The 56,313-nt window shown below is 72.4% G+C and carries 50 protein-coding genes and 2 pseudogenes (2 of these 52 running past the window's edge); 25 read left to right on the forward strand and 27 right to left on the reverse strand.

Features of this window, described 5'->3' with window-relative positions; genetic code table 11:
* On the forward strand, positions 1-33 hold the final stretch of the coding sequence (locus ACIRYZ_RS26945) for a GTP-binding protein (protein WP_402948697.1). 585 nt of this gene lie to the left of the window's left edge; only the last 33 of its 618 coding nucleotides appear in the window; its start codon lies beyond the left edge, outside the window; its stop codon occupies positions 31-33.
* Between the two features lie 39 nt (positions 34-72).
* On the forward strand, positions 73-1,539 hold the full coding sequence (locus ACIRYZ_RS26950) for a cytochrome P450 (RefSeq protein ID WP_402948702.1): 1,467 nt from the start codon (positions 73-75) through the stop codon (positions 1,537-1,539).
* A 42-nt stretch (positions 1,540-1,581) separates the two neighbouring features.
* Here the strand turns inward: ACIRYZ_RS26950 and ACIRYZ_RS26955 are convergent, their stop codons facing one another.
* Positions 1,582-3,213, reverse strand: coding sequence for a purple acid phosphatase family protein (locus tag ACIRYZ_RS26955; protein ID WP_402948705.1), 1,632 nt, complete (start codon positions 3,211-3,213; stop codon positions 1,582-1,584).
* Between the two features lie 191 nt (positions 3,214-3,404).
* On the reverse strand, positions 3,405-4,046 hold the full coding sequence (locus ACIRYZ_RS26960) for a DUF4360 domain-containing protein (protein ID WP_393029239.1): 642 nt from the start codon (positions 4,044-4,046) through the stop codon (positions 3,405-3,407).
* 273 nt (positions 4,047-4,319) lie between these two features.
* Here ACIRYZ_RS26960 and ACIRYZ_RS26965 point away from each other — a divergent pair, with 273 nt between their 5' ends.
* Both ACIRYZ_RS26965 and ACIRYZ_RS26970 read left to right on the forward strand, forming a co-directional pair.
* Positions 4,320-5,693 (forward strand): NAD(P)/FAD-dependent oxidoreductase, encoded by a 1,374-nt coding sequence (locus ACIRYZ_RS26965; RefSeq protein WP_402948709.1) that lies wholly within the window; start codon positions 4,320-4,322, stop codon positions 5,691-5,693.
* A gap of 186 nt (positions 5,694-5,879) precedes the next feature.
* Positions 5,880-7,073, forward strand: a complete 1,194-nt coding sequence (locus ACIRYZ_RS26970) for a CapA family protein (protein ID WP_402948711.1) — start codon at positions 5,880-5,882, stop codon at positions 7,071-7,073.
* 46 nt (positions 7,074-7,119) lie between these two features.
* Here ACIRYZ_RS26970 and ACIRYZ_RS26975 read toward each other — a convergent pair whose 3' ends face one another.
* The 6 genes from ACIRYZ_RS26975 to ACIRYZ_RS27000 all read right to left on the reverse strand — a co-directional run bounded on the left by ACIRYZ_RS26975 (position 7,120) and on the right by ACIRYZ_RS27000 (position 12,811).
* A complete protein-coding gene (locus tag ACIRYZ_RS26975; protein WP_402948714.1) occupies positions 7,120-7,968 on the reverse strand; it encodes an SAM-dependent methyltransferase in 849 nt (282 codons plus the stop codon).
* A 56-nt stretch (positions 7,969-8,024) separates the two neighbouring features.
* Positions 8,025-9,377: an MFS transporter gene (locus tag ACIRYZ_RS26980; RefSeq protein WP_402948717.1), complete on the reverse strand. Its 1,353-nt coding sequence runs from the start codon at positions 9,375-9,377 to the stop codon at positions 8,025-8,027.
* A gap of 254 nt (positions 9,378-9,631) precedes the next feature.
* Positions 9,632-9,982 carry a 5-carboxymethyl-2-hydroxymuconate Delta-isomerase gene (locus ACIRYZ_RS26985; protein WP_402948720.1) on the reverse strand — a complete coding sequence of 117 codons (351 nt, stop codon included), beginning with the start codon at positions 9,980-9,982 and terminating at the stop codon, positions 9,632-9,634.
* Between the two features lie 121 nt (positions 9,983-10,103).
* Positions 10,104-10,493, reverse strand: coding sequence for a ribonuclease domain-containing protein (locus ACIRYZ_RS26990; RefSeq protein ID WP_402948722.1), 390 nt, complete (start codon positions 10,491-10,493; stop codon positions 10,104-10,106).
* Between the two features lie 110 nt (positions 10,494-10,603).
* Positions 10,604-11,719 (reverse strand): DUF6183 family protein, encoded by a 1,116-nt coding sequence (locus ACIRYZ_RS26995; protein WP_402948725.1) that lies wholly within the window; start codon positions 11,717-11,719, stop codon positions 10,604-10,606.
* A gap of 21 nt (positions 11,720-11,740) precedes the next feature.
* Positions 11,741-12,811, reverse strand: coding sequence for a phosphatidylinositol-specific phospholipase C domain-containing protein (locus tag ACIRYZ_RS27000; protein ID WP_402948728.1), 1,071 nt, complete (start codon positions 12,809-12,811; stop codon positions 11,741-11,743).
* 280 nt (positions 12,812-13,091) lie between these two features.
* Here ACIRYZ_RS27000 and ACIRYZ_RS27005 point away from each other — a divergent pair, with 280 nt between their 5' ends.
* Positions 13,092-13,742, forward strand: a complete 651-nt coding sequence (locus ACIRYZ_RS27005) for a dihydrofolate reductase family protein (RefSeq protein WP_402948865.1) — start codon at positions 13,092-13,094, stop codon at positions 13,740-13,742.
* A gap of 95 nt (positions 13,743-13,837) precedes the next feature.
* Here the strand turns inward: ACIRYZ_RS27005 and ACIRYZ_RS27010 are convergent, their stop codons facing one another.
* Positions 13,838-14,710: a geranyl diphosphate 2-C-methyltransferase gene (locus ACIRYZ_RS27010; RefSeq protein WP_402948868.1), complete on the reverse strand. Its 873-nt coding sequence runs from the start codon at positions 14,708-14,710 to the stop codon at positions 13,838-13,840.
* 85 nt (positions 14,711-14,795) lie between these two features.
* Entirely contained in the window at positions 14,796-16,034 is a 1,239-nt protein-coding gene (locus ACIRYZ_RS27015; RefSeq protein ID WP_402948731.1) for a family 2 encapsulin nanocompartment cargo protein terpene cyclase, read from the reverse strand.
* 623 nt (positions 16,035-16,657) lie between these two features.
* Between ACIRYZ_RS27015 and ACIRYZ_RS27020 the strand changes: the two genes are divergently transcribed.
* Both ACIRYZ_RS27020 and ACIRYZ_RS27025 read left to right on the forward strand, forming a co-directional pair.
* Positions 16,658-21,901 carry a glycosyl hydrolase family 18 protein gene (locus ACIRYZ_RS27020; protein ID WP_402948733.1) on the forward strand — a complete coding sequence of 1,748 codons (5,244 nt, stop codon included), beginning with the start codon at positions 16,658-16,660 and terminating at the stop codon, positions 21,899-21,901.
* A 236-nt stretch (positions 21,902-22,137) separates the two neighbouring features.
* Entirely contained in the window at positions 22,138-23,463 is a 1,326-nt protein-coding gene (locus tag ACIRYZ_RS27025) for a radical SAM protein (protein ID WP_402948736.1), read from the forward strand.
* A 94-nt stretch (positions 23,464-23,557) separates the two neighbouring features.
* On the opposite strand, the gene ACIRYZ_RS27030 is transcribed toward ACIRYZ_RS27025, so the two are convergent.
* Positions 23,558-24,361, reverse strand: coding sequence for a thioesterase family protein (locus ACIRYZ_RS27030; protein ID WP_402948739.1), 804 nt, complete (start codon positions 24,359-24,361; stop codon positions 23,558-23,560).
* Positions 24,362-24,744: 383 nt separating this feature from the next.
* Here ACIRYZ_RS27030 and ACIRYZ_RS27035 point away from each other — a divergent pair, with 383 nt between their 5' ends.
* Positions 24,745-26,292 (forward strand): Na+/H+ antiporter, encoded by a 1,548-nt coding sequence (locus tag ACIRYZ_RS27035; protein ID WP_402948742.1) that lies wholly within the window; start codon positions 24,745-24,747, stop codon positions 26,290-26,292.
* 23 nt (positions 26,293-26,315) lie between these two features.
* Here the strand turns inward: ACIRYZ_RS27035 and ACIRYZ_RS27040 are convergent, their stop codons facing one another.
* The gene (locus tag ACIRYZ_RS27040; protein WP_402948745.1) at positions 26,316-26,741 is read right to left on the reverse strand and encodes a DUF3592 domain-containing protein; all 426 of its coding nucleotides are present in this window, start codon (positions 26,739-26,741) and stop codon (positions 26,316-26,318) included.
* A 144-nt stretch (positions 26,742-26,885) separates the two neighbouring features.
* Between ACIRYZ_RS27040 and ACIRYZ_RS27045 the strand changes: the two genes are divergently transcribed.
* Together ACIRYZ_RS27045 and ACIRYZ_RS27050 are read left to right on the forward strand one after the other, a co-directional pair.
* Positions 26,886-27,605, forward strand: coding sequence for a hypothetical protein (locus ACIRYZ_RS27045; RefSeq protein WP_402948748.1), 720 nt, complete (start codon positions 26,886-26,888; stop codon positions 27,603-27,605).
* 126 nt (positions 27,606-27,731) lie between these two features.
* Entirely contained in the window at positions 27,732-28,301 is a 570-nt protein-coding gene (locus ACIRYZ_RS27050; protein WP_402948751.1) for a hypothetical protein, read from the forward strand.
* A 72-nt stretch (positions 28,302-28,373) separates the two neighbouring features.
* Here the strand turns inward: ACIRYZ_RS27050 and ACIRYZ_RS27055 are convergent, their stop codons facing one another.
* Positions 28,374-29,258 carry a winged helix-turn-helix transcriptional regulator gene (locus ACIRYZ_RS27055; RefSeq protein WP_402948754.1) on the reverse strand — a complete coding sequence of 295 codons (885 nt, stop codon included), beginning with the start codon at positions 29,256-29,258 and terminating at the stop codon, positions 28,374-28,376.
* Positions 29,259-29,329: 71 nt separating this feature from the next.
* Between ACIRYZ_RS27055 and ACIRYZ_RS27060 the strand changes: the two genes are divergently transcribed.
* Complete coding sequence (locus tag ACIRYZ_RS27060) at positions 29,330-30,607, forward strand: MFS transporter (RefSeq protein WP_402948757.1); 1,278 nt, start codon at positions 29,330-29,332, stop codon at positions 30,605-30,607.
* Between the two features lie 15 nt (positions 30,608-30,622).
* Here ACIRYZ_RS27060 and ACIRYZ_RS27065 read toward each other — a convergent pair whose 3' ends face one another.
* The 4 genes from ACIRYZ_RS27065 to ACIRYZ_RS27080 all read right to left on the reverse strand — a co-directional run bounded on the left by ACIRYZ_RS27065 (position 30,623) and on the right by ACIRYZ_RS27080 (position 33,059).
* Entirely contained in the window at positions 30,623-30,988 is a 366-nt protein-coding gene (locus tag ACIRYZ_RS27065) for a hypothetical protein (RefSeq protein WP_402948759.1), read from the reverse strand.
* A 36-nt stretch (positions 30,989-31,024) separates the two neighbouring features.
* On the reverse strand, positions 31,025-31,735 hold the full coding sequence (locus ACIRYZ_RS27070) for a hypothetical protein (RefSeq protein ID WP_393029301.1): 711 nt from the start codon (positions 31,733-31,735) through the stop codon (positions 31,025-31,027).
* 153 nt (positions 31,736-31,888) lie between these two features.
* A complete protein-coding gene (locus ACIRYZ_RS27075) occupies positions 31,889-32,689 on the reverse strand; it encodes a hypothetical protein (protein WP_402948761.1) in 801 nt (266 codons plus the stop codon).
* Positions 32,690-32,933: 244 nt separating this feature from the next.
* Positions 32,934-33,059, reverse strand: coding sequence for a hypothetical protein (locus ACIRYZ_RS27080; RefSeq protein WP_402948764.1), 126 nt, complete (start codon positions 33,057-33,059; stop codon positions 32,934-32,936).
* Positions 33,060-33,216: 157 nt separating this feature from the next.
* On the opposite strand from ACIRYZ_RS27080, the gene ACIRYZ_RS27085 reads away from it, so the two are divergent.
* Positions 33,217-34,590, forward strand: coding sequence for a hypothetical protein (locus tag ACIRYZ_RS27085; protein ID WP_402948766.1), 1,374 nt, complete (start codon positions 33,217-33,219; stop codon positions 34,588-34,590).
* Positions 34,591-34,662: 72 nt separating this feature from the next.
* On the opposite strand, the gene ACIRYZ_RS27090 is transcribed toward ACIRYZ_RS27085, so the two are convergent.
* From ACIRYZ_RS27090 to ACIRYZ_RS27105, 4 genes are all read right to left on the reverse strand, one after another.
* A complete protein-coding gene (locus tag ACIRYZ_RS27090; protein WP_402948768.1) occupies positions 34,663-36,456 on the reverse strand; it encodes a DUF1003 domain-containing protein in 1,794 nt (597 codons plus the stop codon).
* A gap of 114 nt (positions 36,457-36,570) precedes the next feature.
* Positions 36,571-36,786, reverse strand: a complete 216-nt coding sequence (locus tag ACIRYZ_RS27095) for a hypothetical protein (protein WP_402948771.1) — start codon at positions 36,784-36,786, stop codon at positions 36,571-36,573.
* Between the two features lie 95 nt (positions 36,787-36,881).
* The gene (locus ACIRYZ_RS27100; RefSeq protein ID WP_402948774.1) at positions 36,882-37,562 is read right to left on the reverse strand and encodes a hypothetical protein; all 681 of its coding nucleotides are present in this window, start codon (positions 37,560-37,562) and stop codon (positions 36,882-36,884) included.
* 76 nt (positions 37,563-37,638) lie between these two features.
* Positions 37,639-38,346, reverse strand: coding sequence for a ribonuclease H (locus ACIRYZ_RS27105; RefSeq protein WP_402948777.1), 708 nt, complete (start codon positions 38,344-38,346; stop codon positions 37,639-37,641).
* Between the two features lie 309 nt (positions 38,347-38,655).
* On the opposite strand from ACIRYZ_RS27105, the gene ACIRYZ_RS27110 reads away from it, so the two are divergent.
* From ACIRYZ_RS27110 to ACIRYZ_RS27120, 3 genes are all read left to right on the forward strand, one after another.
* The gene (locus ACIRYZ_RS27110; protein ID WP_402948779.1) at positions 38,656-39,207 is read left to right on the forward strand and encodes a YceI family protein; all 552 of its coding nucleotides are present in this window, start codon (positions 38,656-38,658) and stop codon (positions 39,205-39,207) included.
* 172 nt (positions 39,208-39,379) lie between these two features.
* Positions 39,380-40,021 carry a DUF4937 domain-containing protein gene (locus ACIRYZ_RS27115; protein WP_402948782.1) on the forward strand — a complete coding sequence of 214 codons (642 nt, stop codon included), beginning with the start codon at positions 39,380-39,382 and terminating at the stop codon, positions 40,019-40,021.
* Positions 40,022-40,066: 45 nt separating this feature from the next.
* Positions 40,067-40,375, forward strand: a complete 309-nt coding sequence (locus ACIRYZ_RS27120) for a hypothetical protein (RefSeq protein ID WP_402948784.1) — start codon at positions 40,067-40,069, stop codon at positions 40,373-40,375.
* A gap of 111 nt (positions 40,376-40,486) precedes the next feature.
* On the opposite strand, the gene ACIRYZ_RS27125 is transcribed toward ACIRYZ_RS27120, so the two are convergent.
* Together ACIRYZ_RS27125 and ACIRYZ_RS27130 are read right to left on the reverse strand one after the other, a co-directional pair.
* On the reverse strand, positions 40,487-41,560 hold the full coding sequence (locus ACIRYZ_RS27125) for an NAD(P)-dependent oxidoreductase (RefSeq protein ID WP_402948786.1): 1,074 nt from the start codon (positions 41,558-41,560) through the stop codon (positions 40,487-40,489).
* Between the two features lie 95 nt (positions 41,561-41,655).
* Positions 41,656-42,265 (reverse strand): annotated as a pseudogene (locus tag ACIRYZ_RS27130) (SDR family NAD(P)-dependent oxidoreductase).
* A gap of 73 nt (positions 42,266-42,338) precedes the next feature.
* Between ACIRYZ_RS27130 and ACIRYZ_RS27135 the strand changes: the two are divergent.
* The 4 genes and pseudogenes from ACIRYZ_RS27135 to ACIRYZ_RS27150 form a co-directional block, all read left to right on the forward strand.
* Positions 42,339-42,668 (forward strand): annotated as a pseudogene (locus ACIRYZ_RS27135) (helix-turn-helix domain-containing protein); the annotation flags it as partial.
* A gap of 59 nt (positions 42,669-42,727) precedes the next feature.
* Positions 42,728-43,345: a hypothetical protein gene (locus tag ACIRYZ_RS27140; RefSeq protein ID WP_402948789.1), complete on the forward strand. Its 618-nt coding sequence runs from the start codon at positions 42,728-42,730 to the stop codon at positions 43,343-43,345.
* Positions 43,311-43,853 (forward strand): GNAT family N-acetyltransferase, encoded by a 543-nt coding sequence (locus ACIRYZ_RS27145; protein ID WP_402948792.1) that lies wholly within the window; start codon positions 43,311-43,313, stop codon positions 43,851-43,853. Before ACIRYZ_RS27140 ends, ACIRYZ_RS27145 begins: the two co-directional genes overlap by 35 nt.
* Positions 43,854-44,328: 475 nt before the next feature.
* A complete protein-coding gene (locus tag ACIRYZ_RS27150; protein ID WP_402948794.1) occupies positions 44,329-45,216 on the forward strand; it encodes a S1 family peptidase in 888 nt (295 codons plus the stop codon).
* A 74-nt stretch (positions 45,217-45,290) separates the two neighbouring features.
* On the opposite strand, the gene ACIRYZ_RS27155 is transcribed toward ACIRYZ_RS27150, so the two are convergent.
* The gene (locus ACIRYZ_RS27155; RefSeq protein WP_402948797.1) at positions 45,291-48,458 is read right to left on the reverse strand and encodes a bifunctional cytochrome P450/NADPH--P450 reductase; all 3,168 of its coding nucleotides are present in this window, start codon (positions 48,456-48,458) and stop codon (positions 45,291-45,293) included.
* Between the two features lie 166 nt (positions 48,459-48,624).
* Between ACIRYZ_RS27155 and ACIRYZ_RS27160 the strand changes: the two genes are divergently transcribed.
* Positions 48,625-49,305, forward strand: a complete 681-nt coding sequence (locus tag ACIRYZ_RS27160) for a LuxR C-terminal-related transcriptional regulator (protein WP_402948800.1) — start codon at positions 48,625-48,627, stop codon at positions 49,303-49,305.
* Between the two features lie 418 nt (positions 49,306-49,723).
* Entirely contained in the window at positions 49,724-50,683 is a 960-nt protein-coding gene (locus tag ACIRYZ_RS27165; protein WP_402948802.1) for a hypothetical protein, read from the forward strand.
* Positions 50,684-50,736: 53 nt separating this feature from the next.
* On the opposite strand, the gene ACIRYZ_RS27170 is transcribed toward ACIRYZ_RS27165, so the two are convergent.
* Positions 50,737-51,549, reverse strand: coding sequence for a hypothetical protein (locus ACIRYZ_RS27170; protein WP_402948803.1), 813 nt, complete (start codon positions 51,547-51,549; stop codon positions 50,737-50,739).
* A 285-nt stretch (positions 51,550-51,834) separates the two neighbouring features.
* Between ACIRYZ_RS27170 and ACIRYZ_RS27175 the strand changes: the two genes are divergently transcribed.
* Positions 51,835-52,047, forward strand: coding sequence for a hypothetical protein (locus tag ACIRYZ_RS27175; protein WP_402948806.1), 213 nt, complete (start codon positions 51,835-51,837; stop codon positions 52,045-52,047).
* Positions 52,048-52,207: 160 nt separating this feature from the next.
* Positions 52,208-52,711, forward strand: coding sequence for an LURP-one-related/scramblase family protein (locus tag ACIRYZ_RS27180; RefSeq protein ID WP_402948808.1), 504 nt, complete (start codon positions 52,208-52,210; stop codon positions 52,709-52,711).
* Positions 52,712-52,775: 64 nt separating this feature from the next.
* Here ACIRYZ_RS27180 and ACIRYZ_RS27185 read toward each other — a convergent pair whose 3' ends face one another.
* Positions 52,776-54,467, reverse strand: a complete 1,692-nt coding sequence (locus ACIRYZ_RS27185; RefSeq protein WP_402948811.1) for a histidine decarboxylase — start codon at positions 54,465-54,467, stop codon at positions 52,776-52,778.
* Positions 54,468-54,628: 161 nt separating this feature from the next.
* Between ACIRYZ_RS27185 and ACIRYZ_RS27190 the strand changes: the two genes are divergently transcribed.
* Positions 54,629-55,120, forward strand: a complete 492-nt coding sequence (locus tag ACIRYZ_RS27190; RefSeq protein WP_387627240.1) for an Lrp/AsnC family transcriptional regulator — start codon at positions 54,629-54,631, stop codon at positions 55,118-55,120.
* Between the two features lie 22 nt (positions 55,121-55,142).
* Here ACIRYZ_RS27190 and ACIRYZ_RS27195 read toward each other — a convergent pair whose 3' ends face one another.
* Positions 55,143-55,799, reverse strand: a complete 657-nt coding sequence (locus tag ACIRYZ_RS27195; RefSeq protein ID WP_402948814.1) for a TetR/AcrR family transcriptional regulator — start codon at positions 55,797-55,799, stop codon at positions 55,143-55,145.
* Positions 55,800-55,890: 91 nt separating this feature from the next.
* Here ACIRYZ_RS27195 and ACIRYZ_RS27200 point away from each other — a divergent pair, with 91 nt between their 5' ends.
* Positions 55,891-56,313, forward strand: the 5' portion of a protein-coding gene (locus ACIRYZ_RS27200; protein ID WP_402948817.1) for an NAD(P)-dependent oxidoreductase. Its footprint extends 213 nt past the window's final position; 423 of the gene's 636 nt are visible here — the first part of the coding sequence; the start codon lies at positions 55,891-55,893; its stop codon lies beyond the right edge, outside the window.

Here is a 56,313-nt window from a genome sequence, read left to right on the forward strand (position 1 = left end):
CTGTACGAACTCGCCGCCCCACGCGTGGGCTGACTCCCCCGCTCCCTTCCGTACCTCGTGACCGGAGATCCTGTGACCACCCCGTTCCCCGACGACGCAGCCGCCCCCGTCCCGCCGCCCGGCTGCCCGGCCCACGGCCGGGACATCGAGCCGATCGGCCCCGGCGGCCTGCGGCGCCTGTACGGCCCGGAAGCCGAGGCCGACCCGGCGGGCCTCTACGAGAAGCTGCGCGCCGAGTACGGCGAGGTCGCCCCGGTGCTGCTGCACGGCGACCACCGGGTCTGGCTGATCCTCGGCCACGGCGCCAACATCACCGCGATGCGCACCCCCTCGCTGTTCTCCCGCGACTCCCGGCTCTGGAGCGCCTTCCGCAACGGCGAGGTCCCGGCCGACTCCCCGCTGCTGCCGGTGGTCGCCTGGCAGCCGATCTGCGTGTTCGCGGACGGCGAGGAGCACCGCCGACTGCGCGGCGCCGTCCTGGACGGCCTGAACGGCTTCGACCGACGCGGCGTCCGCCGCCACGTCCGCCGCTTCACCACCGACCTCGTCCAGGTGGTCGGCACCACCGGCCGGGCCGAGCTGATCTCCCAGTTCGCCGAGCACCTGCCGATGCTGGTGATGACCAAGCTGATCGGCATGCCGGACGAGTACGGGCCGCAACTGGTGGACGCCGCGCGGGACCTGATGAAGGGCAGCGAGACGGCGATCGCCAGCAACGAGTACGTGGTGGCGAGCCTGCGCCGAACCATCGCGGTCAAGCGCGACCACCCCGGCGACGACCTGACCAGTCGGCTGCTGGCGCACCCGGCCGGGCTGACCGACGACGAGGTGATGGAACACCTGCGGGTGGTGCTGCTGGCGGCCAACGAGACGACCGTCAACCTGATCGCCGACTCGCTGAAGATGGTGCTCACCGACCCGCGCTTCCGCGCCCACCTGTCCGGCGGTCAGATGACCCTGGGCGAGGCGCTGGACCAGGTGCTCTGGGACTCCCCGCCGATGTCGCTGGTGGCCGGGCGCTGCGCGACCGCCGACACCGAGCTCGGCGGGCAGCAGATCAAGGCCGGGGACTTCCTGCTGCTCGGCCTGGCGGCGGGCAACGTCGACCCGGTGGTCCGGCCCGATCTGGCCACCCCGCTGTACGGCAACCGCTCGCACCTGTCCTTCGGCGCCGGACCGCACGAGTGCCCCGGGCAGGACATCGGACGGCACGTCGCCGAGGCCGGGATCGACATCCTGCTCAGCCTGCTTCCGGATCTCCGACTGGCCGTCCCCGAGGAGGAGTTGACCTGGAGTTCGGCCTGGATCTCCCGCCATCTGACGGCGCTGCCGGTGGAGTTCACCCCGCGTGAGATCGAGCCGGACCCGGAGTCGGTGGCGGAGGCGGAGCGGGCGGCGGAGGAGCGGGCCGCCCGGGCGGAGGAGGAGCTCCAGGCCGCCGAGCGGGCGGCGGCCGCCGCATCGGCTCCGCCGGCGGCGGCCGTTCCGGCGCAGCGACGCAGCTGGTGGGACGCGCTGACGGGCTTCTTCCGACGCTGAACCCGGGCGGGCGGTGGTCACCCTGCCGCCGCCCGCCCGGGTTCAGTCCTCGTCGCCGCTCTCGCCGTCGGTGCGGCGGCGGTGCAGGGTGAAGGTGTCCACCGGGGTGAGGTCCCCGTGCGGGCCCTCGAAGGTGTAGTAGGTGACCCGCATCGTGGTGGTGCCGCCGCGCCGGTCGCCGGGGTCGACCTCGAAGGCGGCGAAGCCGTGGGTGTGGACGCGGTCCTGGTAGGCCGCCCACGGCGCGTCCTCGGTGAGCCAGATCGACTCCCGGTAGGGGGCGCCCGGGGCGGGCTTGTCCTCCAGGCCGACGACCACCCGGCCCTGGGGCCGGTCGAACAGGTCGTCCTGGGTGGTGGCCGCGTTTCCGCCGGCGCCGATGACCATGTGGACGGTGCCCCGGCCGGTGTCGGCGAGGCCGGGGTCGGTGCCGGTGGGCACCGGGGTGCGGGTGTCGTTGGGCAGGGTGCCGCGGACGGGGTGGGAGCGCTCGTAGTAGTGCTCGTGGCCGCTGACCACGAGGTCGACCCCGTAGGCGTCGAACAGCGGCCCCCAGGCCTCGCGCACGCCGAGGTCGCTGCCGGAGCCGTGCTTGGAGCTGGAGATCATCGGGTGGTGCATGCAGACCACGATCCAGTCGATCGCCCGGTTGCTCCTGGCCGTGCGCAACTCCCGCTCGAGCCAGCGCTGTTGGGCGCCGCCCGAGTAGCCGCGCAGATAGGTCTCGCCGGAGTTCTGGATGGCCACATCGTCGTTGGCGAGGCTGATGAAGCGCACCGAGCCGACGGTGAAGGCGTACCACATGCCCCGGGTCTCCTCGTCGCGGTCGGCGGCGGAGTCGGGCAGAGCGAAGAAGGTCTGGTAGCCGAGGGCGCCGATCGAGCCGTTGCCGCTCTCGTTCTCGTGGTTCCCGGCGCAGGGCATCCACGGGCGCAGCCGGGTGGAGCGGCTGTTGTTGATGAACCAGTCGGCCCAGGTGGCGGTGCGGCTCTGGCCGTGGCGGCCGCTGTAGGAGGCGTAGCAGAGGTCCCCGTTGATCAGGTTGAACAGCGGGCCGACGCGTTCGACGGCGGCGACGATGTCGGCGGCGTGCGGGGAGCCGATCTGGCTGCTCGTGTACACCGGGTACTTGCCGAGCGGTGAGGGCATGCCGTCGGGGAAGACGATTTGGCGGCGGAGGTTGGGGGTGGCCTGGTCGCCGAAACTGGTGAAGGTGAAGGGTGCCCGGCCGCGCGGGGCGGTGGTGAAGCTGCCGCTCTCGGGGCTCGCGCCGTCGTGGCCCGCGGTGTACAGGTAGGTGGTGGCCGGGCGCAGTCCGGTGAGCCGGGCGTGGTGGACGTACACCTCGTCCTTGCCGAGGGCGTCGCGGTAGGTGCGGGTCTCGGCCTCGACGACCCGGCCGTGGCCGCCGTCCGGCGAGCCGAGCCGGACCAGCGGGCGGCGGACGGACTGCGGGGTGATCCAGGAGACGGTCATCTCGGCAGAGGGGTCCGTGCCGAACTGCAGGTGCACTCCGCTCACGCTGGGCGCCCCGACCCGGTGCGGGGTGGTCTGCAGCAGGGGGCTCGGTGCCGGATCGTCCGCCGCGGCCGGCTGGGCGGCCGCGCCGCCCGCGACCAGCGCGGCTCCGGCCGCCGACGTGCCCTTGAGGATGGACCTGCGTGCGATCGTCATGGCGCTCCGTCTGCCGTGTGGGGGCTGTGAACCGCAGCACTTTAGCGACATGAGCATGCAAAGGCGATCGATTTTCTGACGGTTGCTCATGTCCTCGCGGCAGTACGGATACGAACACGCCCCGGCCCCGGCGGCCGGGGCTCCGCCGGGGCCGGGACGGGCCCATGGGTCGGGGAATCAGGGATCGGGGATCAGGGGCACTGCTTCCAGGCGAGGTGGTAGACGGTGTTGATGCTGCCGTCCGTCGAGTCCATCGTCATGAAGCTGGTGGTGTGCGCCGGGTCCGAGGTGCCGGCGCCGACGCGCAGTTCGGTGTTGACGTTGAAGTTGCGCTCCTCTCCGCAGGGGGCGAAGACCAGGGCGGCGACGTCGACGGTGTCGGTCACCTGCCAGTTGTCGTCCGTCGGACCGTCGAAGCGGTGGCTCCGGTAGGTGGTCCCGGGATCGCCCTGGAAGTAGTAGCCGGCCCGCTGGATGCCGGTCGCCCCCGCCTCCAGGTGGGCGAAGCCGCGGTAGTCGGCGGAGGCGATCGCGTAGGTGAAGCCCTGGGGGACGTGCACGCGCAGGTCGAGCTGACAGTTCCTCCGGAAGTCGGTCGGCTTCGAGCCCACTCCCACCTGGGCGAGGTAGCTGCTGTACGTCACGGTGAAGGCGGTGTTGTCCGGCGACACGGCCACCGCGGCCGTCCCCGCCGGGCAGCCGGAGCCGTTGACCGTCGCGACGTCGATGACGATCCGGTCCGGCGGGGTCGGGAGCGAGTCGCCGCCGAAGGTCGACGTGCCGACCAGCGTGGCGGAGACCGCGGTCGCGACGGCCAGTGTGCGGAGCAGCATGGGCTTCCCCTTCGATCGTCCACGGAGCCGGGGACGGCGTGGCGCCGGTTCGGGCTGCACGCGCGACCCCGTTGGAATTGACGTGGATATGTCAGCACATCGAGCGCACCGTGTACAGGGGGTGACGCATGGTCACCGAATCCTCGGGGGTGCGACGACAGCGAACACCCCGACGACCTGCCGGTGTGCCGGACGCCGAGGCGACCCGATTCGCGGCCGAAGATCACCAAACGCTAGGCTCCGTCCGCAACACGACGCGAAGGGGAGCTTCAGTTGGCGCGGGTTGCGGTGGTCGGCGGGGGTATCGGCGGGCTGGGAACGGCGCTCATGCTCGGTCGGCGGGGCCATACGGTCACGCTGTTCGAACAGGACGCACGGCAGGTCGGAGACGATCCGGACCAGGACTTCTACGACTGGAAAAGACCCCGGGTCCCGCAGGCCGTCCAGCCCCACTCGTTCCTCGCCCCCGTGCGCACCGTGCTGCACACCGAGGCCCCGGAGGTCTACGCGGACCTGCTGGCCCGCGGAGCCCGGGAGTACCACGACTTCGACTGGTTCGGTGAGCATCCGCCACACCGGGACGGCGACGACGAACTCGTCACCCTGCGCACCCGACGCATCGTCCTGGAGGCCGCCCTGACCGCGGCCGTACGGCGGGAACCCGCCGTCGAGGTGCGGCGAGGCGTCCGGGTGAGCGGTCTGGTCATCGAGGAGGGCGGCCCCGCCCGGGTCACCGGGGTGCGGGTGGGCGGGGAGACGCAGCTCGCGGACCTCGTCGTCGACGCCGCCGGCCGCCGCTCGCCGGTTCCCGGCTGGCTGGTCGCGGCCGGCTGCCGACCGGCCGTGGTCGACAGCCACCGCACCGGGATCGCCTACCTGAGCCGCTGGTACCGGCTGCGGGCCGACGGCCCGCGCGACCCGGGCCAGGTGCAGAACGGCTCGGCCGCGGCCTTCGCGCTCGCCGGGATCTTCCCGTCCGACAACGACACCTTCGCGGTGAACGTGGTGCTCTCCACGGGCGACCCGACCCGCGGCGCGCTCACCGACCCCGACGTGTTCGAGGCCGTCGCCCGCCGCTTCCCCGCCTGCGCCGCCTGGCTCGACCTGGACCCGGAACCGCGGTCCGCCGTCCTGGCGATGGCCGGCCTGGAGAACCGCTGGACCTCCCTCGTCGACGGGGACGGACCCGTCGTCGCCGGTCTGGTCAACGTCGGGGACAGCCTCATGCACACCAACCCCACCCTGGGCCACGGCGCGGCGCTCGCCCTGCGCACCGCCCAGTACCTCGGCGCCCACGCCGACGAGGTCGCCGCGGACCCGACCGGTTACCACGCCTGGACCGCCGAGCACCTCCGCCCGCTGTTCGACGCGCAGGTGGCGGCCGACCGCGCCACCGAGCGACGCCTCACCGAGGACGCACCGCCCCCCGACCGACGGGCCGCCGCCACGGCCGCCTGCGCCTTCGAGGACCCCGTCGTCATGCGGGCCCGGGCCCAGGTCCGCCACCTCGTGCGATCGGCCGAGGAGGCCTATGGCTCCGAGGAGGTGGACCGGCACGTCACCGCCTGGCTGGACGCCCGTCCGGACTTCTCGCCGCAGCTCGACGGGCCGACCCGGGACCAGTGGGACGCGCTCATCCCGGCCTGAGCGGTAGGGCGTGTCCTGCGTGTCCCGCAGGACACGCCCGGACCGGGCACCCCAGGGTGTCCCGGTCGGGAGCACGGCGGCGGGGCTCCCCGGGTGACCTGCGGGCGTGGGGGCGGCGGTCCGGACGACGGGGGCCCGCATAGTCGGATGGTTGGTCATACCGTCCGATCTTGAGATGAGCCGACGATGTCCCTGCCCCGCCGGCGGACCGCCGCCACGGCCCTCACCCTGCTGCTCGCCCTCCCGGGCTGCGGCGCCCCGCAGTCACCCGAGCCGCCCGCCCCCACCACGGACGGCGCCACCCCCACCCCGACCGGGCCGAAGGCGTTCACCTTGGTGGCCACCGGCGACGTGCTGCCGCACACCGAGATCATCCAGCAGGCCAAGGAGGACGCCGGCGGCGACGGCTACGACTTCACCGCCATGCTGGCCGGCGTCAAACCGCTGATCAGCGGCGCGGACCTGGCGATCTGCCACATGGAGACGGTCTACGGCGCCAACGGCGGCCCGTACACCGGGTACCCCTCGTTCAAGTCCCCGCCGCAGGTGGCCAAGGCGCTCAAGGACGCCGGGTACCGCTCCTGCGACACCGCGTCCAACCACACCCTGGACGACGGCCCGGCCGGCATCCGCCGCACGCTGGACGCCATGGACGCCGTCGGCCTCGCCCACACCGGCTCCGCCCGTACCGCCGAGGAGGCCGGACGGCCGGCGCTGCTGCGCACGGGCGGCGCGACGGTGGCCCAACTCGCCTACACCTACGGCACCAACGGCATCCCGCTGCCCAAGGACCAGCCCTGGGCCGTCAACCTGATCGACCGGGACCGGATCCTGGCCGACGCCCGCGCCGCCCGGGCGAACGGCGCGGACCTGGTGGTGGTCAGCATCCACTGGGGCACCGAGTGGCAGGACACCCCGAACGACCAGCAGCTCACCCTGGCCCGCGAGCTGTCCGCCGCCGGGCAGGGCGCGGGCCGCCCCGACATCGACCTGATCCTCGGCACCCACGCCCACATCCCGCAGGCCTACGAGAAGATCAACGACACCTGGACGGTCTACGGCCTCGGCGACCAGCTCGCCGGGCACATGTTCACCTACGACGGCGCCGAGGACCCGCGCGGCAACTGGAGCTCCATCGCCCGCTTCACCGTCAGCCCGCCGGCCGGACCCGGGCAGCGCTGGACGGTGGGCCGGGCCGAGTTCGTCCCGCAGATCACCGACCTCGGCCCGCCCTACCGGGTACTCGACCTGCGCGAGGCCGTCCGCCGCAACCCCGGCCGCGCCGACTGGGCCCGCGCGCTGGAGCACATCCGTACGGTGGTGCTCAGCCGCGGCGCCGGGTCGGCGGGGCTCGCCATGGCGCCGTCCCCCCAGCCGTAACAGCCGCCCTCTCCGGCCCTGACGGCCGTGGCGGCTCCGGACCGGCCTACGGCTTGCGGGCCAGCCCGCCGTACACCGAGACCTCGTCGGCGGCCACGGTCGAGGGCTCGCCCAGCTCCGGGTGCCACTCGTGGATCAGGACCACGCCCGGGTCGTCCAGTTCCAGCCCGGCGAAGAATCGTTCCACCCCGGCGCGCGAGCGCACATGGACCTCTATCCCGGCCTCCGCGTAGCGGCGGGAGCCGACCGCGACCTGGTCCGGCGCGTTGTCGGCGGTGCCGGCGGTCAGCGCGAGGAAGCTGCCGGCGGGCAGGGCGTCCAGCAGCCGGCGGACGGGCGGGTGCGCGGCCTCGTCGGAGAGGAAGTGCACGATGTTGATCAGCGTCAGCGCGACCGGCTCGCCCAGGTCAAGGGTGGCGGCCACCCCCGGGTCGGCCAGGAACTTCTCCGGGTCCCGCAGGTCGCCCTCGACGTAGGCGGTGCGGCCCTCCGGGGTGCTGGTGAGCAGCGCCCGCGAGTGGGCCAGCACGATCGGGTCGTTGTCCACGTAGACCACCCGGCAGGACGGGTCGACCGCCTGGACGATCTCGTGCAGGTTGGGCGCGGTGGGGATGCCGGTGCCGACGTCCAGGAACTGGCGCACGCCGTGCTCACCGGCCAGCCGGCGGACCATCCGGTGCATCACGGCGCGGGCCGCGGCCGCGCCGTCGCGGGCGCCGGGCAGGTCGGCGAGCAGCCGGTCGGCGACCTCGCGGTCCGCCGGGAAGTTGGTCTTGCCGCCGAGCAGGTAGTCGTAGACTCGGGCCGAGTGCGCCCGGTCCGTCCGCAGGTCGACCTGCGGCGGCTGGTCGAACTCGGCCTCCGTCAGCCAGCTGTCCGGTTCGTAGCTGTCCACTGTGCCCCCCGTTCGGCGTTGGTCCGGTCCACTCAACCACACGACGTGATCGTCCGTCAGGCGGTTCCCGGTGCGCGCCGAACATCCGCGTCCGCCCCCCTCACGGCGGAGGCGAACGAGGGCACCCGCATGGCCGTCAGCAGGGCCAACGCCGGTCCCGCCGTGCAGACCGTGACGTAGCCGGGGATCACTCCGAGCCCGTTGTGATGGCCCAGCCACTCGGCGAGCAGCGGGAAGGTGCCGCCGAACGCGGCGATGGTGGCCGCGTTGACGACGCCGAGTCCGACCGCCCTGACCTCGGTCGGGAACAGCAGGCCGGTGAAGACGTTGAGCGTGCCGAGCACCGTCGCCACCAGCATCCCCAGCAGCACGGCCACGACCTGGAACGGCAGCCAGCCCGCGCGCAGCCCGGCCAGCAGGATCCCGACCAGCGGGATCGGCAGCCCGAAGCCGAGCCGGGCGACCGGCAGCAGGCCGAAGCGGTCGGCGGCCGCGCCGGTGAGCAGCATGGTGACCAGCACCACGCCCAGCACCACGGTCATGAAGGAGGCCGCCTGCTCCTTGTCGATCACGTGGTAGGCGGCGGCGTACTGCGGCAGGTAGACCAGGGCGAAGTAGTAACCGACCGTGCCGCCGAGGGTGTTGAGGAAGACGGTGAGCACCGCCCAGCGGTGCTCACCGAGCATCCGCAGGAACGGCGGGCGCCCGTCCACCTCGGCCCGCGCGCGGGCGCGGTGGAATTCGGCGCTCTCCGGCGCCGCCCGCCGCACCCACACCGCGCCCAGGCCGAGCAGTGCGGCGACCACGAAGCCCCAGCGCCAACCACCGTGCTCCAGACCGGACTTGCCGATGGTGTGGATCAGCAGGGTGAGCACGCCGAAGGATAGCAGCGAGCCGAGGATGATCCCGCCGTAGGACACCGAGCTGAACGCGAAGCGGTGCCGCGGCGGGGCGGTCTCGGTGACGTACGCGGCGACGCTGGGCGCCTCTCCCCCGAACGCGAGCCCCTGCACCACCCGCGCGGCGACCGCCAGCACCGCCGCCCAGGCGCCGATCGACCGCTGCCCGGGCAGCAGGGCGATGCCCAGGCTCGCGGCGGCGATCACCACCATGCCGAGGCTGAGCGCGAACCGCCGTCCCCGGGTGTCGCTGAGCCGCCCGATCAGGTACGAGCCGACCGGCCGGGCCCCGAAGCCCACCGCGAAGGTGGCGTACGCGCCGAGGACCCCGCTGACGCCGCCCTTGCCGTGGCCGAAGAGGTCCGCGGCGAAGTACGGCGCGAGCACGGCGTAGATGTTCCAGTCGAAGGACTCGACCACGGACCCCACCGTCGCCGCCGCCAACTCCCGTCGTCGGCTCCCGGCTTGTGCCGCGTCACGGGCGGGAGCGGTTTCGATGCGATCTGCCATGGCGCCAGCATGGCACCGTTCGACGGGCGGCGGAATCGGGTGCGGCGGGCTCGTTCGGGCGGGTGCCGGGCGGGCCCTGGCCGGGTGTTCGAGGTGGGCCCCGGCCGGGCCTTCGGGCGGGGCCCGGACGGGCGTTCGGGCGGGTACGGAATCACGGTCGCCGCCGCAGCGCCGGCGCGGTGGTCGCGATCCCGGCCGCTGAACCCGGCGCCTGAACCCGGCCGCTGACCGCGAGGGCCGGGAGTCCGGGGCGGTCAGCGGCCAGGGTGGTGGACGAAGCGGTAGGTGTCGCGGTCGAGTTCGGTGACCTGTACGCCGATCGCGGCCGGTACGGTGATGCCGGCCTGCAGAACGGCGAGAACCCGGGCGGTCAGTTCGGCGCGCTGCTCGGTGGTGCGGCCGGCCAGGATCTTGACCTCGACCAGGACCACGGCCTCGTCGCTCGTGCCGTCACCGACCGTGTGGCCCCCGGTGGGGCGGAAGACGGTTTTGCACTCGGCCACCGTGGTGTCGATCACCCCGGCGATCGCCTGGTGCAAATGCGCGGCCAGGCCCGCCTGGTCGAGGGCGAGTTCGGCCGAGTGGTCGACCAGGATCTGCGGCACGGGTTTCCTCCCGGGGAGTGCGGCCGGGCTCCGCCGACCCTACCCTGCCCGGCCGCCGGGCCCGGGAGCGGCAGCGGGCCCCGGCCGAGCAGACCGGGATCCTGGTGACGTAACAGCCGCGTCAGCAGCCGAAGTCGATCTGACGGAAGGTCGCGTAGTGGTCGCCGGTGTAGTAGTCCTCGCGGTAGCGCTGGCCGGTGACGATCCGGCGGGCACCACGGGTGGGCGCACCGGGGGTCACCACCGTGTACTCGTGGTAGTAGCCGGAGCGCTGGGACGGCAGCACGTGCTCCTTGTTCTTGAACACCACGCCGTCCTGGCGGTACGGGAACGGCCCGCCCTTGGCGATCAGGTTGAGCGTGGTCCGGGCCTGGGAGGGCAGGGCGGACAGGCACACCTTGCCGCTCACCGCGGCGTGCGCCTCGGTGGCGACGGCGACGGGCGCGAGGGTGACCAGGGCGACGGTGGCGGTGGCGGCAGCACGCTTCCACGCGCGTAGAGTTCGGGTCATGCCACCCAGGACGGCGAGCCCCGGGGCCCTCCGGAAGCCCCGTTCAGAGTCTTCATCTCCAGTCAACTCGTGGTACCCATTGCGGACTTGAGCAGGTCAGCGAACCACTCTCAGCCACCGTCGTAGTCGGTGGCGGCCAGCACCGCCAGCCGACGGCGCCCGGCATCGAGTACGGCGAAGCCGAGGTCCATGTCGTCCCCGTTGAACCACTCGCCGCCCGCCGTGAAGCCGTACCAGGCGCAGTCCGCCGCCCGCCGCGCCACCTCCGCCGCCGAGGCGTCCGGCCCCGCGCCCGCCAGGGCCGCGAGCGAGCGCCAGGCCGCCAGCCGACCGTAGGCGCCGTACCACCAGCCGGCCTCGCCGCCGCCCCCGGTCGAGGCGGCGCCGAAGAGCTGGCGCCAGGCCTCCGCGGCCGTGGTCGGGACGACCACCGGGTCCTCGACACAGTCCAACGGCAGCGCGGCGAGCGTCCCGGGGAGGGCCTCGGGCGCGACCGGACCGTCGGCGTCGAACACCGCCGCCTCGACCCGCCCGTTGTGCCGCCGGGCCCAGCGCTCCACCGCGGCGGTCAGCCCCGGCTCCTCCTCCCCCACCTCGACCGGGACACCGGCGCGGCCGCCGAGCGGGGCACCTTTCGGCAGCCCGTACGGCCGACCGTAGCTGACCCCGCCGCGCCAGTAGTGCGGCAAGCCGGGCGTGCCCTCCAGCGGGTCGAGTGCCCAGGGCAGCCAGGCCAGCGGGTGCTCCGCCCAGTACGGCGAGGCCTCCGCCCAGGCCCGCGCCTCGGGCAGCTTCGCGACCGGCGCGCCGCGCAGCACCAGCTCGTGCAGCAGGCAGGCCCGCAGCTCCTCCGGTGCGGTCGCGTCATCGGGGGCGGCCTCGAACACCCCGGCCAGCGCGGACGGCCGCTGATGCTCGGCCAGCACGGCGGCGGCCCGGCGCACCGGGCGCCCGCTGCGTGAGCGGGTAGCCAGCCCCAGCCCGAGCGCGCGCTCGACGTGCACGCGCCCGGGCCGGGTGACCACGTCCCAGAGGATCCGGTCGAAGAGGTACCGGTGCTCGGCGCCGGCCCGTCCGGAGCCGAAGCGGGCGTTCAGCGCGGCGCCGAACTCCGCGAGGTACGCCGTGTCGCCGCCCGCCAGGTGCGCATCGAGGAGCCGGCACACCTCGCCCACCTCGTACGACCCGGCCAGGCCGGCCACCAGTTGCTCGATCGTCTTCGCCACGGGGGCGAAGCCTACGGCGTGTCAGCCGCGCGGCAGCACCTGGGACTGCACCGCCGAGAGCTTGCGCCAGTCGCTCGACACGATGCTGGCGTGCGCCCGGGCCAGCTGCCCGGTACGGGCCCACGCCTGGTCGACGGTCGGGCTGGTGGCGCTGATCTGCGGGGTGACGTTCTGGGCGTCCGTCATCACCAGCAGGTAGTGCGAGCGGTCGTACCACGCGGTGTCGATGCCGTTGAGGTAGGCGGCGGCGTCACCGTCGAAGACCACGAACCACGGGCGGATCCCGGCGTCCGCGCCGGTGTACTTGCCGCGCGGGTCGCCGGCCGCCGCGCCGTGCACGGCCGGGAAGAGCTGGGCCTGACCGATCCGGCCGGCCGCCGCCAGGTCGCGCAGGTGCCGCCCGTACTCGACGTCGGTGTGCAGGGTGTCGAAGGGGTTGTGCTCCTCCACCGTCCCGGGGATCGCGTAGAGCAGCACCCGCCCGGTGAGCGCCGAGCGGGTCGGCCAGTTGCCGGCCCGCACCGCCTCGTCGACGCTGGCGTACGAGCCGCCGCCGGGCTTGGCCAGCACGTCGGCCGGGCGCAGCACCCGGTCGCCGAGGTGCGCGGCGATCAGCGCGTCCAACTGATCCGGGCCCATCCCCAGGTTGGCGGCGAAGCCGCCCTTCAGCTCCAGCTTGACCACCAGCGGTCCGGCCGCCGGGTGGGCGCCGAGCCAGACCCGGATGTCGTCGAGGCAGTGCTCCAGGTTCTTGTTGGTGCCGCCGGTGTAGAGCTGGGCGGAGGTGTCGGCGGCGGTGCAGTTGTTGGAGTTGCCGAGCGGGTTGGAGTGGCTGACCTTCCACTCCTTGGTGATGACGTCGGTCCAGAGGTCCAGCTCGATCATCCCGGTGCCGGTGTCCAGCCCCTGGGCGAGGTACGGGTAGGCGGCCGGGTCGTAGGTGTTGTGCAGGCCGACGGTGGTCGCCGAGCCGAACGGCAGGTCGCCCGTGCCGGACTCGGTGGCATCCGCCGCGCCGATCGGGACGACGGCCGCCGCGGCGGCGAGCAGGCCTGCCGTCAGGAGGCCGGCCAGGGTACGGCGTACGGTCATCGGAATCGTTCCCCCGGGAGTCGGTCGTGTCGGCCGCCCGTGCGGGCCGCCGGAGGAAGCATCGCCCTGTAGGGCGTGCTCCTCGTGAAGAAGGCACGACAATAGCGTGGCGGCTTCACCACTTCCGCCCCGACCTCGAACCCGCCGCACCCACCACGCCGCGCCCGGCCGTGACGGAGCGTCAGAGCGTCGTATCCGCGCGCTAGCGTGGCTCGCGAGCAGCACGACGAAGAGCCGTGTGAAGAGCCGTCCGAAGAACACCGAGCAGCGGAGGTACCTCATGTCCCTGGTCCGGGTCCACAACTTCTCGATCTCCCTCGACGGCTACGGCACCGGCGAGGGGCAGAGCCTGGAGAATCCCTTCGGGCACGCCACCGACCGGCTGCACCGCTGGTTCTTCGGCACCCGCACCTTCCGGCGGATGCACGGCCAGGAGGGCGGCGACACCGGGGTGGACGACGCGATGGCCCGCACCTGGGGCGACGGCATCGGCGCGGAGATCATGGGCCGCAACAAGTTCGGCCCGCAGCGCGGGCCTTGGCAGGACGAGGACTGGCAGGGCTGGTGGGGCGCGAACCCGCCGTTCCACACCCCCGTGTTCGTGCTCACCCACCATCCGCGCCCCAGCCTGGAGATGGCGGGCGGCACGGTATTCCACTTCATCGACGCCGCCCCGGAGGAGGCGCTGCGGCAGGCCCGGGAGGCGGCCGGCGGCCTGGACGTGCGGATCGGCGGCGGCCCGCGCACCGTCCGGGCGTTCCTGGAGGCGGATCTGATCGACCACCTGCACGTGGTCGTGGTGCCGGTCGTACTCGGCCGGGGCGAGTCGCTGTGGGCCGGGCTCGAAGGGCTGGAGCAGCGCTTCGACACCGAGGCGGTGAGCAGCCCGAGCGGTGTCACCCACCTCACCTTCACCCGCCGGACGGCCTGACCGGACGGCCTGACCGGAAAGCGGGCGGCCTCCCCGCGCCCTCGGGGAGGCCGCCCGTCGCCTCAGGGCCCGACCAGGACCCGATCAGAGAGTGATCAGACCCGATCGGCCGCGATCAGCACGTACTGGAAGGAGCCGTCCTTGTAGGACTCGATGAACGCCTCCTCGATGCCGGTGACCAGCGAGGTGGTGTTCCGCAGCTCCCAGTAGGGCAGGGTGTCCGGGGTCAGGTCGATGACGGCCTGCGGCACCAGGCGGTTGTCGGCCATCGCCCGCAGGTACTCGCGGCGGGAGTGGATGTTGCACTCGAAGTGCGCGTTGATCTGCGAGACCCACTTCGACGGCTGGCCGTACTTCGGGTTCCAGCAGCCGGTGATGGTCACGTAACGGCCGCCGACCGCCAGCACCCGGGAGTGCTCGGCGAACAGGTCGTGCAGGTCGACGTACATGCTGGACTCGTTGTTCCAGGAGCCGGCGACCGAGCCGTTCTCGAAGGGCATGTCGAGCATGTTGGCGACCCGGGAACGGACGAACTCGCCGATGCCCAGCTCGCTCGCGCGCTTGTTGCCGAAGTCGGCCTGCTGGGTGGAGAGGGTCATGCCCTCGACCCGGCAGCCGAAGCGCTGGTGGGCCATGACCATCGAGCCGCCGCGGCCGCAGCCCGCGTCGAGCAGGGTGTGCTCGGCCCGGATGTCGCCGAGGTGGTCGAGCAGCACGTCGGCCTGGGCGGACTCCAGGCGGTGCAGCTCGGCGATGACCTTCTTCTCGCGCTCGCTGTCGGCCGCGTCGCCGATCGCCGCCTGGTCGATCGCGCCGATGCCGTAGTGGTGGTGGTACAGGCCGTCGACGTCGCCCAGGCGCAGGTTGACCGGGCGTGCCTCGTGGTCCCAGTAGCGCGCGATGTCGCCCTGGTAGGGAGTCGCCGGGCCGGGGATCGAAGCGCCGGGGGTGATGATGTCGTCGGTCAGGGACATGGGTCAACTCCAGTGTTCTTACGGGTGGTTACCGGAAACGGGTGGTTTCCGAAAAATGGGGGTCGCCGGAGAACGGTGGTCACCAGAAATCGGGCAGCGCGTAGCGGTGGGTGTTGGTCTGGTGCCAGTAGTGGTTGCCGTCGAGCCACGCGGCCACACCGCGCAGGAACCGTAGGAGAGTTGGCACCGGGCAGGCGACGGCCAGCGCGGCCGACTCGGCCTCGAAGGCGTGCATCAGCTCGTTGTGGACCTCGATCGCCTTCAGGTACCCCTCCTTGCGGGAGACGCCCTCGCGCTCGGAGATCACCACCGGCAGGTTCAGGTGCAGTCCGGGGCTGGACAGCTCCTTGGTGTACGAGTACAGGTCGTTGACGATCGTGGTGGCGTTGCCGGCCAGCGCGATCACCCGCTGCATGGCGGGCAGCGCGTGCAGCTCGACGGGCAGCTCGTAGCCGCCGACGGTGTCGGTGATGGTCGGGCAGGGGCGGAAGTTGTTGAACTGGCGCATGGCCAGGTACTCCCACACCTTCGGCACGTGGCCGGTCTCGGCCCAGGCAGCCTCGGCCAGGTACCCCATGTGCAGCCGCGCCATGTCGTGCCGGAAGCGGTCCGCCTGCGAGGGCGTGGAGGCGCGGACGAAGTAGTCCATCGCCGAGCGGTACGAGCGCCGGGGCGCGTCCTCGGAGAGCGAGGCCTCCCAGGCCGGGTGGTACTCCGGCGTGGTGTGCAGCGGGTCCAGCGCGGTGTGGGCGAGCAGCAGGCGGCTGCCCAGGCCGATCGGCGAGCCGCCGAGGTCCTCGCAGTAGCAGTCGTCCACCGCGTTCTCGGCGACCATCAGGCGGGCCGCGAGCATCAGGTGGTCGATGCTGGGCGCGTCGGGGTGGCAGGCCACCATGTAACGCCCGGTGGAGAACCCGTCGAAGTCCTTCTCCCACTCCGGCGGGTAGAGCTCGATCTCGTCCATCGCCCAGGCCTTGATCTTCAGGCTGAGCGCCTCCACCCGGGCCGGGTCGGGCTCGGCGATGGGGTGGTGGTAGAGGCCGGGGATGGGGTCGCCGCTCTTGGGCTTGCCCCCGCTCGGCGCCTCGGCGGCCGGCGCCAGGTTCGGCGGCCCGGGCAGGGGCGACGCCTGGAGCTCGGGGGTTGCCGGGACGGACGGCGCCTGGACGTCGGGGATCACTGCCTCGGACGCCGGGGCCGCCGCCGGGGCCTCGGGCGCCGGGACCTCCACAGCCGGGGCCTGCGGCCTCAACTGCAGCCCGGAGGTGCCCAGTCCACTGGGCCCACGCAGGATCCGCTCGATCGCGGTGCTGCTCATGCGCCCACCACCGGAACGAGAGCGTCCGCTGGCAGTGAATCCGGTTTGGTGCGCAGGGGCATGGAGCCTCCTCTGAGAGGGATCGCACGATGTGACGGGTCGTCATCCCGCCTGCCGCGAAGGGGAACTCCACGCCGCGAGCCCCGTCTCGCTCGATCCCCAACCGTAGGCGCGAAAGCGCCTTCCGGATCGCAACGGACGATCTTCTACACCCGATAGAGTGAACGTTCTTGCTGACGGCATTGGACTCCGGCCCTGTCATGCATCAATCCATCCCGAGACCTCGGCCTCCCTGGCCGAACCGGCCGTCCCCAGCCGCCCTCATCTCGCGTCAACCGACTGCACCCACCTCCCGTCCCGTACCCGTCGACGGCATCGAGCCGGTCGCGGCAGGGCCCGTTCGAATGCAGATCACCTCATCGGCGTTCGCCCGCCACACGCTGGTCGCACATCCGAACGTCCCGGCCGCCGCCCGGTCACGGCGTTGATCACTTGTCTACCCCGGGCTGATGAGCTGGCGGCATTCCGTCTCGTCCCTCGAACAAAGCAAGGAACGCCATGCGCCCGAACCCGAGAACACGCGGCCACCGCCGACCGGACCGCGCCCGCGAACTGGGGGCGACGTGAGGACTGCCCCACCTCCCCTCCGGGCGATCGGCCTGCTCACCACGATCGCCCTGCTCACCACCTGCCTGACCATCGTCGAGTTCCTCTCCGCGCCGTCCGCCCACGCCGCCATGAGGGACCGCACGATCACCACCTGGAACATGCAGGGGGCCACCAGCCGGAGTGACAGGGACGGCGACAGCAAGTGGACGACCGGGGTCTTCGGCCGCTTCGGTCTGGCCCGGAACATGGGCGAGAACGACGTCCTGGTGCTCCAGGAGGCCGGTGACCGGCCCGGGTCCGCCATCCCTCTTCCGAACGCGGACGGGATCACCGTCACGACCGAGGGCAACGACCTGGCTCACCCCCAAGCGTTCCTGTACAACCGGGGTAACGATCGAGAACCGGACTACCGCTACATCTACTGGATGCGTTCCTACAACAATGTCCCGGGCGAGGTGAACGCCGCCGGCGCCCAGGTGTTCGAGCGGCCCGGCCGGGTGAACCTGGCGATCGTCACCAGGTCGCGCCCGGACGAACTCGTGGTCATCTCCCGGCTCGCCGACCGGCTGCGTCCGCTGTTGGGGGTCCGGTTCGGCAACGACGTCGTCTTCGACGTCCACGCGGCTTCCGGCGGTGGCAACGACGCCGGGTGGCTCGTCTCGCAGGCCCGGAACTGGGCGGCCGCCCGTGGGTACCAGTGGGCCGTCGCCGGCGACTTCAACCAGGAACCCACCGACCTGCCGACCCGGCTCACCAACGCCGGCATCCCCGCAGCCGGGTACCGCATCGACCGGGTGCACCGGCCGACCCAGGACAGCGGCGGCGAGCTCGACTACCTGGTGACCGACCAGGTCAACGACCAGGGACGCCTCATCGCGATTCCCTCGGGGTCCGCCGCGGGGGCGTCCGATCACCGTCCGGTGGTGTTCGCTCCGCCCATGGTGGCCCGCGGGCCGGACTGGTCCCTCGTGATGAGCTACCCGCACCGCGACGACGGAGACCTCCTGGAGATCGCGCAGGGCGCTGCGGACCTCGGCGCGCTCGCCGACCACGCCCGGCAGAACTGGACCACCTCGCAGAACTGGGTGCCCGAGGGCTTCACCGAGGTGAGCGACGGAATCCGGTACTACCACCTCAGGAACCTGTTCTCCGGACTCTGCCTGGCCGCGGCATCCGCCAAGGCCTCAGTCGCCGCCGGGCCCACCGTCCGCACGGAGGCGAGCACCGACGGCTCCGCTGTCCCGCTGCGGCAGGTGTCCTGCAAGAGCGCCGCGGACGAACTGCTCTGGCGCTACGACGGCGGCAACCTGTGGAACCGCACGGGTGTGATCGCGGCGCCCTTCACCGCCGTCGGAGGCCCCGAGACCAAGGAGCTGCACGGGATCACGCCCGGCCCGTCCCCGGCCCCGCTGTGGAACCAGTGCGGCTGGCGGGTGACCTCGGGCAGCATCGACGACCCCGGCTCCCCGGTCGGCCTGGAGTCGAACGGATGCTCGGACGGCCCGGCCCCGGCCCCCGGCACGGCGCGCCCGCCCCGCGGGGTCGACGCGGCCGTATCCGTCGTCCAGGACGAGGTCTACTTCTTCCACGGCTCGAAGTACGCCAAGGTGAAGGTCGATCCGAACACCGCCGCCAACGAGATCGTGGACGGCGCGGACAAGGGCATCCGCAACATCGCCGACGACTGGCCGGCCCTGAAGGACACCCCGTTCGCGGATCGGGTCGACGTCGCCGTCGCCCTGCCCGACCGCAAGGGCGAGGTCTTCATGTTCAGCGGCGACAAGTACGTCTACCTGCAGAACGTGGACCAGGGCCCCGGGAAGGCGACCAGGGCCCACGACGCCTGGGACATCTGCACCGGTTGGACCAGCCTGTGCTCGACTCCCCAGCTGAAAGCCCTGTTCGAGAAGGGCATCGACACGGCCCTGTCCGTCCGGGACAACGAGATCTACTTCTTCCGCGGCGGGCAGTACGTGCTGGTCAAGGCCAACCCCGGCTCGGTCGACCAAGTGATCAACGGTCCGAAGAGCATCGCCGACAACTGGCCCAGCCTCAAGGACGCGGACGCGCGGATGCCGGACGCCCACTTCACGGACGGACTGACCGCTGCCTTCGGCATCCCTGAGTACCAGCCCGGCTGGATCAGCCAGGCCACGTGCGCGGGGCTCCGCTTCGTGACCGTCGTCACGATCGGCGGTGCCGCCGTCGTATCGGTCGCCGCAGGGCACCCGGAGGTGGGTGTGCTCGTCGGCGTGCTCGCCGGCAGCCTCGGACTGCCTCTCGCCAAGCGGCTGTGCGACGCCCAACCAGGCACCGGGTTCATGTTCAGCAGCAACCACCTCGCCGAGATCAGCGTCGTCCCAGGGACCCTCGACGACAAGCTCATCGAGGAGCCGACCACGATCTGCGCCACCTGGCGCAGCCTGTGCGGCACGATCTTCGCCCCCGGCGACGCGGCGATCTCCTTCCGCCTCGCCGACGGCAGGACCACGATCGGCCCCGCCACCGCCCCGCCGCTCGACCCCCACCCCGAGGCCCCCGCCCCCTTCAGCACCGCCGCCGGCGACCAACCGCGCTGCCGGCCGGACGGCATGGTCCAGACCCCGGGCGTCAACACCCCGTACTGCCTGGCCTACGACGACCAGGGCCGCGAGCTACTCGGCACCGACCACTCGCGCCGTGCGGTCGGTTACTACACCAGCTGGCGCACCGGCTCCGACGGGCAGCACCAGTACCTGCCGGCCAACATCCCGTGGGGCCAACTCACACACGTCAACTACGCCTTCGCCCACGTCGGCCCGGACGGCCGGATCTCCGTCGGCGACACCACCGATCCCGCCAACCCGGCCACCGGGCAGACCTGGCCGGGCGTCGCGCTCGACCCGAGCGTCCCGTACCGGGGCGAATTCAACCAGCTGACCAAGATGAAGAAGCTCCACCCCCGGGTGAAGACCCTGATCTCGGTGGGCGGTTGGGCCGAGACCGGCGGGATCCTCAACTCTGACGGCCCCCGCTCCACCACTGGCGGGTTCTACTCGCTGACCACCAACGCCGACGGCTCGGTCAACCAGGGCGCCATCGACACCTTCGCCGACTCCGTGGTCGACTTCCTCCGCCGGTACGGCTTCGACGGCGTCGACCTCGACCAGGAGTACCCGACCGCGCTGCCCGACACCGGCAACCCGCTGGACTGGGGCATCTCCAACTCCCGCCGCAAGGGCCTCACCGCCGGGCACACCGCCCTGGTGAAGACCCTGCGCGAGAAGCTGGACCGGGCCGCGGCGGCCGACCAGCACTACTACCTGCTGTCGGCGGCCGTCTCCGGCTCCGGCTACATGGTCCGCGGCATGGGCGCCTTCGAGGCGCTGCGCTACCTGGACTACGCCAACGTCATGACGTACGACTTCCACGGCTCGTGGAACCAGTTCGTCGGCCCCAACGCCCCGCTGTACGACGACGGGAGGGACGCGGAGCTGGCCGGCGCCGGGATCTACGACACCGCCAAGAACCCCGAGTACCAGGGCGTCGGCTACTTCAACACGGACTGGGCGCAGCACTACCTGCGCGGCGCCCTGTCGGCCGGCCGGATCGTCCTCGGCGCGCCGTACTACACCCGCGGCTGGACCGGGGTGACCGGCGGCGTCGGCAACGGGCTGTGGGGGACGGCCGCCCTGCCCAGCCAGGGAGAGTGCCCGCAGGGCACCGGCAGCAACGGCGGCAGCGTGCCCTGCGGTACGGGCGCCAAGGGCATCGACAACCTGTGGCACGACACCAATCCGGACGGCACCGAGCTGGGCGCCGGCTCCAACCCGATGTGGCACGCCAAGAACCTCGAACGGGGCGTCGTCCCCTCCTACTTGAGCGCCTACGGCCTGAAGGCCGACCAGGTGTCGGGGTACGCGCGGAACTGGGACGACGCCACCAAGTCCTCCTGGCTGTGGAACGCCGCCACCAGCACGTTCCTGTCCACCGAGGACGGGCAGGGGATGAGCGCCCTCACCCAGTACGTCAAGGACAACGACCTGGGCGGGGTCATGATGTGGGAGCTGGCCGGCGACTACTCCTGCCCCGACCAGGGCGAGTGCGGTCCGGGCTACACCCTGACCACCCAGGCCGACCAGCAGCTGCGCGGCGCCGGACCGTACGGCAACAGCCTCTCGGCGGGATCCTCCGTCACCCTCCCGAGCCAGGTCGTGGACGTCAAGGCCGAATTGGCGGACTTCCCGACCGACGTCAAGGAGATGTGGCCGATCCAGCCGAAGCTGCGGATCACCAACAACAGCGGGGTCGCCCTGCCCTCGGGCACCGAGATCGCCTTCGACATCCCCACCTCCACGCCGCCTCTGCTCAAGAACGAGGCCTGGCAGGAGATGAAGGGCGCGGTGCAGCCGGGTCGCACCGGCGCCAACCCCGGCGGGCTGGGCGCCGCCTTCCACCGGGTGACGATCAAACTCGGCTACTGCGAGGACGTGCCGCCGGGCAAGTCCCGGGACATCGGCATCAAGTACTACCTCCCGATCACCGGACCGACCAACACCACCGTGAAGATCGGCGACCAGACCTACGGGTCGACTGGCGACAGCCGCAAGGGCGTCACCACCGTCACCCCGCAGGCCGCCGGCACCGGCCCGGGCTGCCAGGCCGACGCCTGGGCGCCGGAGCGGATCTACAACCCGCTGTGGGCACCGTTCACGCTCGACAAGGGGCGCGTCCAGGACATCAACAGCGCCAAGTCCCAGCCCGTCCAGACCAGCAACGTGCTCGACCACCCCAACGGCTGGGACCACGCCCATCTGGTCGACGTCCAGGACGGCAACGCCAACCAGCTGTGGACCGTGGTCGAGGACGGCGGGCCGGGCTGGTACCGCTTCAAGAGCGGCACCAGCGGGCACGACCAGTGCCTGGGCGCGGACACCCGGCTGAACGACCTCACCGTGCGGGACTGCGACAACTCCGCCGGGCAGTGGTGGCAGCTGTACAGCGTCGACGACAAGGGCAAGTCCACCGACCTCTCCGGCGGGATCCCGGCCGACGGCAAGCCCTTCGGCATGCGCTCCTACTCGGGCTTCGTCGCCGAGCCGCGCAACAGCGACGTCGCGCCCGGCACCCGGGTGGTCGCCGGTGACCTCGACGGCGCTACCCGCACCGTCGTCTCCTACAACGGCTCCTACTGGAAGGCCAAGTGGTGGACCAAGGGCACCGCGCCCGACGCCACCGACCCCAAGAACCCGTGGACCAGGCTCGGCCCGACCGGCTGATCCGACCCCTTCCCGCCGATCCGCCCGCTCGGCGGCCGACCCCGGCCGCCGAGCGGGCGTCCTACGTCCCCCGGCCGGTGCCCGATGGGACCGCAGGCCGAGGCGGAGCGTCGCCCGGGCCCCCAGCATGGACGAGTCGATCTTCCTCGGCCCGGCCGGTCACGACCACGCGTGTAAGAGGGAGAAGAATGGGCGGGGCGCCGTGGAGGAACGGGGCCAGGAAGGAAGACCAACGCATGGAGAGCCAGGCCCGCAGCCGCACCGAACTCGTCGAGGACCTCATGGAGCGCTTCCCCGACGTGCCCCGGGAGGCGGTGATCAAGGAGGATCTGCTGCGCGGCGGCATGGCCTTCGACGAGTCGGCCCTGAGCGGCAGCTCCGGCGCCGACGGGGGCGGCGAGGTCAAGCCGAAGTCGTACTTCATCTTCTCGTTCGACCACCGCACCCTGCCCGAGCTCGGCGCGGCCGCGCTGAACCGGCCGCCGGAGGAGGTCGTGCTGACCGGCGGGCCGTACGGGCTGCGCCGCACGGTGGTGTCGGTGCGGGTCAACCCGGACTCGCCGTACCGGGTCGGCGCGGGCGAGGACGGCACGCTCGGCCTCTACCTGGACGGCGCGCGGATCGCCGACGTCGGCCTGCCGCCCATGCCCGACTACTACCGGCACACCCTGGCCAACGGGAAGTCGGTGATGGAGGTCGCCCCGACCATCCAGTGGGGTTACCTGATCTACCTCACGGTGTTCCGGGTCTGCCAGTACTTCGGCGCCAAGGAGGAGTGCCAGTACTGCGACATCAACCACAACTGGCGCCAGCACAAGGCCGCCGGCCGCCCGTACACCGGGGTCAAGCCGGTCGAGGAGGTGCTGGAGGCGCTGGAGCTGATCGACCGGTACGACACCGCCCGCGCCTCCCAGGCCTACACCCTCACCGGCGGCGCGATCACCTCACAGGTCGGCGGCCGGGACGAGGCCGACTTCTACGGGCAGTACGCCAAGGCCATCGAGGAGCGCTTCCCCGGCCGCTGGATCGGCAAGGTGGTCGCCCAGGCGCTGCCGCGCGACGACGTCCAGCGCTTCCACGACTACGGCGTGCGGATCTACCACCCCAACTTCGAGGTGTGGGACAAGCGGCTGTTCGAGCTCTACTGCCCCGGCAAGGAGCGCTACGTCGGCCGGGACGAGTGGCACCGCCGGATCCTCGACTCCACCGAGGTGTTCGGCGCGGAGAACGTGATCCCCAACTTCGTGGCGGGCGTGGAGATGGCCGAACCCTTCGGCTTCACCACCGTCGACGAGGCGATCTCCTCCACCCGGGAGGGCCTGCGCTTCTTCATGTCGCACGGCGTCGTCCCGCGCTTCACCACCTGGTGCCCCGAGCCCACCACCCCGCTCGGCAAGGCCAACCCGCAGGGCGCGCCGCTGGAGTACCACATCCGGCTGCTGCAGACCTACCGGGCCACCCTGGAGGAGTTCGGCCTCTCCTCCCCGCCCGGCTACGGTCCGGCCGGTCCCGGCAAGGCGGTCTTCTCGGTCAGCTCCTTCATGGACTCGCTGCCGGGCTGAGCCCGCTCCGCCGAGCCCACACCGCTGACCGCACGCCTCGGCGGCGCCGCCCCTCGGACGGGGGTGGCGCCGCCGAGGGGCGCAGCCTCTCGGGTCAACTGCCGTTCAGCGGCCGCACGGTGAGGATCTGCTCGGCGCGGCCGACCGGGCCGTGGACGTCGTGCAGCACGGTGCTGGTGACGCCGTGTCCGGCCGGGCCGAAGGTGACGCTGGTGTCCAGGCCGCTCCAGCGGCCCTCGGGGCGGCGGTGGAAGTGGATCGTCAGATCGGTGTTGGGGAACATCCACTCGGTGGGCTCCTGGCGGACGGCGATGCCGTTGGCGGTGTCCACCAGGGCGATGAAGGAGGCGTGCGGGCTGCTCGGCTCCCCCGCGACCAGCTCCAGCGGGGTGGAGATCCAGGCGGCCGCGCGGCCGGGGGCGGTGGAGCGGCGTCGGACGTCGATCGAGGCGATGTAGCCGCCGCCCCACCGCCCGCTCATCGCCCAGGGCTCGAACTCCTCCGGCGCGGGCAGCCGTTCGTCGTGGGTCCCGGCGACGGCGGTGGTGTCCAGCTCGGCCAGGAACCAGGCCCGGGCCCGGACCACCGCGCGGCCGCCGACGCTGGCCACCGCCTCCACCAGCTCGATGGTGCGGCCCGGCCGGACGGTCTCCACGGTGATCTCGAACTCGTCCAGGGCGATCAGGCCGAGTATGTCGTAGCTGATCCGGGCCAGCGCCAGGCCGTCGGCGGGGCGGTCGGCCCGGTAGCGGTCGATGGCGTGGGCGATCAGGCCGCCCACCGGGCTGAAGTGCTGCTCGTCGGGGTGCCAGGCCCCCTGCGCGTGGACGGTCGGCTTGTAGCTGTGCTCGCCGGTGCGCTGGTAGTAGCTGTCGGGCGCGGCGGTGGGGGCGGTCAAGGTGCGCTTCTCCTCGGGCGGATCGCGGGGTGCCGGGCGGGCGCCGCAGGACTCCGGCGTCCGCGATCACGATCGTAAGAGGCCGAACGGCCCCCGGGGCTGTGATGCGCCCCACACCGCCGCGCCCTCGGGCATGCGGGGGATCGGCGCGCGGCGAGCGGGTGGCGGTCGGAGAGCTCGGTGCGGCGCGGCTCGGGGCAGCCTGTGACGACCGGTCAGCGGACCTTCGCCACCGTGCGCCCTCCCGAACGGCGCGAAGAGCTCGACGAGCAAAGAAGCCGATAAGATGACCCCCGGTGTGCCGGGAAGTCTGGTCGGCTCGGGGGATGACCGCGGCGATCGGGCTTCGGCGACCCCGGTGTTGCGATGGGTCGTTTCTGCAGATGCACGCCGTGGGGATCGTTCTCGTCCTGGTCGTCCTGGCCACCAGCGTGGCCACCTTCGCCCGGCGATGGCGGGTGCCCGCGCCCTCACTGCTGGTGCTGGCCGGGCTCGGCGTCGCGTTGATCCCCGGGGTGCCCGCGCTGCACGTCCCGCCGCAGGTCATCGGCATGGTGGTCCTGCCGCCGCTGCTCTACTCCTCCGCCGAGGAACTGTCGCTGCGCGACCTGCGGACGGTGTGGCGACCGGTCACCATCCTCTCCTTCGGCCTGGTCTTCGCCTCCGCCGCCGCCGTCGGCTTCGCGGCCGTCGCCGTCGCCGGGCTGCCGCCCGCGATGGCCTTCGTGCTCGGCGCCGTGCTCTCCAGCACCGACCCGGTGGCGGTCACCGCGCTCGGCCGCCGACTCGCCCTGCCCGGGCGGGTCCAGGTGCTGGTGCAGGCGGAGAGCCTGTTCAACGACGCCACCTCGCTGGTGCTGTTCAAGGTCGCCGTCGGCGTCGCGGTGGCGGTCGGCGGGACGGTCGACCTGCCCGCCGCGGGCGGCGAGCTGCTGCTGCTCGGCGGGGGCGGCAGCCTGCTCGGCGCGGCCGTCGCCGGACTGGCCTGGCTGCTGCGCCGCCGCACCACCGACCCGGTGCTGGAGACGGTGATAGCGCTGGTCACCCCGTACGCGGCGTACGTGCTGGCGGAGTCCGCGCACACCTCGGGCGTCACCTCGGTGGTGGTCGCCGGGGTGCTGCTCGGCCGCTCCGGCCACCGGCTGACCGACGCGAACATCCGGCTCCAACTGCACGCCGTGTACGCGGTGGTGGTGTTCCTGCTGGAGAGCGTCGTCTTCTCCGTCGTCGGCCTGGAACTGCCCGCCCTGGTCCGGGAGCTGCCGGCCGGCACCGGCTGGTGGCCACTGCAGTCGATAGCGATCGCCGCGGTGCTGATCGCCGTACGTGTGCTGTGGACCCTGCCGCTCACCCGCGCCGTCAAACCCAGCCGGGGACGGTTGTCCTGGCGCGTCGCCGGGGTGGTCACCTGGGCCGGCACCCGGGGCGTCATGCCGCTGGCCGCCGCGCTGTCCATCCCGCTGCTCACCGAGGGCGGCGACCGGCTCGCCGGACGGCCGCTGGTCCTGGTGCTCACCGTCTCCAACGTCGTGCTCACCCTGGTCGTCCAGGGCCTGACCCTCGCCGCCGTGGTCAACCGCTCCGGACTCGCCCTCGAACCCGAGCACACCGCGCGCGAGGAGGAGGACGCCCGCGACGAGCTCAACCGCGCCGCCCTCGACCACGTCGACGGCCTCGCCGAGCTGGAGGCCGTCCCGGAGACCGCCGTCGACCGGGTGCGCCGCGCCCTGACCGCCCGGCTCGACCGCACCCCCGAGGCCCCCGACGGCACCACCGCCGACGACGCCTACCGCCAGCTCCGGCACGAGGTCATCGCGGTGCAGAACACCCGGCTGCACCTCCTCTACGAGGAGCACCGGATCAGCGACACCACGCTGCGGGCGCTCCAACGCGACCTCGACCTGGAGCAGGCGGCGCTGGGGCGGAACTGAGCAGGCGTGCGGGCGGCCGAGTGTCAGAACATCAGCACGACCAAACCCGCCGCCCCCGCCGCACAGACCACCGCGAGCAGCGCCAGCGCCCGCGGCCCCGGGGGCGGTGGGAGGCGGTGCTCCGGGTGGACGGCCATGCCGCGCCCCGGCCGGGCGGGGTGGTACCGGACGGTCACCTCGTCCCCCTCCCGGTAGCGGCCGCCCTCGGGGCGTTCGTCGGAGCGCACCAGCTCGGCGGTCCGCCCGTCCGGCAGGCCGTACTCGATCGTCGCCCGCCAGCGGTCGTAGCCCTCGGAGGTGGTGCACATCCGCACCTTCCGCACTCGGCCGACCGCGCACACACCCTCCCGGCGCAGCGCCAGGTCGGTCCGGGCCGCCGAGACGAACAGCGCGCAGAGGCAGGCCAGGATCACCGCCCCGGCCAGGAGGAACAGGTCCACCAGCCACACACCAATCAATGTACCGAGCACGCAAGGGAGTTGACCAGAAGGCGTCAGGCCGTCGCGGGCCCGGCCGCACCCCGGCCTTCCGGCTGTCCGGGGCTGCCGTCACACTGTCGCGGGCACGAACACGCACCACCGATCGGGGGCACCATGACCAAGGGCCGGAACAAGAAGCAGAAGAGGCCGCTCGCCGCGGGCGCCTCCCGGCCGGCGAAGCCCGTCCGCAAGCGCCCGGGCAAGGACGCCGCGCTCGCGCCGCGCACGGTGCGCCGGACGGCGGTCCTGGTCGGGGTGCTCGCACCGCTGCTGATCATCGGGCTGCTCGCACTCGCCACCGACCCGGACCACCAGGTCGCCTGCACCGTCCTCGCGGTCCTGGTCCTGATGGCCTCCGTGGTGGGGCTGATGCTGATCCGGAGCACCGGGTGGGTGGTCTGGCCGGCCGTTCTGCTGGGTGTATTGCTGCTGGTGATCCCCACCTCCGCGATCCGCGCGCAGCTGATCGCCCAGCGCGGGGTGGAGACCAGGGTGGTCGTCACCTCGGTCCACAGCGGCAAGGACAAGATGGGCAAGGTGAGCTGGACCTGTGACATCCGGCGCGAGGACCACCAGCCCCTGCCGCACGGCACGATCGGCGGCATCGGCTGCTCGGGCGGCTCCGTCGGCACCACGGCGACCGTCCTGGTCGACCCGGCCGGCTGGGCCCCGCCGGCCACCCGGGACGAGGACCTCTCCTTCCGCGGCATCGGTGTCTACGTCACGGGCGTCGTCGCCGTCCTGTGGGCCGCGCTCACCTTCGGCGCCGCGCACCGCGCCCTGCGGGGCAAGGGCACGCGGGGTGGCCGGGGCGGACGCAAGGGCGGCAAGTAGCGGGCCGGAGCCCGGACTCCCGGCCGACCGGGGCCGCCGTCACACGGCCCGATCCACCGTCCAACCACTGCCGTGAAGAATGCCTGGAACTGTTCGGGCCGGGCGCACGGGGCTAGCGTGCACGCTGTGAACGAACTGGTGTTCCGAGGGAAGGACATGTTCCGACCCTCCTGGTCGCATTTGTCGGTGGTGCTCCTCGCGCTGGCCGCCCTGGAAGGCGTCACCGTCCTGAAGCTCGGCGTGGCGGCGATGTACTGGATAAGCAGCGGCACCCTCGCGCTGGCCCTCCCGGCCTTCGTCGTGGCCTGGCGCTCCTGGAGCAGGGCCGGGGCCGACGGCGTCACCGTCTGCTGGGGCATCGGGAGCGGCCGCACCTACCCCTGGCAGGAGATCCGATGGATCGGCGTCCGGGAGTCCAAGGGCAACGGCACCCGCTCCTACGCGGCTCGGATCTTCCTGGTGGACGGGCGCCGTCGCTCGCTGCCGGGCCTCCAGACCAGCACGCTGTACCCGATCGAGGAGTTCCAGACGAACGTCCAACGGGTGCTCGACTGGTGGGAGTCGAGCACGCCCGGCGCAGAACGCGTCCAGCCGCGCAAGCAGGTTCGGGACTGGATCACGCCCCAGGTGGCGGGCGTCCTGCTCGCCGTCGTCCTCATCGTCGCCACCGTCCTCGTCGTCGCCGCACGCCGGTGAGCCGTGGCTCCACGTCGAACTGAGCAGTGCTGATCGGGTGCGTCGCCGGCCGGGCCGGGGGCGCACCCGCCGTCATTCGGCGGCCAGGCCGTCGAGCAGGGCGAGGGCGTCCTCGACCGACCCGGCCGGGTCGGTGACGGGGTAGAGCACGGCCCGCACGGTGCGGGTGGCGTCCAGGACCAGGGTGAGCCGCTTGAGCCGGTCGACGCCCGAGGCCCGGAAGGTGGGCAACCGGAGGGAGCCGGCCAGCGCCAGCCCGGCGTCCGACAGCAGGGGGAACGGGATCCGCGCGTGCTCGGCGAACGCCGCCAGCTGGTCCGGGCGCTGGGTGCTGACGCCGTAGACGGCGGCGTCGCGGGCGGCGAACTCGCCCATCCGGTCCCGGTAGGTGCAGGACTCCAGGGTGCAGCCGGCCGCGCCCGGGACCTCGCCCCAGCCGGGCGGGTGGCCCATGACGCCCGGTGCGAAGGCCCCGGGGAAGCAGTACAGCACCGTCCAGGCACGGTCCGCGGCGACCGGGTCGACCCACCCGCCGGAGGCGGCGGCGAGCTCCAGGGCGGGCAGCCGGTGGCCGGTGAGCGCCATGACCCGGCGGGTCTCGGCGGAGTCGACGGTGCTGGTGCCGGAGAGCGAGCCGTCGCCCAGGACGTACCGCCCGCCCCAGTCCTGGAGGGCGACCAGCACCGGCAGCAGGCCGCGCCCGGTGTCCGTCAGGTGGTACTCGTAGCGCGGCGGGTGCGGGTGGTAGAGCCGCTTTTCCAGCACGCCGTCGGCGACCAGCGCCTTGAGCCGCTCGGTGAGCACCTTCCGGCTGATGCCGAGCCCGCTCTGCAGGGCTTCGAAGTGGTGGGTGCCACCGGCGACGTCCCTGATCAGGAGCAGGGTCCAGGTGTCCCCCACCACGCTCAGGGCCTGGGAGATCGCGCAGTCGGGGTCAGCCGCTTCCGTGTGCCGCATGATCACCCATTATAGTGAGTTCCCAAAAGGAACTCACTCGGTCGTGGACCGGTGGCAGCAAAGGGGCGGACGTGGCGACGGAGACGGCGAACGCGACGAGAACAGCGGACTCGGTACGGCCCGGCGGGCGGCGCCCGGGCGGCGGGGCGGGGGCGTTCTGGCGCTACTGGACCGCCTCGACGGTCAGCCGGCTCGGGGACCAGGTGACGACGGTGGCCCTGCCGCTGATCGCCGTGGTCACCCTGCACGCCTCGGCGTTCGAGGTCGGCCTGATCACGGGCGCCGCCTATGTCGCCTGGCTGCTGATCGGACTGCCGGCCGGCGTGCTGGTCCGGCGGCTGCCGCTGCGCGGCACCCAGGTCGCGATGGACCTGATCCGCGCCGTCGCCGTGGCCTCGGTGCCGGTGGCGGCGGCGATCGGGGTGCTGGGGCTGCCCCAGCTCGTGGTGGTGGCACTGGTGATCGGCTTCGCGAGCGTGGTCTTCGACGTGGGCAACTCCACCTTCCTGCCCACCGTCGTCCCCAAGGAGCAGCTGACCTCCCGCAACAGCCTGGTCTCCGGCAGCATCGCGGCCACCGACCTGGCCGGGCCCTCGCTGGGCGGCGTCCTGGTGCAGCTGCTCGGCGGCGCCGCGTCGATGCTGCTGGACTCGGTCAGCTACCTGGCCTCGGCGGCACTGCTGGGCAGCCTGCCGCGAGCCGAACAGCCGGCCGCCGGACCGGCGGGCGGTGCCGGCATGCGCGAGCAGATCCGCGAGGGCTGGCGATTCGTCACCCGGCACCCGGTGATCAGGCCCTGTGTCGCCGGCGCCACCGCGGTGAATTTCGTCTGCGGCGCGTTGATGACCCTCACCCCGGTGTTCCTGGTCCGCACCCTGGGCGCGCCGGCCGCCGCCGTCGGCGCCCTGATGGCCACCGGCGGCCTCGGCAGCCTGCTCGGCGCCGCCGCCACGCCCCGTCTGGTCGCCCGGATCGGCAGCGGCCGCGCGGTCTGCTGGGCGGCGGCGGTCGCCACCGGCTTCGCCCTGCTGCTCCCGGCGGCCGGATCCGGCTGGGGCGCGCTGGTCTTCGCCGTCGGCAACGCCGGGTTCTCGGCGGGGGTCGTGGTCTTCAGCATCGTGACCCGCACCCACCGCCAAACCCAGACCCCGCCGGAGCTGCTGTCCCGGGTGATGGCCACGGTCCGCTTCGTCTCCTGGGGCGCGATCCCGGTCGGCGCCCTCGCCGCCGGCGCCACGGCTGCGGCCTGGGGGCCGCGTACGGCGCTGCTGCTGTTCGCGCTGAGCAGCGTGCTCAGCCCCGCCGTCCTGCTGGCCGGCCCGGTCCGCCGGATGCGCGAGCTGGTCTGAGGTCCGGAGGGCTTCTCACAGGCCGGCGGGCGGCAGGCCGAAAAGGTGCTGCCAGGCCCGCCGGCCGGTCGGGGTCACGGCGAGGGCGCGGGTGGTGCCGATCCGGGTGAGCCAACCGGTGGTCAGCGCGTGGTCGCAGAGCGCCGCGCCCACCGCGCCGCCGAGGTGCGGGCGGCGCTCGGTCCGGTCCAGGCAGGCGCGCACCGGCGGGCGGCGCGAGCCGCTCGGCAGCGTGATGCCGAGCTCGATCAGCCAGGCCCGGCCGGCCGCGGGCAGGCCCGGCTCCGGGCCCCAGTCCAGCAGGCCGTGGCCGCACGGGTGGACGACGCTCGGCGAGGTCCCGTGCGATCCGCCGGGCACCAGTCGGGTCTTCCTGACCAAGGACCTCACCGCATCCAGGGGCTGCGAAGCCGTGGTTCAGAGACCGGCCGGCCAGTTGTAGCTTCCCGGCACGGTGACGGAGGCGTTCTCGGCGGCCGTGCCGTACACCAGGGCGATCTCGTCGTGGGCGTGCAGCTGGATCGCCGCCGGGTCGCCGCTCACCGCCTTGCCGTCGACGTACGCGGTCAGCGTGTGGGTGGCGTCGGTGCGCAGCCCGCCGAGGTGGTCGGCGGAGGCGGAGACCTGCCACTCGGTCAGGAACTGGCCCAGGGTGAAGTCGGCGTTCACCGGCGATTCGACGTGGATGACGCCGGTGGTGTCGTGGGTGTGCAGCGGGCTGATCCGCTGCGCGCTCTCGTCGATGCCGACCAGCGCGGGCACCGTCACGGGCTGGCCGCCGGCGTACACGTCGAGGTGCGCATGGATGTGCAGGGCCGTACCCTCGGCGCCGAGCATCGGCAGGCCGGCCGCCTTCACGGCTGCCGCGACGTCGGCGGGGGCGTCCCAGGGCGGCGGGGTGGTCCGGCCCTCGGCGGTGGTCCGCGGGTGCGCCGGGACCCCGGAGGGCGGGGACGAGCCCTGGTTCGTGGCGATCACGACGGCGATCCCGCCCACCACGACGGCCAGCACCAGGACGATCACTCCGGCGACCAGCCATCGCCGGCGCCGTTCGCGACGGACCTCCGCTGCCCGGAGCGCCGCGAGGCGGGCCCGTCGTCCGGACGGCCCCGGGTTCTGCGCTGACATCGGTGCGCGCCTCCTCGATCGAGGTAGCTGCCCTTTCAGCCTGGCAGAGTCCGCCCCTCCCGGCGCGTCGAGCCCGGTGGCGGCCGCACAGCGCCGCGGCCCCGACCCCCGGGGAGGGGATCGGGGCCGCGACGCGTTCGGCTCAGGCCCGGGTCAGCGCTGGCCCGGGTAGCCCTGCTGGCCCGGCTGGCCCGGGTAGGGCACGTTCGGGACCTGCGGCGGGTAGGGCTGGCCCTGCGGCGGCACCTGGCCGCCCGGCTGCGGCGGGTACGGCTGCCCCTGCGGCGCCGGGTAGCCCTGCGGGGCCGGGTAGGGGTTGGCCGGCGGCTGCGGGTACGGCTGCTGCGGCGGGTAGGGCTGGCCCTGCGGCGGGTACGGCTGCTGCGGCGCCGCGTAGCCCTGCTGCTGCGGGATCACCGGCTGACCCGGCATCGGCTGGCCCGGCATGGGCTGGCCGACCATCGGCTGACCCGGCATCGGGTACGGCCGGCCCTGCGGCGTGTCGAACGGCTGCGAGGACGGGTCGATCGACCCGGGCGGGAAGGCCGCGCTGAGCTGGTCCATCTCGGCGCGCCAGATGCGGTGGATGTTCAGACGCATCGGCTTGGCGTTGCCCGGCATCTGGAGGTACATCGAGCTCCAGATGCTGGCCCGCTTGACCCGGGTGACCGGGAAGGCGTTGCGCGGGAAGGCCGCGACGACGTCGCCGGGGCGGTTGGTCCAGCGGTTGGCCGCGTTGACCACCACGTGGGTGTTGGTGAGTGTCAGGAAGTAGTACCGGCGGGTCAGAACGATGATCAGGCCGAGCAGCGGGATCTCACCGAAGACACCGTTGAGCCACGGGCTCGGGCCGCTCTCCGCGTGCACGCAGGCGATGAAGGTCTCCCCAGGAGGCGCCACCTGCGAGAGCTTCTCGATGACCTGGGCTTTCTGCTTCGCCCGGAGAATTGCCATGTTGTCTGTTCCTCTTACCCCGTCGTGTCCGCCGCCTCTGTGCGGCGGGAAATCGGCTGAGGTTAGCAGGTGGTGATGACACTTCGAACACCACCGTGCACGGGACCGACGACGCCCCCGGGGCCGGAGCCCGACGGGGTTGAGTCTGCATTCGAACCACCCGGTGAGCTCCATGTGGCTCGCCGTGATCGAACGAGCGCGGTCGACGAGCATAGACGCCGCGGGAGGGGTGTCGGTTGCGGGGTCAGTCCAGCCAGCCGAGTTCGGCCGCGCGGACGCCCGCGTCGAAGCGGCTGGAGGTGCCGAGTCCCCGCATGACGTCGGAGGGGAGGCAGTCCTTCTCGGCGTCGATACGGACTGAGTCGATCACCTACGAGCCGGTCGTGTGTCCTGATGCCGAGACCGGGGTGAGCGGCCGGGGACCAGTGCGCGCAAGTCGGACTTCGGCCATTCGGTCATGCTATCGGCCAGATCAGTTAAAAGCCGGGTCAAAAAATCGCGTGTCACCTTGCTGATAATGTGATCACATGTGTAGGCGCTGTGGCGCGCTTCGCCACAGGGGAGGGACCGGCCTGGCCCCGTTCGATCAGGCCCTGTCACACAGGAGTTGCACCATCAACATCGCCATCCGCAAGGCCGCGCGCGGCGCGCTGCCCCTCGCGGTCACCGCGTCCGTCCTCGCCACGGGTCTCACCGCCTGCGGCACCGCCGAGCAGATCTCGGCCGCCCAGAAGGTGTCGAAGGCCTTCAACAAGGTCGGTGACGGCAAGTCGGCCGGCTTCACGCTCTCCGTCGACGCCACCCCCGAGCAGATCGTCGCCTTCACCAAGGCCACCGGCGAGGCGGCCGACGAGAAGAGCGCCCAGGGCCTGTCCGGGCTGTCCCTCTCCGTCGCGGTCTCCGCCGACAAGCCGCTCAAGGACGTCGACGCCTTCAAGAACGCGGCGGCCAAGGAGCAGAAGGACATCACACTCGACAAGTCGGTGCGGATCTCCTACCGCATCGCCGACAGGAAGGGCACCCCGCTCCTCGAGTACCGCCAGCTCGAGGCCAAGGGGTACCTGCAGATCGACCTGAAGAGCGTGCTGAAGCTCACCGGTCAGGACCCGTCCGAGGTCGACGCCGTCACCAAGGACCTCCCGTCCGACATGGCCCCCGCCAAGAGCCTGCTGAGCGGCAACTGGACGTCGTTCGACCTCCAGGAGCTCGCCGACGAGGCCAAGAAGGACGACGGCGCAAAGGGCGGCAAGCCGGAGGCGATGCCCTCGGTCGACCCGCAGGCCGGCAAGGAGCTCTTCGACTCGCTGAAGGACGTCTTCAACCGGACGGTCACCTTCGAGGACAAGGGCACGAAGGACGGCACCGAGCACATCTGGATGAGCGCCCCGGCCCACCAGGCCGTGGACGAACTGTACAAGGCCCTCAAGCCGCTCTCCACCAAGTTCCCCCAGCAGTTCAGGAAGTTCCCGACCGAGGCCCCGACCGGCGTCCCGGACAAGAACGTCGGCGCCGACCTCTACCTCAAGGACGGCTCGCTCTCCTCGGCCACCTTCGACATGGCGCAGCTGGCGAAGAAGATCGAGCCGGGCGTCAACTTCCCGGTGAAGCTGACCTTCACCCAGGACGCCCCCAAGGTCGAGGCCCCGTCCGCGCCGAACAAGATGACCACCGAGGACCTCATGAAGACCTTCTTCATGCTGGCCGCCGGCGGCACGGGCTCCGACCTCGGTGACCAGACCGGGTCGGGCGCCGTCCCGCCGGTCAGCACCGATGCCGCTCCGTTGACCGACGCCCAGCTCAAGGAGCTGGCCGCGCTCGGTGTGCCGGAGGCCCAGGCCCGCGCCTTCAACAAGATCGGCATGAGCTTCGAGGACATCAAGTCCATGGCGCAGGAGAAGTGATCCGCCTGACAGCGATCCCCTCCTGACGCACCGACCGGCCGACCGCCTCCACGGTCGGCCGGTCGCATCCGGTCAACCGCGTTTGCGCAGGCCGACCTTGTCGCGCGCGGCCTCCGGCACATCGAGGTCGCTCGCCACCCGGACGGCATCCATGGCCGCGAGCTCGTTGGGCACCCGGGTGCGCGCGCCCAGGCCGAGGATGCCGCCCTCCTCGTTGGCGTCGGCGACGACGGTCGCGATCTGCAGCAGGAAGGCACGGTACTCGGCGAGTTCGTCCGGCGCGTGCTCGGCCACGATTCGGGTGGCGTCCCGGATGGTCTCCAGCGCCGGCCCCCGGTACTCGTCGTACCGGGTGTCGGGGCGCAGCCCGGTGTCGAAGGTGGAGGCTGCCGCGAGCTCACGGATGAGCCGCCGCTGGTGGGTACCGCTGGCCCCGCGCAGCAGCTTGACGATCGCGATGATCTCCTCGGGGTCGGCCACGCCCTCGGCGAGGGCGACCAGGACGCCGGAGGCCATCAGGGCGCGGCCGAGGGTCGCCCAGTCCTCGGGGGTGAAGTCCAACTCCCCGACGCCGTCGACGACGCGGCCGATCCGCACGACCTGGAAGCCGACGTCGGCCAGGATCGCGGGAATGCGGCGCACCGACTCGACCGTACGGGCGCGAGCCCGGTCGGACAGCGCCTCCCAGGGCAGGAACTCCGCCCGGCCGTCCCGCTGGCCGGGGACGGGCACCTCCGATTCGCCGCCCGTCCCGTAGCGGTGCTCGTGTTCGTGCTCCAGCCGGGCCAGCACCTCGGCCTCCTCCTCGGTGAAGTCCTCGAAGCCCCCGACGGCGTCGGAGGCCACCTGCTCGGAGGTGGGCACCATCAGGCAGCCGACCGTGGCGAGGCGTTCGCCGAGCTGCCGGGCCTGGCGTCGGTTGGCCGCCCTCAGCTCTTCGGGCAGCTCCTCCCAGGGCAGCAGGACAGGCCGGCTGCCCGGCTCCTCGCCGTCCTCGACCGCCGCCGTCAGCCGGCTCTGGTGGATGGCCCGCGCCAGGTGCCGGGTGACCTGGGCGCTGGTGTAGTCGGCCAGGCTCTCGATGATCTTCCCCTGCGCCTCCAGCCGGGCCTTCATCCGGCCGCACTCGTGCAGGACGGCCTCGGCGTCCAGCAGGGTCTGCTCGGCACGGCGGTCACCGGCCTTGCCCAGCACGTCCTGGCCGACCATGATCACGATCATGAAGATCAGCTGGGCCAGGGTGGACAGGAAGCTCATGAAGGCGAACGGGTACGGGTCGAAGGTCTGCAGCCCCAGCTGGGACATGCCGATCCAGACCACCTGCGTCACGGCCGCGAAGTAGAACGCCCACATGCTGCCCAGCCGCCCGGTCAGCCAGGCCGCGATCCGCCCGTTGACCCCGGTGACCTGGTCCAACGCCTGTGGCGGCGGCTGCACCCGGTGCCGCTGGATCCACGGGTGCCCGCTGGTCTCCAACAGGCTCACCCCGCGGCCGAGCGCCTGATCGTGGCGGTCCAGGTGCATCTGGAGGTCGGCGACCCGGGCGAAGATCGCCTCGGCGTTCTCGTAGGTCTGCACCGCCCGGCGGTCGGCGGCCTGGCCGAGCACTCGCTGGCCGACCAGGATCGCCAGGCAGAGCACCAGTTGGACCACGTTGTCGAGGAACAGCAGGAAGCCGAAGGGGTACGGGTCGACCGAGTGCAGCGGCCCCCAGGTCGCCAGCGCCATCCACCCGCCGACCACCACCAGCGTGACGTACAGGGCGGGCATCGAGCCCACCGCCCGGGTCAGCGCGGCCGCGATCGCGCCGTTGAGGCCGACCTGTCCGTCCGCCATCGCCACCGGCCGCTGCCGCGGCTGGTTCATCTCCGTTCCGGCTTCCCCCACACCCGCTCCTCACCATCGGTTCCGGCGCCGCCGCCGGAATCATGTTCATGATGACAGCGGTCCCACCGGTCGACGGGCTACCGACCTCCGTTCTTAACGGTCTGTCAACGCGGTTTCCCTGCACGGTGTGTGCAGCTCCACCCGGCCGCTCCGGAGGTGGTTGCGGTGGCCGTCGGCGAACTTCAGGCGGAGGCTGCGGTCGGCCGGGGTGTCCACGACCACGGCGCTCTCGACCGTGCCGTAGGAGGAGTCGCGGTAGACCCACACCCGGTCGCCGACGTGGAACTCCGGCGTCTCGGAGACGATCATCACTCTCACCTTCCTTCCGGCCCGCTCACCGACCTGTACGGCGCGCGGCGGGCCGGGGACTCAAAGGTCCACACGCCGTCACGCTCCGATCGCGGTCAGTGGCTGCGCAGCTGCGCCGGGGCCGTGGGGCTCGGCAGGTCGGTCGGCTTCCCATCCCAGTCCACCGGGGTGTCGTCGGGGTAGCGGGCGCATTCGGTGCCCGCCGCGACGGCGAGGGTGCCGCGCTCGGGGCTGAAGCCGACGGTGACCGTCTCGGCCAGGGATCCGGGGCCGGTGCTCGGGGGCTTCAGGGTCACCCTGGTGTCGTCCGCGGCGGTCTCCGTCCAGCCCTGTCCGGTCAGGGTCTGCCGGGCCCGGCGCAGGGCCTCCTGCGCCTGCGGGGGCGTGATCCCGGTGAGGATGAAGCCGGCGTCGAGCGTTGCCGTGCGGGGCTCGTCGGCTCCCCTGTCGCTCATGTTCTCCAGGAGGTGGGAGATGCCCCGGGGACGGCAGACGTCGTAGACCCGGGCCGTGATCCCGTCCCCGGCCCAGGGCTCGCGGTCCAGCGCCGCGCCCGGCGGCAGGGCGAGGGCGCCGTAGACGGTCTGGGTCCGGGCGTCCAGGTGCTTGGCGACGGCGGCCGGATCGGCCACGGGGTACGGCCGCCCCGCCCAGGCGTCCTGCAGCTCCACCACCGCGTCGTACCCGACCGCACCGAGGGCCAGCATCCCTGCGGCCGTGACCACCGCCACGGCTTTGCGGTGGCCCCGCCCGTCCTTCGTCCCGCGCTTCGTCATGCCCGATATCGTCCGCCGCCGGGCCGGGCCGTCGCCTGAGTACCCGTACTCAGGCGACGGCGCGAAAAGACCCAGGTCAGGCGTGGGCTGCGGCGCACTCCGGGTGTCCCCAGCTACTGCCCACCTTGGTGATCTTGTCGCCCTTGGCGTACGGGCGGCTGCACGGGCAGGTGCCGGGGAAGCGGGCGTTCAGGGTGCGCGAGCCCGTCCGCTTGGTGGTGCCGCCGGTGCCGCCGGTGCCGCTCGCGGCGGCGGGGCGGATGCTGCGGGCCTTGGGGGCCTTGGCGGCCGAGGCCGGGTCGGGCACCGGGAGGTCGGCGGCGGTCCCGGCGGCGGCCTGCTGGGTGCGGGCGGCGTCGCTGGCGGCCTTGTCGGCGATGGCGTTCAGCGGGTCGCCGTCCACCTGGTGGGCGGGGACGTACACGAAGGTGACGTCCCGGCCCTCAAGGAGCTCGTCGATCCGCTGGATCAGCTCACGGTTGGCCACCGGCTTGCCTGCGGCCGTCTTCCAGCCGTTGCGCTTCCAGCCCTTGAGCCACTTGGTCACCGAGTCACGGGTGTAGGTGCTGTCGAGCCGGACCTCCAGCGGGACGGCCGGGTCGGTGGCGGACAGCAGCTGCTGAAGCGCCGTCAGCTCGCCGATGTTGTTGGTGCTGTGCCCGAGCGGCCCTGCCTCCCAGCGCTGGGGTGCCCCGGCGCTGTCCGCGACCACGTAGGCCCAGGCCGCCGGGCCCGGGTTGCCCTTGGCTGCTCCGTCACACGCTGCAATGACTCGTTCGACCATGCCCCCGATCATGCCTGGTCAGGCGGCCGGAAACCAAAGTCGCCCGGAACCGGGCAGGGCGGCAGCGACAGGACTCCGTAGGAACCCGCCATCGGCCCTTCCTCGGCCGGTCCTGCCTTCACCCATTGGCGCTAACTTGCCGCGGGGGTGCCGCGCGGCGCACGAGGCGGTGGCGCGACGGGCTGGCAGTTTGCACCCTGACGCTCCGCAGCGTGCCTTGGCCAGGCGGAGGAGGCGCAAGCCCCGGCGTGGTCCGGGAACGCTCCGGGCACACCACCGCCAGGACCCGGACCACCTTGGAGGCACACCATGCCCGTTTCGCTCCCCGAGCTCACCGGGGACTACGTCCTCGACCCCGCCCACACCCGGATCGGCTTCGTCGCACGCCACGCCATGGTGACCAAGGTCCGCGGCGCGTTCCACCAGTTCGAGGGCACCGCCCACCTGGACGGCAGCGACCCGTCCCGTTCGACCGCCCAGCTGGTGATCAAGTCCGAGAGCATCGACACCGGAGTCGAACAACGCGACCAGCACCTGCGCACCAACGACTTCCTCGACGCCCCCAACTACCCGGACATCACCTTCCGCACCACCTCCGTCGAGCCAGGCTCCGATGCCGAGTACCGGGTGACCGGCAATCTCACCATCAAGGACACCACCCGCCCGGTCACCATCGACTTCGAGTACACGGGCAACGCCGTCGACCCGTACGGCAACCTGCGGGTGGGCCTGGAGGGCTCGGTGTCCATCAGCCGAAAGGACTTCGGCGTGACCTGGAACGCGGCACTGGAGGGCGGCGGCGTCCTGGTCGGCGACAAGGTCGTCCTGGAGTTCGACATCTCCGCGATCAAGCAGGGCTAGCGGCCCCCACCCGACGGCCCGTCGACGGCCCCGTTGGCGCACTCCGCCGACGGGGCTTCGCCGGTTCGTCCGGCCTCTCCACGGCCCGGCACACCTACATCCCCGGACGGAGCACCCCGGCGACCTCCGACCGATTGATCCTCCTCCCCCCGGGCACAGCATGATGGCCCACATGTGGGGCAAGTGGATCGACTGCCGGATACGGCCCGGCGCACACGGGACCTTCTCCGCCGGCCAGCGCCGCTGGGCGGCGCTCGCGGACCAGCCGGGGCTGGTCGGCCAGGTGGGCGGCTGGTCCCGCACGGACGGCCGGGCACTCGTGCTCGCCCTCTGGGCGGACGAGGAGGCGTACGGCCGCTTCATGCGCGAACGTCATGACGCGGTCGCCACCGAGGCGGCCCAGCAGGACAGTTGGAGCTCGATCCAGGTGGCCGCCGGCCCGGTGGCGCTCACCATGCCGGGCTCGGCGCCCTTCCCCACGAATGCCCTGAAGCACGCCACCCTGCTGCGCGCCGCCGACTGCGTGCTGCGCCCGGGCCGTACCGGCCACTTCCTGGAGGTCCAACGCGAGGTCTGGGCCCCCGGCATGGCAGCGGCCGGCGGCATGCTCGCGGGCACCGTCACCCGCCTCGCCGCCGACCGCTACCTGGTCACCACCCTCTGGACCTCCGCCGAGGCCCACGCGGCCTACACCGCCGACGCACTCCCCGCGCTGCGCGCCCGCGCGGACGTCCCGGCCGACGTCGAGTCGCTGACCGGGCACGTCCTGCCGCTGGAACCTTCCTGGCAGGTCCTGCCGTCACGGACCCAGTGATGCGGAGCGGCCTCGAAGCCCTCGGGGGCACGGTCGAGGAAGACGGTGACGGCGCTGATCCGGCCGTCCGAACTCCTGGCCGAGTTGGAGTCCTGCCCCACCCTGCCGGCGGACCCGGGCGAGCCCGCCCCGGACGGGTCCGCCGGTGACCTGGTGGTCCCGCTGCGCCTGGCCACCGAGTACGGCGAACTCGCCCTGCTCTACACCACGACGGTCTTCGGCTCGCCCCGGGACGTGACCCTGGACGAGATCGCCATCGAGACCTTCTTCCCGGCGGACCTTCAGACGGCGACCCTGATGCGGGCCGTCACCGCCCAGGCCCGACCGGCGGAAGCCGTATCACCTGAGCCGTGAGAGCAGCTCGCCCCACACGTCGCCGCCGTCCGCCCAGGTCCACAACCACCGCCGCAGCGACGTCGGTACGGCGGACTGACACCCCGACGACCGTTCCGTCCCGCCGGCCGGTCAGGTCACCACCGGGACGCCGTCCGGCCGCCCCGCGAGCAGCGCCGCGATGTGGTCCGCGCAGCGCAGGGCCGCGTCGGCCATGGCACTTCCGGTCATCCCTGCGACGTGCGGGGTGAGCAGCGCGTTGGGCAGGCCGAAGAGCGGCGAGGCGAAGGCGGCCTGCTCGTGGGCGAAGGTGTCGACGGCGGCGGCCCCCAGCGGGTGGGCCGGGTCGCGCAGGGCGTCGGCCAGAGCCTGTTCGTCGACGATGCCGCCCCGGGCGGTGTTCAGCAGGATCGATCCCGGCCGCATGAGGGCCAGCCCGGCCGGGCCGATCAGCCCCTCGGTGTCCGGGGTGAGCGGGAGGTGCAGGGACACCACGTCGCTGGTGGCGAGCAGGGCTTCGAGGGATGCCGTCCTGCGGACGGGCGTCCGGGTCGAGCGCCGCGCATAGCCCTGGACGTCCATGCCCAGGGCCTGTGCGCGCTCGGCCAGCGCCAGGCCGATCCGCCCCAGCCCGACGATGCCCAGGGTCAGCTCCGACAGCTCGACCGCAGGAGCCGTCGGTGCGCTCCAACGTCCTTGGTGCGAGGCTTCGTTGTACGACGCCGGGCTCCGGGTCAGGGCCAGCAGCTGGGCCAGCGCGAATTCCGCGACGGCGTTGGCGTTGGAGCCGGGCGTGTGGGTGACGGTGACACCGTGACGGGCAGCGGCGACCAGGTCGACATGGTCGGTGCCCGCACCGGCCCGACCGATCACCCGGAGCCGATGGACCAGTGCCCGGTCGGTCGCCGCCGCGAGGAACGCGGCCCCCAACGGAACGCCCGCCCGGGACTTGAGCGCGTGATACCCGAACCCGCCCCGAACCACCTCACCGATCAGCGCCGACTCGTCGAACGGATCGACATCGGTGAACTCGACCCGGTCCGACCACGCTTCCGTCACACCCGCCGGGTCACTCACCCGCCGCAGGTTCAGCGTGACGGCAAGACCGTGCCCGACCAGACGCTCCAGTTCCCGATCGAGCAACTCCCCCGGAGCCGCGTCCAACAGCAGCACCCGCATCCGCCCCACAGCACTCCCCTTTTCCATGGGACGGACGCTATCCGAGGCGGAACACCTGCGCAGGAGGCCCGCCTTAGCCCCCGGCGGCCCGGCCTCGCCCCCGGCTGATCACCGATCGCCGATCACCAGGGCACGGACGTTCCGTCCCAGGAGAAGAAGCCTCCGGTGGGCCCGTCGTCCGGCAGCAGGGCCAGGCGGAGTGCGCCCTGCGCGGCCTCGGCCGGGTCACCGCCGGCAGCGGCGGCCCGGGGGTTGAGATCGGTGGCCCGCAGGCCGGGGGTGAGCGCATTGACCTTGAAACCGTCCTCGGCCAGTGTCTGGGCGTAGAGGACGGTGAGGGCGTTGAGGGCGGCCTTGGACGACCGGTAGGCGGCGGCGCCACCGCTTCCCGGGGTGAACTGGGGGTTGGGGTTCGTACTCCAGGTCAGCGACGCGGTGCCGCTGGAGATGTTGACGATGCGTGGGTGCGGGGAGCGGCGCAGGGCCGGCAGGAAGGCATCGGTCACCGCCACCACCCCGAACACGTTGGTCTCGAACGTGCACCGGAACTCCTCGACGCGGAGGGCGGCCGGCGGGGCGAGTGACGGCGCCGATCTCCTTGACGGCCCGCTGTCCGTGTCCCGGGTCGCGGGCGCCCACGTACACGGTGAGGCCCTCGGCCGCGAGCAGCCGGGCGATGTGCTTGCCGATGCCCTTGTTGGCACCGGTGACGAGAGCTGTGCGATCGTTCATGGACACGACGATCCTCTGACGCCGCTCGCTCTGCCAGGGACAGTCCGTACCAGGCACATGGCCGGGGGGTGGCATGGCGCGGCAGGAACTGGCCCGCTTTCTGCGGGACCGTCGGGCGGGTCTGCGTCCGCACTAGGCGGGGCTGACGACGACGGGCACCGCCCGCCGCACACCGGGCCTGCGCCGCGAGGAGGTGGCGGAGCTCGCCCACATGTCGGTCGACTACTACACGCAGCTGGAGCAGGCCCGGGGAGCGCGGCCATCGGCCCGGATCCTGGACGCGCTGGCCCAGGTCCTGGGTCTCACGTCGGCCGAGCGCAGCCACCTGTTCCGGCTGGCGGGATCGACCGCGCCGCCCGGCGGCAACGCCGTGCGGCGGGTTCGCCCGCACGTGGCCCGGATGCCGACGTCCCCTGGCCGAAGCGTCCGCTGCGGACCGCCCTGTGGATCCCGGCCGCCGCCGTGCTGCTGCCGCTCGGCGGGGCGTTGGGGGCCTTCGGCCTGTGGTTCTTGGTCCCGTCGCTGCTGCTGGCCTTGACCGGGCTGATCGGTCTGATCTACGCCCTGCTGAGTTTCTGCCGGTCCGGTCCGCTGCGGCTCGTGGCACTGGCGCTGCTGCTCGCCCCGATGATCGGGGTGCCGTTGCTGAGCAACAGCACGGCGCGGGCCACTGTGCTGTCGACGCGCGGCATCGCTCACCCGGGCACCGTCACCGAGGTCCGGGTGAGTCACGGCAAGACCACCACCTACTACTGCGCGGTGCGCTACGAGGACGCCCCGGGCCGCAGCACGTCCGTGAAGTGCGGCACCGGGGACACCGTGGGTGAGCGGGTCAGCGTCACCGAGGACCCGGGCGGCCTGGTGGACCCGGAGTTCACCGACCAGGCCGCCAACCCCCGGTTCGATCTCGCCATGGGCGGCCTCGCCGACCTGACGCTGCTGGTCATCGCCACCGTCGTGGCCGCGGTCGGCGCCCTGCTGCACCGGCTGAAGGTCCGCCGTAATCCTGTTGCCGGGGCAACGGGGCAACGGCGATCCTCCACAGATGGAGCTAGCAGAGCAGGAAATCCCGCTGGGTGAGGTGACGCTGCGCCGTTTCCGCGGCGAGACGGACCTCCCCGAGTTCTTCCGGGTCATCGAGGAGTCGCTGGAGCACCTGCGGCCGTTCATGCCGTGGGTCGCCGAGCACAGCCGGGCGAAGACCACCGAGTTCCTGGCCGAGCGGCCGGAGCTGTGGGAGAGCGGCAAGGACTTCACCTACGCGATCCTGCTGGACGGCGCGATCGTCGGCGCCTGCGGGCTGTTCCGACGTGACGACACCCCGGAGAACGGCCGGGAGATCGGCTACTGGCTGCACCCCGCCGCGACCGGCCGCGGGATCGCCACTCGCACCGCCAGGGCGCTGACCGAGCAGGCCTTCCGGCTGCCCGGCGTGGACTTCGTCGAGATCGTGCACGACCCGGCCAACCACGCGAGCGCCGCCGTCCCGGCCCGCCTCGGCTTCACCGAGCACCGGCGTCGCCCCGCCGAGGCCCTCGCCCCGGCCGAGACCGGCGAGGAGTTGGTCTGGCGGCTGGACCGCAGCTGACGGAACGGACCCGACGGTCCGTCGCCGTGGGGGAATGCGCGCGGACCGCCGGGCGGCGCCCGGCCGGACGGGACGATCCGGCCGGGCGCCGTGGGAACGAACGCGGCCGGAGACCCTCATCTCCGCGCGGAGCGCCCCATCTCGAACCCCGCGTTCCGGCCGCGCACCTCTGCCACGGCGTCGCGCGTTCGTTCCCATGCCCAGGAGACCGTCCACCGCCCAGGGCGATAACACTTTCTTCGGATGCTTCCGGCGTTTCCCGCCGACCGGTGACGCGCGGGCCCCCCGACACCTGGTCAGGAAGCTTGTACCGAACGGTCCGCTTCCTCATACTTCCGGACAGCGCCTGTCAGGGGCAGATCATCCTCCGTGCTTCCGGACAGCACCGGCAGGTGTCCGCCCATCTCCTGACCGCGCCTCACGGCCCCCAGCCCCTCAGGGGCCTCTCACTCCCAGGAGGAGATCGGTGAGGACCATGCGCAGGACCCCCCGCACCGGCACCAAGCGCCGCAGCCGGCTGCTCACCGTCACCCTCGGCCTGCTGACCGCCACCGCGGTCGCCGCGCCGGACGCCGCAGCCGCCCCCGCCCCTGTCCCCGCCCACACCGCCGCAGCCGAACAGCTCGCGGCCGTCAGCGACGCCGTCCTCAACGCCGAGGTCGACGGGACGGCCTGGTACGTCGACCAGGACGCCGGCCGCGTCGTGGTGACCGCCGACAGCACCGTGTCCCCGGCCGGGCTCGCCAAGCTCATGCGCGCCGCCGGCCCCACCGCCGACACCCTGACCATCCACCGCGTCGCCGGGGCGTTCACCCCGCTGCTCGCCGCGGGCGACGCCGTTTACGGCGACAAGTACCGCTGCTCGCTCGGTTTCAACGTGTCGAGCGGGAGCACCCACTACGTCCTCACCGCCGGCCACTGCGGGAACGTCGCCGGCACCTGGTACACCGACAAGGACCACACCACGCTGATCGGGCCGACCGTCAGCTCCACCTTCCCGGACCACGACTACGCGCTGGTCCGGTACGACAACAACGCACTGGAGCACCCCGGCGGCTTCACCTCCGCCCCGAACGCCTACGTCGGCGAGCAGGTCACCCGCACCGGCTCGACCAGCGGCACCCACACCGGCACGGTCACCGGGCTCAACGCCACCGTGCGCTACACCGGCGGCGACACCGTCCGCGGCCTGATCCAGACCGACGTCTGCGCCGAGCCCGGCGACTCGGGCGGCCCGCTGTACGAGGGCGGCAAGGCGCTCGGCCTCACCTCCGGCGGCAGCGGCGACTGCACCGTGGGCGGGACGACCTTCTACCAGCCGGTCAACGCGGCGCTCGCCAAGTACCGGGTGAACGTGTACTGACTCCCGGGACCCGCGCCGGACCGGGCCCCGGAGCCGTCCGCCCGCCGCACCACGCGGCGGGCGCACGACCCGTTTCAGCCCGCGTACACGTCCTCGACGTAGCGGCCGCCCTCGACCAGCCCCTGCAGCCAGTCCCGCGCCTGCTGCTCGTCCGCCCCGGGCGTGCGCTGCCGGTAGAGCGCCCGGAACGCGTCCCGCACGCCCGGCGCCATCCGGGCGCCGTCGCCGCACACGTACACCTTGGCGCCGGCCGCGAGCAGCTCCCAGACCTCCGCCGCCTCGACGGCGATGCGGTCCTGGACGAAGCGCTGCCCGTCCACCGGCCGCTCGCTGAACGCGGGCCGCATCGAGACCGCGCCGGTCCGCTGGGCCGCCTCCAGTTCGGCCCGGTGCAGGTAGTCCGCCTCCGGGTCGTCGCAGCCGAAGTACAGCAGCGCCGGGGCGAGTTCCGCCCCGCCGTCGAGGAGCACGCACCGGTCGGCGACGGCCCCGCGGAAGGGCGCCAGGCCGGTACCGGCCGCGATCATGATCACCGGGGTGTCGTGGCCGATCCGGAACACCTCCCGGCACGGCTGCACCCGGGCCCGCACGGTTTCCCCGACCGCCACCCGGTCGAGGTAGCCGGAGCCGGTGCCCCGGAAGGTCCCCCGGCCCGAGCGGGCCGGCGCGCTCAGCACCGAGACCATCAGGTCGACCCGGCCCGCGTCGCCGGCCGGCGAGGAGGAGATCGAGTAGTGCCGCGGCCGGATCGGCGGCAGCAGCTCCAGCAGCACCGGCCAGCTCAGCCGCTCCCGCAGCGCCGGGTGGTCCTCGATCAGGTCCAGCAGGGTGCGCGGGTCGTCCGCGGGCAGCGCCCGCAGGGCGGCCTGCTCGGGCGGGCAGGGGTTGAGCCCGGCCAGTACGGCGCACTGCCCGGCGGTCGGGCGGTCCTGCAACTCGACGTGGTGGGTGAGTAGTTCGCGCACCGTCAGCGGGCGGTCCACGGCCAGGCCGGTGCGCCGGTGCGCCACGACGGAGAGCACCGTGTCGAGCTCGGCGCCGAACAGCTTGGCGGCGCGCTCGACCAGCTCCGGGTCGTTGGCCGGGAGCACGGTGAGGTGGTCGGCGGTCCGGTACTCCACCCCCTCCGGCAGGGCCAGCCGGACCAGCCGCTTGACCCGGTGGTAGTCGGGGTCGGTCAGGCTGTCGACGGCGGTGACGGTCAGCTCGCCCATGCCGTGCCGGGCGGCCAGCGCGTCCAGCGGGCCGCCCACCAGCTCGGTCACCGTGTAGGCGGCCTCCTCCTGCCGCACCGCCGGGGCGTCCGCGTCCCCGTAGCGCTCCAGCAGGGCGACGCCCAGCGCCTCGGTGAACGCCCGGACGGTACCGGCCAGGTCGCCGGAGGCGTCGGCCTCGGCGCGGGCGAGCAGCCGGGTGCCGCCGAGGGCGGCGACCCGGTCGTCGATCAGGGCGGGGATGCGCTGGTAGGTGGCGGCGTAGGTGCGGTCGCCGATGCCGAGCACCGCGTACTCGACCCCGTCCGCGCTCCGCCCCTCCTCCTGGAGGCGGCGGACGAACACGGCCGCGTCGTCGGTCGGCTGCCCGTTGTAGGAGGCCGCGGTGATCACCACCGGCCGGTCGGTGGGCAGCCCGTCCGCGTAGGCGTCCAGCGGGGCGACCTCGGTGGCGCAGCCGAGTTCGCCGGCGACGTCCGCGAGTTGGCGCGAGAACTCGCGGCAGGCGCCGTAGTTGGAGCCGTGCAGGAGCAGCAGCCCGGTGCCCTGGCGGACCCGGCCGGGCAGCTCGGAGCGTTCGGCGGGGCCCGCACTCCGGACCGGCTGCGCCACCGGCGCGGGGGTGCGCGGGGCGAGGGCGAGGGTGAACCCGTCGGGCTTGATGGTGAGGGTCTGCTTGAGGGTCAGCCGGTAGTCGGTGTGGTCGATCAGCCGGTAGCGGTGGACCAGCATGGCCAGCAGCATGGTGGCCTCGTGCAGCGCGAACTGCCGCCCGATGCAGGCGCGTTCGCCGGTGCCGAAGGGCTTGAAGGCGTGCGGCGAGCGCGCCTCCTCCCGCTCGGGGTCGAACCGGGACGGGTCGAACAGCTCCGGGTTGTCGCCCCAGGCCGGGTCGCGGTGCAGCATCGGGGTCACCACGAAGATCGGCTGCCCGGGGCGGACCGGGATCCGCCCGCCGAGCAGGGTCTCCTCGCGCGCCTCCCGGCTGAACTGGGGCGCCGTCGGCCACAGCCGCAGCGCCTCGTTGAGCACCTGGCGGGTGCGGCGCAGCCGTCCGACGTCCTCGTACGAGGGCTCCGGGTCGGCCTGGTCGCCCCAGAGCGCGTCCACCTCCCGCTGGAGGCGCCGGAGTTCGGAGGGGTGCTTGGACAGGTAGTACAGCGCGAAGGAGAGCGCGCCCGAGGTGGTCTCGTGACCGGCGATCAGAAAGGTGATCACCTGGTTGCGGATGTTCTCGATGTCCAGCCGGGTGCCGTCGACGGGGTGCACCGCACCCAGCATCAGCCCGAGCAGGTCCTCGGCCGGGCCCTGCTCGCCGCTTTCGGCGCGGGCGGTGATCACCTCGTCCACCACCCCGGCCAGGTAGTCGGCGTCGGCGCGGAACGCGGCGTCGCGCTCGCTGTGGTCGAGCTCCGGGTCACGGGTGAGTTTGGTCATCGCCCACTCCAGACAGCGCACCATCGCCTCGACGAACGGGTGCAGGTCGTCCCGTTCGAAGGAGCCGAAGTCGAAGCCGAACCCGGCCAGCCCGATGGTGTCCAGGGTCATCCTGGTCATGGCGTCGGGCACGTCCACCGTCAGCCCGGCGGCCGCGCGGCGGTCCCAGGAACCGATCAGCCGGCGGGCCACCCGCAGCATCACCGGGTGGTAGGTGCGCATCGAGCCGAGCGCGAAGGCGGGCATCAGGATGTCGTGCGCCCGGGCCCAGTTGGGCTCCTCGTTGTAGGCGGTGAACAGGCCGTCGCCGGTGAACTCGCGGACGTTCTCCAGCGCCGGGCCGACGGCCTTGCGGAACCGCTCCTCGTCCGCCAACTCCTCCACCAGCTCCAGGCTGCTGACCATCACGGTGTCCCGTCCGTGCAACCGCTGGACGAAGGCCGGGCCGTGCTCTCTGACCAGCTCGATGGTCCGCAGCACGGGGGTGGAGACCGGCGGCAGCGCGGAGATGTCCACCAGGGGGACGTTCTGGGCCCGGGCCGGCGCCGCGGTCGGTGGAGTCGGCACGGCATCGGTCGTGGTCTCGGTCATCGCTTGGTCCCTCCCAAGGAAAGTTCTCGACTCCTCCACTCTGCGCCCCCGGGACATGCGCACGGCAACGATCACTACATGATTGTGTAGTGGCAGCGGCATCCGAAGACTTGCCCACGACCCGTCAGATCTGATGCGGGCGGCTGCCGCGGGAGGAGAGCGGAGCATGCGACCGACCGACGGCTGCGGTCCGGCGCCGGGCACCCGGCTGGACGCCGCGGTGATCTGGCGCAACCGGGCACTGCGTCTGCTGGACCATGTGCCGCTGCCCATCGCCGTGGTGGCGTGGGGCGGCGGGATCCTGATCGTCAACCGCGCGATGGCGGCCGAATTCGGCATGCTGCCGGGGCAGTTGCGCAGCCGTCGGATCCTGGAGTTCTTCACCCTGCGGGACAGCGCCACCCTGCAGGCGCTCGCCGAGGCCGTCCGGCTGCACCGCCGCTCGCAGTACCCGGCCCGGGTGTCCTGGCGGCCTTCCGGCGGCGGCGAGCGCCACGGCGAGATGACCGTCGACCTGGTCAGCGACACCCCGGAGCAGACCCCGAACCTGTTGCTCTCGTTGCGCACCCTCGACGAACCCGCCGTTCGGCCCGCTCCGCCGGCGCCCGACCCGAGCGCCGCGGTCCGTCCGATCGAGGCCCGCATCCTCGCCGCGGCCGCCCGGGGCGCCACCACCGCCCGGATCGCCAAGGAGATCGGGCTCACCGCGGACGGCGTCAACTACCACCTCGCCCGGCTCACCCGCCGCTGGCAACTGCCCAATCGCACCGCCCTGGTGGCCCGCGCCTACGCCCTCGGCGTCCTCACCCCCGGCGCCTGGCCCCCGGAGGTGGCCAGGCCTCGGTGACGCGCGGGGCGGTCAGCGCGGCTCGGGGTCGATCGCGACACGGCGTTCGCGTGGGTGTCGGTGACGTAGATGCGACGGCTGTCCGGGAACACTCCCACCGCCCAGGGACCACCGCCGACGGTGACGGTCCTCGTCACCCGGCCTGGAGCCGTGGTGGCAGCGCCGGTCAAAGTCCGCAGGATGACTGACCTGTGGGCTGCGCGACGGCTCCAACGATGATGACCTCGTCCGGGAGGACCTGGCCCGCTGGGCCCTGGACCTGCTGCGCGGCATTGATCTGCCCATCGGCCCCGAGGGCGGCTACCTGCACGACGACGAGCAGGTGCGAGCGTGGCTTGGATGCTCCTATGGATGTCAGTTGAGGAGACGCCGGACGAGCTGATCACCACACCATCGGATCTCGACCGGCTAGTCTCTGGTGATCGAATTCCTGGGGGGAACCGTGCTGGTCGTCATCGCCTTTCTGCTGGGCTGTCTGCTCACCGCGCTGGTCCTCCGTCGGCCCGTCGATCGGGCGGCCAAGGCCGCCGAGGCCGCCGAGGCCGCCGCCCGAGCAGCCGAACGGTCGGCGGCCGACGCTGCCTCGACGGCCGTCGATCTCCGGGCCGGTGACGTGTGGAGGCCCAGGCCCAGGCCCGCGGTGGCGCGGACGCCGCGGTTCAAGCGAAGCGCCCTCGTCGGCACCGTCCCGCAGGACGCCGTGCCGCCGCTGCCGGAGCTCTCGCACCGTGGCCCGTTCACCTACAGCGGCGTGCAGGATGGGGCGAAGGAGACCGAGGAGGTGTTCGCCATCGGCTGGCCCGAGCCCGGAACCGCCGCAGTGGCCGAGGTCGCGGTGCGGGCCACCAGGCAGGCCTTCCTCTCGATCTCGCCGCTCACCAGGACCGCGAACCGGGTGCGGACCCACGACCGGCTGACCGGTGGGTGGGCCGTCGTGCACAAGTCCCTGGGTCTGGTCACCCGCGATGTGACGCACCTGCGGGTGAACGGTCGTGGCGGGCGGCGCGAGTGGGCTGTGCGGCTGTTGAGCCCGGCGGAGGTCGAGAGCCTGCCACCGACGCGTTCGGGACAGGGCAGCACCGTGTTCGCCGTCCGGGACGAGACGCCCGTGGAGCTGGTGGCCGAGGTCGCGTCGAACGACTGGTCGGTGACCTTCGCCTGCGGCTGCTGGTCCGTCGGGCCGTGCGACTGCCCGGTGCCGGCGGTCTGGTCCGGCTACCCGAACCGGACGATCGCCGCCATCGGCACCACCACCGAACGGACCACCAACGTGCTCGCCGTCCCGCGCCCCGGCCTGATCGTTGTCCGGGTCGCCGCCGAGACCGACACATGGCAACTGCGCCTGCGCGCCGTCGGCTCCGAGCCCGCGGACAACTGATGGCGCAGCCGCGGTCGTTCGAGCGCAGGTAGCAGTGCGGTGCGGTCAGAGCACTAAGGTGTCGGGAAGAAGAGGCTGAGGACGTCCTCACGGGCGAACAGTTTCCTCACGTCACCCGTGGTCGGATCGGACGCCGCTCCAGGCTTCGGCAGGACCACGGCCACCGCGTACGGTGCGTTGGCCTCGCCCAGGACGGACGGCCGGGCGGGACTCAGCAGATGGCTCGTCGCCGCACGGAGTTCCTTGGCGGCCCGCAGCCCCGCGACCAGGTCGAGGGAGTCCAGGATCAGGACGGCGACCGAGATGTCGACGCCGTACGCATTCGCCGGATCGGCCGGATCGAATACCGGCGGCGCCCGCAGCCGGATCTCGGCCACCAGGTCTTGGTAGGCGTCACGGAGGTCCTCGACCGTCGCCAGCCGATGACGTCTCATGAATTCGTCGAGGTCGAGGAAAGGGACCTGGGCACGGAAATCATCCAGCGTGCCGATGTTGTCGACCAGGCGCGTCACCGTCGACTCCACTCCACCCGGGTCGACCTCGGCGACCAGATCGACCCGGATGCGGGCGAGGATGTCGACCCAGATCGGATCCCGGGCGACCGCGAGTCTGGGATCCGCCGGGGTGTCGCTCGGCACGATCCGGCTCAGATCACCTTCGACGCACCGGGGCGGGAAGAACGGAACCTGGAGCGTGACGTCTCCGACCGTGACGTCCTGAATCCTGTCGATTCTGGCGAAATCGAGGTCGTTGACCGCGCCGATCAGCGTCTGGATTCCGGTGGTGTCGCCCCGCGGGGCCAGCGCGGACTTGAGGGTGCCGGCATCGCCCAGGGCCAGCAGAACCGTATCGGAAAACCTGACCATTCCCTCCCCTTTCTCCTGCCGCCCGGAACCGGTCGGACATTCGATGACGGATCCAAGTTAAGCAGGATCAAGGATGTACACAAGCCATTTAACGGCGGATGTCGCGGCGCGCGAAAATGGGATTAATTCATCGTCCTTTATGCGGCATCCCCCTGTGCCAATATCGGCCGCACCGGACCCGGCGGTTCCGCGTTGCTCCGGAGACCGCCGGGCAACCGCCCCCACAGCCCTCGAACGGACCCTTCCGACTCGCGGCCGTTCCTGGCGTGTGCTGCTGTGAAACACATGATCACTTCATCGCCGGCCCGGCTGGCCGTCCCGCTCGCCGCCGCCGTCCTCGTCCTCGCCGGTTCCGCACCCGCCTGGGCGCTCCCGCAGGACGTCACCGCCGAACAGTGCCAGGCGGCCGGCGGCACCGTGCAGGGCGGCGGCTACTGCGTGGGCGCCGTCGGCGAGGACGAGTGGGGGGCGGACATCGACGGGCAGGGCATCGCCTAGCTCCGTGTCCCCCGGCTCCACGTCACCGTGGTGTAGGGGGAATGTCGCAGACCGGTAAAAGCAGCACCCCCTCCCCCTCCCCCGCGCTGACCAGCCGCTACGCTCTGGGCCGCGCCGGGCCGCAGGGCCGGCGGAAACGATCTACCACGGGGGAACCGCTGTGCGTTACCTGGTCCGCGACCGCATGTTCGCCTTCCACGAGGAGGCCTGGATCGAGACGGAGCACCGGGAGAAGCTCTACCGCGTCAACCGGAAGTTCTTCCGGCTGCGCCGCACCTTCGCCCTGGTCGACACCCGCGGCGAGCACGTCGCGAGCATCGTCCGCAAGGCCTTCACGATCCACCACACCCTGCTGATCAAGCAGGACGGCCAGCCGGCCGCCAAGATCAGCAAGAAGATGTTCACGCTCTTCGGAGACCGCTTCAAGGTCCGCCTCCAGGACGGCCGCCGGCTGAAGGTCAACGGCAACCTCTGGGACCGCGAGTTCGACATCCAGCACGAGGGCACCACCCTGGCCCACATATCCCGACGCTGGTTCACCGTCCGCGACGCCTACGCCGTGGACGTCCTCAACCAGCAGGACGCGCTCCTGCTGGTCATCCTCGCGGTCTGCGTCGACCACGTCCTCCAGGACGCCAAGGGCGACCAGCTCACCAACCTCTGAGCACCGGAAGCCCCCCGGCCACCGGCCAGGGGGCTTCAGCCGGCCAGGGGGCTCCGACAGCCGCCTACCGCCCCAGGATCGCCGGGTCCTCGGCGAGTTCGGCCAGCAGGGCGTCGAGCTTGGCCCGGTCGACCGAGGGCATCACGAAGACGTGCACGTAGCTGCGCCGGGTGGCCTCGTCGCCCGGAACCATCAGCACGTCCTGCGAGGACAGCGACCACTTGGCCACCAGCTCGGGGCTCGGCTTGCGGAACCGCACGGTGACGGCGCCCGGGGTGCGGGCCGGCCAGAGCTCGACGCCGAGCTCCCGCTCCATGGCGACCAGACGCCGCTCCAGGTAGGCGGCCAGCTCCTGGGCCTCGCGGATCCGGTCCACCTGGTCCTGGTAGGAGTAGCGGGACAGGTGGTCCCAGAGGATCAGCGGCGAGAAGCCGTTGCGGGAGCCGGCGAAGGTGGTGTCCGGCGCGCCGATGTAGTCCGGCTGGGACGGCGGCGAGATCTGGTACTTCACCTTGGTCATGTAGATGCCGCACGGCCACGGCGCACCGGCCCACTTGTGCCCGCTCATCGCGATCGAGGAGACCATGTCGACCTCGCCGTGCTCGGCGGTGGGCAGCCGCAGACCGAAGTCGAACTCGGGCAGCTCCACCTCCGGGGTCCAGCCGTACTTCGCCGGCTCCTCCGCGGCCAGCCGCAGGAACGGCGCGTAGCCGGCGCCGAGCGCGCCGTCCACATGGATCCAGAAGCCGCGGCGCAGGTCGACCAGCGGTTCCCCGGTCTTCGGGTCGGTGCCGTAGACCACCTCGCGCCGGACCAGGCCGTACCGCTCGAAGATCGGCAGCAGCCGCTCGCAGACCTCGCGGACGTTGTCGTGGGCGCCCTTGAAGGTGCTGCCGAGGTTGAGGTTGACGAAGATCGGGTGGCCCTTGGCGGCGAAGAACTCGACCATCGCGGCAAGGGCGTCGACGTCTATCTCCCCGGGGCCGTCCCAGGGCAGCCCGGACGGGCCCGGGCGGGACGGGACCTCGGTGGGCCAGCTGCGCAGGCCGGTCACCGGGTCGGTCAGCGGGCACTCGTCGGCGTACTTCTCCAGGCCGACGGCGTGGAAGGTCTCCACGCCCAGGACGGCGACGGCCTTGGCGAAGGAGTAGTGGGTGTCTTCGGAGTAGAAGGCCACCGGGTGGTGGGCGTTCGGGTTCCGTCGGTCGGGGTCGGCCTTGACGTAGCGCACGGCGTCGAAGGGGGCCGCCGGCGGCTGGATCAGCGCCTTGCCGCTCAGGTAGTCGCGGGCGTTCCAGAGGGCGTACATGTTGCCCTCGGTCGAGCCCATGGACAGCATGTAGCCCCAGTAGGACTCCGGGTCGGCCGGGTCATGCGGGCGCTCGGCGTGCCAGAGCTTGGCGTAGTAGTCGAGGACGGCCCGCTCGACCACCTTGGTGTTGGGCTTGTAGCCGCCGCTCTGGAACGGGTCGCCGAGGTTGTTGATGTTGTTCGGCATGAACCGGGCCAGGTCCAGCGCGGTGCCCTGCATGTCCTGGGTGGCCTGGTAACCGACCAGGTGCTTGCGCTTGCGCGTCAGGTACTCGTCCACGGTGTCGAGCGCGCGCAGCCGCTGCGCGTCGTCCAGGCCGCCCGCGGGGAGCGCGAAGTCGCGGCCGTCCAGCTCCGGGCCGGGGTCGACGGTGGTCGGGGCTGCCGTCGGGACTGCGCTCGGGGCGGCGGTCGGCGCGAGGGCGGCGGACGCGGTCGGGCTCATGGGCGGGGCACTCCGGGGGTTGCTGCGGACGGCGACGGACGTTCGTCGCCAGCGGCAAGGATGGAACTTTCCAGGCCTGTGGGGAAGCTCCTCCGAAGAACATTCGGCCCAACCCCGATCAGGTTTGCGAATCTGCGGAACGGGCTGGAATCCTGGCAGGCATGCCGAACAATCCGCAGGCCCGGCGAGCGCCCCTCGACGACGTGGACCGGGCGATCATCCGAGCCCTGGCCGACAACGCCCGCCTCCCGAACAACGCCCTGGCGGCCGCCGTCGGCATCGCCCCGTCCACCTGTCTGGCCCGCGTCCGCGCGCTCCAGGAGCGCGGCATCATCCGCGCCTTCCGCGCCGAACTCGACCCCGCCGCGATCGGGCTGCCGCTCCAGGCGATGATCTCGGTGCGGCTACGCGCCCACACCCGCGAGCAGAACGAGAGCTTCCGCGGCACCGCCCCCGACCTGCCCGGCGTCCTGGCGGTCTTCCACATGGCCGGCTCCGACGACTACCTGCTCCACGTCGGCGTCGCGAGCCCCGAGGCGCTGCGCGACTTCGTGGTCGACCACCTCACCACCCACCCGGCGGTCGCCCAGACCCGGACCAACCTGATCTTCGAACAGATACCGGGCCGCCGCTACCTCGCTCCCGGGCACTGACCGCTCGGACCGCCTGGCGGGCTCAGGCCTCCGGCGCCTCGATGCCGCCGAGCAGGGCCCGGACGGTCGCGCTCGCGAAGTCCGCCAGGGCGACGGGCCGCAGGGCCTCGGCGGGGCCCTCGCCGGCGTAGAAGACCTCCAGGAAGGCACGGTGGAAGCAGGCGCCGATCAGCAGCATCGCGGCGGCCTCCGGGTCGACGGCGGCCGAGACCCGCCCCAGCCGCTGTTCGGCGCGCAGGTAGTCGGCCAGGTGTGAACTGACGTGGTGCGGACCGGCATTGTCGAGCTTGCGGCGGTGCGCGGCGAGCAGCTCGGGGCTGGCGAGCAGCCCGCCGGCCATCGGGAACGACTGCCGGTAGAACGGCACGGCGGCCTCGACCACCGCCTCCAGGTGCTCGCGCACCGTGCCCGCCCCGGCCCGGTCGGGCAGTTCGGCGACGGCGGCGGCCAGCCGCGGGGCGCGTTCGCGCAGCACGCGGACGAAGATCTCCTCCTTGTCCCGGAAGTGCTTGTACAGCGCCGCCTCCGAGCAGCCGGCCTCCCGGGCGATCTCCTTGGTGGTGGCTCGGACCAGCCCCACCGTGCCGATCAGCCGGGCGGCGGCGTCCAGCACCCGCGCCCGGGTCAGCGCGCCCCCGGTCAGCGGCTCGGCTCCCCGCTGCGTCCCCTCGTTCGTCATGGGCACCAGCCTACCTTGACAGGTGGGTGAGTACTCACTCACCATCGGGAGAAGAAGAAAGTGGGCACTCACCCACCCCCTGGGAGGGGTCATGAAACTCGCCGTTCTGGGCGCCACCGGCGGCATCGGCCGCCACCTGGTCGCCCTCGCCCTCGCCGACGGGCACCACGTCACGGCCGCGGTCCGCGACCCGGCCCGACTGCCCGTCCACCACGACCGCCTGAGCGTGGTCAGGGCCGACGCCCTCGACCCCGCGTCGCTGGAACCGGTGATCGAGGGCGCCGACGCCGTCCTCTCCGGCATCGGCCAGGCCGGCCGCACCGACCCCCTCAAACCCGCCTCGACCTCCGCCCGCGCGGCGGCCACCGCCATGGCCGCCGTCGGGGTGCGCCGCATCCTCGTGGTCAGCGCCGCACCGCTCAACCGCTCCGGGGCCGGGCAGCCCCTCCTCGCCGCGAAGGTGTTCGGCCCCCTGCTCTGGGCCGCCCTCCGGGAGGTGTACACGGATCTGGAG

The organism is Kitasatospora sp. NPDC101155 (genome assembly GCF_044768305.1).
Lineage (GTDB): Bacteria > Actinomycetota > Actinomycetes > Streptomycetales > Streptomycetaceae > Kitasatospora.

Excerpts from the sequence above, each read along its gene's own strand:
- ACIRYZ_RS26955 (WP_402948705.1), bottom strand. The coding sequence starts at position 3,213 with ATGACGATCGCACGCAGGTCCATCCTCAAGGGCACGTCGGCGGCCGGA.
- ACIRYZ_RS26960 (WP_393029239.1), bottom strand. The coding sequence starts at position 4,046 with ATGCTGCTCCGCACACTGGCCGTCGCGACCGCGGTCTCCGCCACGCTG.
- ACIRYZ_RS26970 (WP_402948711.1), top strand. The coding sequence starts at position 5,880 with ATGTCCCTGCCCCGCCGGCGGACCGCCGCCACGGCCCTCACCCTGCTG.
- ACIRYZ_RS26980 (WP_402948717.1), bottom strand. The coding sequence starts at position 9,377 with ATGGCAGATCGCATCGAAACCGCTCCCGCCCGTGACGCGGCACAAGCC.
- ACIRYZ_RS26990 (WP_402948722.1), bottom strand. The coding sequence starts at position 10,493 with ATGACCCGAACTCTACGCGCGTGGAAGCGTGCTGCCGCCACCGCCACC.
- ACIRYZ_RS27000 (WP_402948728.1), bottom strand. The coding sequence starts at position 12,811 with ATGACCGTACGCCGTACCCTGGCCGGCCTCCTGACGGCAGGCCTGCTC.
- ACIRYZ_RS27005 (WP_402948865.1), top strand. The coding sequence starts at position 13,092 with ATGTCCCTGGTCCGGGTCCACAACTTCTCGATCTCCCTCGACGGCTAC.
- ACIRYZ_RS27015 (WP_402948731.1), bottom strand. The coding sequence starts at position 16,034 with ATGAGCAGCACCGCGATCGAGCGGATCCTGCGTGGGCCCAGTGGACTG.
- ACIRYZ_RS27025 (WP_402948736.1), top strand. The coding sequence starts at position 22,138 with ATGGAGAGCCAGGCCCGCAGCCGCACCGAACTCGTCGAGGACCTCATG.
- ACIRYZ_RS27035 (WP_402948742.1), top strand. The coding sequence starts at position 24,745 with ATGCACGCCGTGGGGATCGTTCTCGTCCTGGTCGTCCTGGCCACCAGC.
- ACIRYZ_RS27045 (WP_402948748.1), top strand. The coding sequence starts at position 26,886 with ATGACCAAGGGCCGGAACAAGAAGCAGAAGAGGCCGCTCGCCGCGGGC.
- ACIRYZ_RS27055 (WP_402948754.1), bottom strand. The coding sequence starts at position 29,258 with ATGCGGCACACGGAAGCGGCTGACCCCGACTGCGCGATCTCCCAGGCC.
- ACIRYZ_RS27070 (WP_393029301.1), bottom strand. The coding sequence starts at position 31,735 with ATGTCAGCGCAGAACCCGGGGCCGTCCGGACGACGGGCCCGCCTCGCG.
- ACIRYZ_RS27075 (WP_402948761.1), bottom strand. The coding sequence starts at position 32,689 with ATGGCAATTCTCCGGGCGAAGCAGAAAGCCCAGGTCATCGAGAAGCTC.
- ACIRYZ_RS27085 (WP_402948766.1), top strand. The coding sequence starts at position 33,217 with ATGTGTAGGCGCTGTGGCGCGCTTCGCCACAGGGGAGGGACCGGCCTG.
- ACIRYZ_RS27090 (WP_402948768.1), bottom strand. The coding sequence starts at position 36,456 with ATGAACCAGCCGCGGCAGCGGCCGGTGGCGATGGCGGACGGACAGGTC.
- ACIRYZ_RS27095 (WP_402948771.1), bottom strand. The coding sequence starts at position 36,786 with ATGATCGTCTCCGAGACGCCGGAGTTCCACGTCGGCGACCGGGTGTGG.
- ACIRYZ_RS27100 (WP_402948774.1), bottom strand. The coding sequence starts at position 37,562 with ATGACGAAGCGCGGGACGAAGGACGGGCGGGGCCACCGCAAAGCCGTG.
- ACIRYZ_RS27105 (WP_402948777.1), bottom strand. The coding sequence starts at position 38,346 with ATGGTCGAACGAGTCATTGCAGCGTGTGACGGAGCAGCCAAGGGCAAC.
- ACIRYZ_RS27110 (WP_402948779.1), top strand. The coding sequence starts at position 38,656 with ATGCCCGTTTCGCTCCCCGAGCTCACCGGGGACTACGTCCTCGACCCC.
- ACIRYZ_RS27115 (WP_402948782.1), top strand. The coding sequence starts at position 39,380 with ATGTGGGGCAAGTGGATCGACTGCCGGATACGGCCCGGCGCACACGGG.
- ACIRYZ_RS27125 (WP_402948786.1), bottom strand. The coding sequence starts at position 41,560 with ATGGAAAAGGGGAGTGCTGTGGGGCGGATGCGGGTGCTGCTGTTGGAC.
- ACIRYZ_RS27145 (WP_402948792.1), top strand. The coding sequence starts at position 43,311 with ATGGAGCTAGCAGAGCAGGAAATCCCGCTGGGTGAGGTGACGCTGCGC.
- ACIRYZ_RS27150 (WP_402948794.1), top strand. The coding sequence starts at position 44,329 with ATGCGCAGGACCCCCCGCACCGGCACCAAGCGCCGCAGCCGGCTGCTC.
- ACIRYZ_RS27155 (WP_402948797.1), bottom strand. The coding sequence starts at position 48,458 with ATGACCGAGACCACGACCGATGCCGTGCCGACTCCACCGACCGCGGCG.
- ACIRYZ_RS27160 (WP_402948800.1), top strand. The coding sequence starts at position 48,625 with ATGCGACCGACCGACGGCTGCGGTCCGGCGCCGGGCACCCGGCTGGAC.
- ACIRYZ_RS27170 (WP_402948803.1), bottom strand. The coding sequence starts at position 51,549 with ATGGTCAGGTTTTCCGATACGGTTCTGCTGGCCCTGGGCGATGCCGGC.
- ACIRYZ_RS27175 (WP_402948806.1), top strand. The coding sequence starts at position 51,835 with ATGATCACTTCATCGCCGGCCCGGCTGGCCGTCCCGCTCGCCGCCGCC.
- ACIRYZ_RS27185 (WP_402948811.1), bottom strand. The coding sequence starts at position 54,467 with ATGAGCCCGACCGCGTCCGCCGCCCTCGCGCCGACCGCCGCCCCGAGC.
- ACIRYZ_RS27190 (WP_387627240.1), top strand. The coding sequence starts at position 54,629 with ATGCCGAACAATCCGCAGGCCCGGCGAGCGCCCCTCGACGACGTGGAC.
- ACIRYZ_RS27195 (WP_402948814.1), bottom strand. The coding sequence starts at position 55,799 with ATGACGAACGAGGGGACGCAGCGGGGAGCCGAGCCGCTGACCGGGGGC.